Raw genomic sequence first — 57671 nt, forward strand, 5'->3', positions numbered from 1 at the left:
TGTGGTTTTGAGCGGTTTAGTGGTTTCGTTAGGTCAAAAAATTCCTTCCAAAAGACGGGCATTAGTGGCTTGTTTAGCTACATCCTTATATGCAGTTCATTGTTTAGTTCCGCCGCACCCAGGTATTACAGCTGCCGCTGGTGTACTCAATGTAGATTTAGGAAAGGCGATGCTGATTGGTATTTGTATAGCCCTACCTACGGCGGCGATTGGTTATGTGTATAGCATTATGTTGCCTTCAAATGCTTCTGAAGAGTCGTTGGGGGAAGTACCTAAAACAGACGATAGTGCTGGGTTTTTACCATCGCCTTTTTTGTCGATTTTACCCATTATTGTTCCGATTGCGCTTATTTCACTCAAATCGGTACTACTGCTCAATCCTGAGTCAGTACCTCCGTCTTTTTTGAACTTTATTAAATTTATAGGAGAACCTGTGAGTGCACTGTTGGTGGGGATTGTGCTGACGTTGCCTCTTTTTCAAAAAATAGACAAAACACGACTTAATCATCTTTTTGATGATGCGATCGAGAAAGCGGGCCCTATCCTGATTGTGACGGCGGCGGGTGGGGCTTTTGGAGAAATCATCAAAACGCTTGAGCTAGGCAAGGTTTATGGCCCTGCTTTGGCTTCAGGCAATTGGGGCCTTTTGATTCCCTTTGGCTTGGCCGCTATCTTCAAAACAGCCCAAGGGTCTTCTACCGTGGCGGTAGTTTCTACGGCTTCTTTAGTAGCGCCACTCTTGGCAAGCTTGGGTTTTGGGAGTGGCGATGGCACTTTGTTGGCACTGTTGGCGATGGGTGCAGGCTCTATGGTGGCCTCTCATGCCAACGATTCCTATTTTTGGGTCATTGCGCGTTTTGGCAATCAAACAGTAGCTACTACTTTGCGTAGCATTACTCCTTCGTCGGCTTTGATGGGGCTTACTGCACTTGCTTCACTTTATATAGCCAAATGGATATTAGGAGTCTAAAAAACAAAATTATCAATCAATCGTACCTTTCCTAAATGAGCGGCAATACACATCGCCGTTTGGTTCGTTGCTTGAATTTCATCGACGGATTGTAGCGTATTCGCGTTGACAATCTCAAAATATTCTAATCTAAAAGCAGGTTCTTTGCTAAAATGCTGCTCTATCATTGCTTTTACTTCTGTGGGTTTTTGACCTTCTAACAATTGTGCTTTTGCTAGATTTAAACCTTCAAAAATGTGGGGCGCAATCGCACGTTCATCAGAAGTAAGGTTACGATTCCGCGACGACATTGCCAGACCGTCAGATTCGCGAAGGGTAGGGCGGGGGTGAAGTTCAATCTGAAATCCTAAGTCAATCATCATTCGTCTCACGACGGCTACTTGTTGCAGGTCTTTTTGTCCAAAATAAGTACGGTCAGGCTGAACGATATTAAACAATTTTGACACCACAATTCCTACCCCATTAAAATGCCCTGGACGAAATTTTCCTTCCATGACGCGTTCTAAATCACCGAAATCAAATTTAAGGCTAGCCTTTTCGGGATACATTTCTTCTACCGAGGGTGCAAAAACCGCATCACAGCCAGCAGGTGCAAGTATGGCACAATCGGCGTCGAGCGTACGAGGGTAGCGGGCGAGATCGTCGGGATTGTTGAATTGAATGGGATTGACAAAAATGCTACACACAGTCACATCATTTTGTTCACGAGATGCCTCGATGAGCGACAAATGCCCTTCGTGTAGTGCGCCCATGGTAGGTACTAGACCCACAGTTTTGGCTTGTTGACGTTGGTTTTTTAGAAAAAGTCGCAGGTCAGCGATAGAATGAAATACTTGCATTGGATTAATATCAAAAGAATTTCAAATAGGTACAAACTCTACTTTCAAATAGCCGCCCGTCGCATTGGCAGGCGTTATGATTTGAGGCAGGCCATTGATGACGTCGAGGGTTTGTTTGTGAGTATGACCCGCCAAAACCCCTATGATATTGGGGCTGTGAGTGACTTCTTTATAAAAACGCATTGTAGTAGTAGTGTGGCCTGTCTCGGGCCAACGAGGGCGGCGTTCAAGTTCGTGACTACGGTCGGCTTTTGCGCCCCATTCGGGGTGGCCACATCCAAAGCTTACGGGCCTTTCGGGAGCATAGAGCGGGATATGAATCATCAGCACTATGGGCTTTTGAGTAGCCACTTCTTTCTGAAAAAAATCAAGTTGTTCGGGTGAGATTTCGTAAGTCGAATTGTCTAATGCTACAAACCTAACGCCGTTGATTTCGCGGCTTGTCATCAGAGGATTGGCTCCCTGATAAAGCGGCGAAAGGCGTTTGTGCGCCCAAGTATTACGTAATTCGGCGAGAGTGCCAGACATCCCTTCATAATGCCAGTCATGATTGCCGGCTACATACATATAGGGTAAATTGACAGTTTTTAATTGTTGACCTACCCAGTCGATTGCAGCCTCCGAAGGAAAACTCACAATATCGCCAATGAGAGCTACTAAAGAAACTCCTTCAGTTTGGGCCAACGCTAAGGTTTTCTGAAAGCATTCTTCAGGCTGAGTAGCTTCGCCTGTTTGGAAATGCTTGGTTTGATTGTATGCTTTGGCCATGCGGGCGCTATATTGGGTAAAATCAGCGCCGCGCGCATCGTCTCTGAAAAGATGCGTATCCGCAATAAACATAATGCTGAATCGCTCTTTGAGATGAGGCACAAAAAAGCGGATTCGATTGGCATCAATAGCAAAAGACCCTCTCTCAAAACGAGAGAAGCGTTTTGGACTGCGCCCGCTAAAGAGAGAAGGAACCGCTGCAAAGGAGAGAAGCAAATCGCGTCTTTTCATGGGGAATTATAAACTTTTTACGAAGCCACTTTCAATTTTCCACCCTTTTTTACCAGCTCGAATCTCGAAATTGCCTCGATCGCCTAGACGCAATACAATCGGTTTGCCTTTGGCATCGACCAAGGTTCCTCCTTGAGCGTCGAGTTCGTCAATTCCATAAAATACCGACAAATCTCCGAAATCTTCTACACTACTACGATAGCTAAATGCGGTGGCATCGGCATTGCTGACTTCGTTGCGATTGATAGCCACATCTACCGTATAAGTTTGTCCGTTGAGTTCGGCTTTGGCATTGCGGATAATAAGGTCAAAATGATTACGCCCGTTTTGAGGAATTTTCTCGTACTCTGTACGTTTTTCGCGGCTGTAAGCACCGTCAGCAATGGATTCTAAAGCGGTAAGAATCGCAATAAAATTCATCTTACGGAGGTATTGTTTTTCGGGGTCGTTTTTATAACCTCCCGATTCAATCAGTACCAAACTTGTGCCCCACTTGGCGATATTGTCGCCAAATGCCCGAGGTTCAAATTCGTCCGAATAGCGCGCTACTTGATTAGGAATGAATTTTTGAAGGTCGCGATTCATGCCTACAATAAGCTGCATAGCACGCTCGCGGACAGAATTGATGGTACGTTCGTGATTGTAAGCCGTGGCCAAAAAAGAAATGGCGGCCACTTCTTTGCTATCGCCTACGCTGTAGCGGGGGCTTTGGTCGTGGAGATTAAAACCTACGAGTGGTTTAAGCGTTTGTTGGAGATGCTTGAGCAGTTTGGATTCGGGGCATTGCAGGCGCAAGGCATCGCGGTTCATGTCGATTTCTTGGGCGGTGCGTCGTTGCCAGCGCTCTACGCCATCAGGATTGAGCATAGGCACAAAGTAAAGGGTTGACTTTTCGGCGAGTTTTTTACGGAAATCATCGAAACCATCGCCACTTGCGTTCAAGAAATTGAAAATATCCAAAAGTGCCATGGTGGCGGTGGCTTCGTCGCCGTGCATTTGCGACCAAAGCAACACTGGAGGCGCGCCGTTGCCGTATTGAGCTTGAAAAATAGACCGCCCTTCAAAAGACTTGCCTGCTTCAATGACCTTGAATTTAGGACTTGCTTTGAGTTTGTCGATGAGCGGTACCAAATGCCGATGTTTGAAAGCACGGCGTTCGGTTATGGTTTTTTCTTTAAACAAATCATGCGCATCAAAAAGACGTTGCGCTAAATCACTCTGGGCAAAAATGGTTTCAGACATACAAAAAAACGAAACCACCAGTAAGAGGTGTTTCATGGATTATGAGGTATTAGTGAATTTAAAAATGTATCAAAATGCTACCATCTTACCTGCCCATCTCCCACTACGACCCACTTTTCGGTGACGAGTTTTTCGAGGGCAAAAGGACCACGCGCGTGGAGTTTTTGGGTTGAGATGCCAATTTCAGCTCCTAATCCAAATACTCCTCCATCCGTAAATCGCGTAGAAGCATTGGCATAGACTGCTGCGGCATCTACTTCGCTCAAAAATCTACTGATGAGTGTTTGGTCGCTGGAGACAATCGCCTCAGAGTGCCGAGATGAGTAGTTTTGAATGTGAGAAAGGGCTTCTTCCAAACCTGTTACTATTTTGACCGCCATTTTATAATCCAAAAACTCTCGCCCAAAATCTTGAGATTGAGCATGTTGGAGAAACGGATATTGCATTTGTTCAAAAATAGGGTAGGACTCTTCATCGGCAAAAACCTCTACATTCCACTTAATAAAATCATCTTGGAGTAAGGGCAAAAATGAAGTAGCAATGGCGCGGTCCACAATCACGCAATCCATCGAATTGCAAACCGAAGGGCGCGATACACGTCCATTTACTACGATGTCGCGGGCTTTGAGAAGATCAGCGGTACTTTCTACATAGCCATGACATACACCCGCGCCGGTTTCGATAGTAGGAATCAAGGAGTTTTTACGAACAAACTGAATCAACGATTCCGAACCGCGAGGAATAATAATATCTACGTAGCGCGTGGCGGTGAGAAGCTCATTCACAAACTGACGGTCGGTAGGAAGCAGCATTACGGCGTTGGTATCGATATGATGCTCGTCCAAAGCTTGATGAATCAAACTAACCAAATAACGGTTGGAAAAGTCAGCTTCTTTGCCTCCTTTTAGCACGCAGGCATTGCCCGAACGCAGACACAAAGCGGCTACGTCCACAGTGACATTGGGGCGAGATTCAAAAATAGCGCCTACCACTCCAAGCGGAACGGCTATTTTTTTGAGTTTAAGACCTTGTTCGATTTCACGTTCCAACAATACTTCTCCCGAAGGATCGGGGAGCTGGGCTACATCGCGCAGGCTATCGGCCAAACCTTGGATTCGTTTTTCGTTTAGAAACAAACGGTCTTTTTTCGGATCCCCGTCTGGCATACGCTCCATATCTTTTTGGTTTTCGGCCATGATAGAGGCTTGGTTTTGGAGAAGCAAATCGGCCAAGTGGTTTAATAAAGCCGTTTTTTGCTCGCTTGATAAGCGTCGTACTTGCGCAGCGGCTTGTTGGGTAGCCTGAAGCTGAGGAACAATCGTGTTAGTCATGGTGGTACAGTTGAAAGGCAAAGATAATACTTTGTGTGGTATGGGCTATCCTAGGGCACTTTCATTGTACCCAAAACAATCTCATTCTCTTAGCAGGAAGGCCGAGGAAATATATCTACGAAAATTTTCGTACAAAAAATTTGGTATTACGAAATTGTTCGTATATGTTTGCTACGAAAATATTCGTAGATTAATTATTTCTCCCATGAAACCAACCGATTCTGAACTTGAAATTTTACAGGTGCTTTGGCAGCAAGGCCCTTGTACGGTGCGGCAAGTCAACGAGCGGCTATCGCAAAGCCGTGATGTAGGCTACACTACTACCCTCAAATTGATGCAAATTATGTACGAAAAGGGGCTACTCACGAGGCTCGAAGAAGCGCGTTCGCACATCTATGAGGCCAATGTGACGGAACAAGAGACCCAAACCACTTTGTTGGAGCGTTTTGTGGATACGGCCTTTCGAGGCTCAGCGAGCAAGCTCGTTATGCATGCCTTGGGCAATCACAAAACTACCTCTGCCGAACTTGATGAAATTCGTCAACTTTTAGACCAAATCGAAAAACAGTCATGAAAACTCTTTCACTTATAACAGAGCCGATTGTACAGGCTTTAGGCTGGACACTCCTGCATGCCGTGTGGCAAGGAGTTGGAATCGTACTAGTTACGGCGATGATGTTATTTTTATTAAGAAAGCATTCAAGTGCGCTGCGGTATAGAATAGGGGTTGGAGGGCTGGCTTTACAGATAGTTTCTTCGGTGGCCACTTTTACTTACTATTATCAGCCTATAAAAACCTCAGCTAGGGCTGTGGTAAGTGCTTCTCGGGCAGCTACTCCTTATTTAGCGCGGGGGCTCAATTATGCTAAAGTTGCCTTACCTTGGTACAAACAAGCATTGATTTTTTTACAACTTCATCTTGATTATATTGTATTAGGCTGGGCAATAGGTGTTTTGGTGTTGTTTGTCCGGATGATAGGCAGTTGGGTATATGTACAGCAACTCAAAGCAGAGGGGATTCGCCTGACTGACGCTTCTGTACAAACTTTGTTCAAAAAACTTACGGCCGCGCTCCGTATCCGTCAAACGGTCCATTTGTTTGAGTCGGTGCGAGTAACTACGCCAATGGTAATTGGTTTTATCAAACCCGTTGTTTTGTTACCTATTGGTCTAGCTACGGGGCTTACTACTAAGCAAATCGAAACTATATTGGCGCATGAACTCGCTCATATAAAGCGTCATGACTATTTGGTGAATCTGTTGCAGTCGATTGTGGAGATTTTTTACTTTTTTCATCCAGCTTTGTGGTGGTTGTCGGCAAGGGTAAGAGAAGAGCGTGAACATTGCTGCGATGACCTTGCCGTACAAATTTGTGGTGATAAAATAGCTTTTGCTCAGGCTCTAACGCAAGTAGAAGTTTTTCGCCACACACCTCAACTTGCTATGGGGTTTGCTTCTAAAAAGGGAGTGATGTTGCATCGGATTCGACGTATATTAGGCGTAGCCGAAAAGCGGCAACAACGCTTAGGAGGCAATGGCCTGATTCTGATTTTATTGCTTGTGGTAGGAGTGTCTGTCTATGCGCTCCAAGCCCAAGATAAACCTACCAAAAAAACGAAAGCGACCAATATCAGCCACACCTCAAAAGACACTAAATTTGTTTTGGACAAGGATGGAAAACTGACTCAGGTTATTTGGAAAAAACGAATATTGTCGGGCAAAGAAGTAGAAGCACTTCAGCAGCTCAAACAAGATATTGAGGAAGGAAAAGTAACCTTCTCTTCGGTTCAAAATGCGGAGCAAAAAGCCATCTTAACTCAAATCATGAAGGCTGAAAATGAGCTTGACAAGGGAATGAGAAATTTGGCAGAAGGCTTGTCATTTCTTGCAATGGACAATATGGAGATAACGCCTCCCCCTTTGCCTGACGAAGCCGCGTATATAGAGTCTCTTGCTCCGATTGAACCCGATTCTCTTTTTGAGGCTGTAATGGCGCGAAATCATGCTAAAATGGATAGCCTTCGACGCCTTATGGAGCCTCAGTACCAAAAAATGGAGGCATTGCGCCTAGAAATGGAACAATATGAGTTTAAAACAGCCGAAATAGAGCGGAAAATGGAAGTGCTAGAGTGGAAAAAAAATAAATCTCATGATGAGCGTAACAAAGTGTTGGAAAAACGCAATCAAGTGCTTCATCAAGAGAATCAGGCTAAAAAAGTAACAGAAGAACAAATGGAGAAACAGTTGGCGTTGTTTGAAGAGCAAATCAAACAAAATGAGGCCAACGTACAACAATTAAATCAGCAATTGGGCGAATTGAAGGGGCAAATCAAAACGGCACGTCAACCCATTGAAGAGCTAGAAAGCCAATTGCAAAAATTAGAAAAAATCAATGAAAAATATGCTCAAGAACTCGAACGCTATTCGGATGAAATAAGCCACTTAGTTCCTCCGCCACCACCAATAGAGTTTAGGGCTGCCCGCACCCCACGAGCATCCGTTCCTGCTAAACCCAAAAAAGCGGCGAAACCTACTCAGACTCCTAAACCTGCAATAGCTCCAGTCTCTCCAAATTCACCTAAAAAGTTGTAAAAAATAAATTTTATTTAAGAGTCTCATAAAATCTTTATGAGGCTCTTTTTCTTTTTTTAAGAGCTAAAATTTAGTTTTTACCCTATAGAAAAGGAGATTTTATAGGACGGAATGGAGCTATTGTTGGTGTTTTTTGTTTCTAACTCCTTCTAACCGAGAAATAAAAACTAGGTTGTTCGTTTGGGTGACTGTCAAAAATGCACTTATTTTGCCCCCTCATGTAGTTTAAAACATACTTGTGAAGAAGAAATCTACGCTTTTTAATCTAAAAGACCTCATTGTTTATTTTCTGATAGCAGGCACTGGTGCAGCAGTACAATTTATATCAGGAAGCTTTTTTCGTAACTACGTTGACTTTTACGCGTCGGTATCGTTGGGGTATATTGTCTCTTTTTTTGTAGGATTTGTATTGACCAAGCTATTTGCTTTCGATGCACGCAATACCAACAAAACCCGTCGCGAAATGGTTAAATTTGGGATTGTGGCTGCGATTTCTTTTGGTATTACGGTAGGGTTTGCGGCACTTACGCTCAACATCCTCCACGCGAGCAACCCCAACGATATAATTTATCATATTCCTTTAGATTTTATTCCAGCCAAATACCGTGAAGTAAACGTCACAGAAGCAGCATCGACTTTGGTCGGAATGGGACTCAGTTTTGTGAGCAACTTTATTTTACACAAAACCTTTACTTTCAAAAGTACGGGCTTTTATGACCGAGCCAAAGCCGCTTTGAATCTAGGTAAAGATTAATTTTGAGGCTTTTAATTTCATCAAAAATAACCACTCTTGAGGGCTATTTTTGATGGGTGCCTCTACTTCGGGCTGCTTCGCGCTACTTTACGTCTTCTTGGGTCAAAATAGCCATCCATGTTTTGATGCCTTCTACGTAGTTGCCTAGTCTTAAATTTTCATTGGCGGCGTGTTGGTTATTGTCCATATTTACCATGGGTACATGAATAGCAGGCAAGTTTAGTTCACGCAAAAAAGGCACTATCGGCACTGAGCCACCCGTCATTCTGATTTTGATAGGTTCTTTCCCAAAAGTTCTGACCAATGCCGCCGTAAGCCAGCGGTCGGGATAGATGCCAAAGTCAGTACGGAAAGGTAGCATCCTTGATTCATTTTCGGTCAAGGTCACAATTTTAGGGAATTTCAGCCTTTCAGCATCGGTAGGTTTATGGTCCAGAATTACATATCCCTTTGACTCAATATGTTTTCTAACTAGCCCAATCAAATAATCAGGAGAAGATTCAGGGACAAGGCGAAGGTCGATTTCGGCGGTAGCTTCGTCTGGCACAATGGTATTGGCTTTTTCGCCGATGTTGGCAGATACCAATCCGCGAATGTTTAAAGAAGGATATTGAAGCGCTTCTTGATAATTGCCCCCTACTTTGTCGGGCTGGGTAAATACCAGTTTTTGGCGAATAAGTTCGGGGTCGTCGGGTACAGCAGCTAAGATTTTACGCGCATTTTCGTCGATTTTGATGCCATCATAGTAGCCCGGAATCGTCACCCGTCCGTCTTCATCTTTCATAGAAGCCAGCAATTGTGCCATTCTAAGGGCAGGATTGGGAGCATAGTTGCCATAATGCCCACTGTGTTGGGAGATTTTGGGGCCATAGGTAGTAAGCGTGATTGTAGCAATGCCTCGACAACCATAAGTGAGTGTTGGTTCATTGGAAAGATGTCGTCCTCCGTCCATGACCATCAAAAAATCGGCGGCGAGTTTGTCTTTGTATTTTTTGACGGTTTCGGCCAAATGCGGTGCGCCAATTTCCTCTTCACTGTCCAAAATAACTTTGATGTGATAGGGAGAATTGATTTTTTCTTTTTGCATCATGTCTAGCGCCGCCAAGAGCATTAGAATTGGCCCTTTATCGTCGGAGACGGCGCGGGCAAAAATACGCCATTCGGGGTCGTAGTTTTTTTGAAGAAGATTCCAGTCTAGCGCTTCCCATTTACCATCGGCGGTGCGTTTTTTCAAAACAGGCTGGTAGGGGGAAGCTTGCTGCCATTTTTCAGGCTCCACCGGCTGCCCATCAAAATGCATATAAAACAATAAAGTTTTGAGCTTGCCTTTGGGAGAAACAGCGGGTGCTTTCTCCGCAAAAAAAACAGGATGCCCCCCCGTAGGCAGTGCTTCGGTACGGAAGCCTTGTTTTTCAAAAGCTTTTTTTAACCAATCCAGATTGGGTTGGATTTGCTCTTTGATGTGAGCATTGCTAGGCAAGCTCATAAATTCGTATAAGTCTCCGTAGTAGTTTTTTACGTGTTTTTGGAGAACAGTCTCTAAGTCAATTTTAGATTGACCCTTCGCTGGGAACCCGTAAATATAAAACAAACCCAAGGTAGCTAGCCAAAGTAAAGGTCGAGTTTTCATTTGTGTCAGAAGTGAATGGATGATACAAGTCCGACAAGTTGGCTAACTTTTTTAAGCTTTCAAAACACAAAAGGCTTATTTTATCAAGGTATTTACAATCTGGCGCATGGCATCGGAGGGTATGATAAAATTGAAGTTTCCCCAAATGACTTCGTCGTATTTAGGAATGCTTTGTTGGGAAAAATTTTCGGTATCTACCAATATATCAGTTTCAGGGATACGGTTGCCGTTGCTTTTCTGGATTTCGGTAGTAGCAAATTGCAGTTTGATAGTGCCGAGTACTTGGGCATTTTTTTGTTCGAATTGAGTATCCAAAAGCATTCTATAGTCTTGCAAAAACCATTTACCATTGAAAGGTTTATATGTGATACAAGTATAAAGCCGCTTGGGATCACGTTTGGTTTTGCCGAAGAGTTTGTCGTTAGTACCTGTTTTTAAAACATCCTTGACGCCCTCGCTCGTAAAGTCGTATTCGATACGTACAATAGCGGAGTCAGCAGCGCTGATACAGATGACACCATTGCGGGCAGCTTTGAGACCAGTACTAGCAGGTTTAAACAAAATGCGATAGACTTCTTTGCCCAAATAATGGGTGATGGTATCGTCGATTTGATAGGCATAGTCATAGAGGTTTTTACCGTCGAGGTACTCAGGAGTGCCTACATCAATAGAATGAGTGACAATGCTAGCTCCGTTGGGAAAGGCATAACCTTCAAGAGCCTTGGAGCGATTTGTGCTGGTAAAAGTGCGTCCTCTTATGGCCTTTACTTTTTCAGGAATCAGAATTTTGGGACGAGGGTCTTTTTCGCTATGCAATACAGCTTCTCTGATTTCGATGTATTCGCCGTCTTGTTGGAGGGTTTCGCGGTAAAAGCCGCTCAGTAGATAAGGTGCTTGAGGATTGTTTTTCTTGATTTTGCCCAGTGCTTCAGCTACTAGATTTCGGGCTTCAAAAGTTTTGATATAACTACTATCCAATACGCGAGGCGTAGTAGGAGTAAGTTCAATGACTACGTCTTTTTGATTGGGCTGAAAAGACGATGCTTTTTGCTGAAAAGGCTGATAGCCAATGACTGCGACTACTAGGACGGAATCGACCGCAATGCGAGGGAAGCGATAAAAAAACTGACCGTCGTCGTTGGTGAGTGTTCCCGTTCCTTTACTCATCATCCCGATGTAGGCATGGGCAATGGGTTTTTGGGTGATTTTGTCGATGACTTTTCCTGACAAAAGCAAATAGCCACCTTGGGCACGGACACAGAATGCTAGAAGTAAGCAGCAACACGTAATGATCAAACAGCGCATAAAACAGAGAGAATTTTTCCTACGTTTATGCTGCCCACAACAATCAAGCCAAATCTCCCAAATTGTAGCATCTTCGGCAGCGAGCTTCGTAAGAATCTGTTTCGCCCAAAAGAATTTTATCTTGAGATGTTACTTTTCGGTACGAATATTGCGCCACTTCTCCACATACGACACACACGGCGTGAACTTTGGTGACGTACTCGGCAATAGACATAAGTAAAGGAATAGGGCCGAAAGGTTTGCCTGCAAAATCCATATCCAAACCCGCTACAATGACTCGTTTGCCATTGTTAGCAAGTTTGTTGCAGACCTCTACAAGACCTTGGTCTAAAAATTGAGCTTCGTCAATACCTACCACGTCGCAGTCACCCGCAAAAAGTAAAATTTCGTCGGAGGTGTGAATAGGCGTAGAGCGAATTGAATTTTCGTTGTGAGAAACAATGTCCTCCTCATGGTAACGTTTATCAATGGCAGGCTTAAAGATTTCTACTTTCTGACGGGCGATTTTGGCGCGGTTGAGACGACGGATCAGTTCTTCGGTTTTTCCAGAGAACATTGAACCGCAGACTACTTCTACCCAACCAATGCGCGGGTGTGTATTTTGGGAGTTATGATTGGGCTCGATAAACATGTTAATAAAACAACAAAAATGGAGAGAGGGCGAACTGTGAAATAGAGTCTAAAAATTTTTCGAATAATGAATCATAGATAACTGAATCCTGCAAACTACTTTTACAAAACAAACAATTTTTAGGATGCTTCACAAGTTTAATGTTTCGGTGCTAAATGACTATAGTCAGCGTTTTGCGCGCAAAGTGTGCGACGATTTTTTTCTCCACAACTCAAGTGCGTCAGGTCAACATATTCTGAATTTGACGGCAATTCCACAGATAAACTTGTTTGTCATCAGTAGTTTATATGATAAGTGGAAGGCCGATGCGGAGGCATTTAAGAGCCCATTTTTTGATTTTGAAAATGCGGAAGTAAGGGAGGCTCTCAAACAGTTTATGAATGTGGTTTCGCGAAACATCTCCGTCAAACGTGAATATCTGGAGCCTATTTTGGGAGAGGCGACCAAAGACACTTTGGTGCTCCTTATCGACCCCAATAGCTACTTTAATGAAATCTTCAGAAACCAGACCAATTTTACGGTCACTGCCGAAACTATTCAGCAGTTGCGAAAGTATGTGAGATTCAATAAAATAGTGCCTCAAGCTTTGGCCGATTCCCTTTCAGATAGGGCATTTATCTACGTTAATCAGGCAATAGAGTGGTCGGAGCAGGTAATAGCACAGCGAGCTTCTGAGCTTGATTCGATAGAACAATGGGTGGGAGCCTTTTCGGAAAAGGTACCTTTGGACGTAGCTTCTCTTTTGAAAAAAGCGGCTCGACCTGAGCCTCCTGCACCAGTGATAGAGACACCAGCTGCCAAATCTTTCTTTGATACTTTGGCAGAAGAAACACCAGTGGTACAGCCTGTGAAAATAGAGGAAACAGTGGTGCCAAAACCAATAGAAGTACCTAAGTCAGTAGAGTCATTCAAATCCCCTGTTACGCTACCTACTGCGTCTCGCCAGACAATCAATGACTCAGCAGGCAATGGACTCAAAGAATCTCTGAACGATCGTCTACGTACTGAGCAATCAACGGTGTCTGATTCTTACCAAAAACAACCGATTGCGAGTATTTCACAGAATATTCCGTTACACCAAAAGTTTATGTTTATTCATCAGCTATTTAGTGGAAGCAATAGCGCTTACGAAAGTGCTATTGCGGAGCTAGAGCAAGCCCCTGATTTTGCAACTGCTCGGAGTTTGATTAGCTATAAGTTTGCCTCTCAATACCTGTGGGATATGACAGGCGATACTGTAGGGGAGCTGCTGGAGATTGTAAAACGTCGTTTTGGTCACTAAAAACCTTGCTAGGTTTACCTATATTATTTCCTACGATATAGGATTGATACAGACTTGGTAAGTTTTAATATATCCTAAAATTGAAGTCAGGGGTTGGGAGTTTATCTGTTTCTAAGTTTCTTTGTATAAAAAATGTAGAAATAGAAATCCTACCCCATGATTGCGTGCCATCAACTGACTTTCTCTTATTCACCACAGAAAACATTTTCATTTCCTGATATTCGCTGTGAAGACCGTGAAGCCTTGCTTATTTTGGGGCAATCGGGAAGGGGTAAAACCACATTTTTGCATCTAATGGCGCTTTTGTTGCGTCCTGAAAAGGGGCAGGTTTGGATCAATGAAAAAGATATCACCCCTCTCTCGGCTTCAGAAGTGGCGGCAATACGAGCCAGCCAAATTGGAATTATTTACCAACGTGCCCATTTTGTGAGTTCGTTGAGTGTGATGGACAATGTTTTATTGCCCAATTATTTAGCCCAAAAACCTCAAGATAAAAGCAAGGTCAAAGAGTTGGCTGAGCAGCTAGGCTTTGCGGAGCATCTTTCCAAAAAAACACATCAACTTAGTCAAGGAGAGCAGCAGCGTGTGAGTATTGCGCGGGCTTTGATGAACAATCCCTCGGTGATTTTGGCGGATGAGCCTACTTCCAGCTTAGACGACATCAACTGCCAAAAAGTGATCGAACTATTGAAGAATCAATCCGAACAAATCGGTGCTAGCTTGATAGTCGTAACCCACGACCAACGCCTTAAAGATGTGGTGACAAATCAAGTATTTTTGTAGTCCTAGAATTTAGGACAAGAAAGTTGTTTGTCTTTACGACGTACACGATGCCGTGGCGAAGGTTCAAAATCAAAAGTGTAGGCTAGCGAAATCTCATGAGAGCCACCACTTGGTAGCCCTAGCGACGAAATGGTGATGTCATAGCTATAGCCAAACGAGAATCGGTCTTGGCGATATCCTACCAGGGCAATGAGCGATTCGCGATTGGAAATATTATCAACGTATTTTTTGATAGGTAGACCGCGGTACCACAATCCCAACACAATGGGAGAATAAGTAATATAAACCCCTAAATCAAGCTGGTCGTACTTTCCCTGAAACTTATACAAAATAGCGGGTGAAATCGTTTTTTCACGGTCCCATTCATCGCCTAGCCCCGTAAAACCAGCAAACGGAATCCTAAGCCCTGCATGGATACTTCCTTTGAGAGGCAAACGAGTACCGTCAGCTACTTGAAAAAATCCTTGTTGGGGACGATTGATGTGGTGGGCTGCTACACCTACCCAGTATTTGTCAGAATAAAGCAGAAGACCCGACGCAAAACTCATGTAGCCTATCGAAGGGGTGCCATTGGCTGCAATGGGGTCGGCGGTGGGGTTGCCTGTAAAGCCGCGATTGCTGTATTGATCGCCAAAAGTAAGCTCGCGTAAGTCGGCGCGGCGATTGGCATAAGTCCCTTGCAAACCTAAGCGAAGAGCTGTGGTTTCGCTGAGTTTGAGTTGATAAGCGTACTGGGCGGAGATTTCGGAGGTTCTTAGGCTTCCCGTACCTTGGGTGTCATTGACAAACAAAAGTCCCACACCACTATTGACGTTTGAAAAATAATGATCAACCCCAAAGGAAGTAGTGACATAGTTGGCAGCAAGTCCAGGCCATTGATTACGATAATTCATCATAATACGGGGAGCCAAATCTCCTCCCGCAAAGGCTGGATTGAGATAAAGAGGATTCGCATAAAACTGCGAAAACTGAGGGTCTTGAGCTCTTACAAGCCAGCAAGAAAGTCCTAAAAGCAAGGTTAGAAATAGTCTTCTCGTCATGATACCAAACGCTACCGCAAACATTTTGCCAAATTAATCATTTAATCTCCGAGAATTTAACGGTTTTTTCAATTAAATGTTATTTAGTAGTGCAAAAAACCGCAAAGAAGCCTGTTTTTGAGGATATTTTTTTGGAATTAGGGATATGGTCTTGCGCCTATTTTAACTAACTCCTCAACGGGTTTCGATGCGATAAGTGGGCTTATCGACATCGATTAAATCTAGTATAACGTTATAACAACCCGCCACCACTCGAATATTTTGTCCTCCTTTTTCTAACTTATGTTGGTCGTCAGTTCCTCCATAGCTGAGAGTCCAGTCGTTATTGACTCTGAATTTAATTTCTCCGTCTTTCAATAAAATGTTGTGTACTATCCACCTTCCTTTTTGTTGGGCATCTGCTTTTAGCACTATATCCGCGCCTGCCCAGCCATTGGGGGTGGCGCTTCCCACTATTCCCCACTGAAAACTTGCTTTGGGCAGGGTGTATTTTTTGCCTTTCTGTTCCAAAACTAAGGTGTCAATTTCGCCTAGTTTGTTTTTCTTAAATTCAGCTTTCCCGTCAATTTTGTCAATATAAAACGTGCTATCGGTTTGTGGAAGTAAAATTGCCGACGGTTGACGCGAAGGCATAATGAGCAGTCTACCATTGTCAGTCTGAACATAAAAAGTCATTTCTGAACCATATTGAAAAGCACCCTCCAAATTCGCTAGTTGCTTCTCTGACAGGTTTATTTGTTTGGGGAGCCAATAAGGTTCGTTGAACAAAATGGCCAGTATTTTCTTCTTGATAGCTACTATATCGACCTCTTCGCTATTGCACAACAAAACAATGCAAAGGTCGCTTTCAGGGTCACGAATCAAATAACTCCGAAATCCCGAAGCTCCGCCGCTGTGGCTAACTAACTTACGACCCGCCATAGTTTCGATGAACCAGCCATGTCCGTAGTTGTTTTTGTAGGGGGTGTATGCTTTCTCGGTGGTGCTTTGGCTTATGATTTTATAAGACTGCATTCCTTGGTGAAATCTGTATAAATCGCTAAGTGTTGTGTACATTCCTCCTGCCGAAAAAAGCTCCTCATTGTCGTAAAGGGGTGCTTCTTTGACGTAGGTTTTGAACGTAGATTTATAACCTTTGCTTTTTAGAGAATCTGTTAGTTTTTTGTAATCAAAACCGCTTTCTGACATATTCAACGGGGTGAAAATATAGTTTTTGACCACTTTTTCATAGGGCATCCCTGTTACTTTCTGAATGATAAATCCCAACAAATAATAGCCTGTGTTACAGTACCTCCAAGAGGTTGCAGGTTTAAAATCAAGCTTCGATTGCTTCAAAAAATTAATCATCGTCTGTTCGCTTTCGACGGGCATACTGTAGTCGTTGTTGTACGCATATAAGCCCGATGTGTGCGTTAGCAGATGCTCGATGGTGATACTGTCGGCAAAAGGTAATGAAGGGTAAAATGTAGAAAGCTTGTCTTGAAGCGAAAGTTTATGATCTTCGATAAGCTTTAGGATGATTGTCGCCGTAACGGATTTTGTGATGGAATAAGCCAAGTATTTGGTGTTTTCGGTGGCTAGGGTTTGGGTATCAAAATTGCGGTATCCATACGATTTATTTAAAAGTATTTGGCCTTTTTGAGCTACCAAAACCGAACCATTAAACAAGCCTACTTCGTGGTAAGCGGTTATCAATTGTTCGAGTTTTTGGGAGGTGGTGGATTGGGAAACCCCAGTTTTGACAATAAATAGCAATAGAAATCCGAGGGTTACTTTCGCTAAAGAAAGGTGAATTGCTGAGACAATAGAGTCCCTGCCTCCATTGGAGGAATGATACGTTTTCATGACTTTACTAAAGGGAGGGGAAAATGACTATTTGTGGGAAGATTTGCTGATGAAAAAATAGCTCAAGAAGCTGGCAGAAAGGCAGAACGCTAAAATAGATAATGAATGAATACCTAATGGCTGGGTGTGATGGATAAAAAATAAGGCGACTCCAAGACCTGCCAAAATCAATGCCCATTTGAGGTTTGCGTTGCGGTCTTCTTTGGGCGAATTTTCGAGAACCGACATCGCAATGCTTTCAGGAATTCCTTTCTCAACAATACGGTTTTTGATGCGGTATTCCAACAACCTTTTCATAATGGTGAGGATAAAGAACATCACCAAGCCCAACACCAGAATCGAGGCACAAATATTAAAAGTGTGCTGACTCATAAGACTGTCTTGGGCGTGGGCTGTGGAGGCAAAGCCCACGATTGTTAAAATTAAAATAAGTTTTTTCATGATTGTAATAGTAAATGTGTTTTGACTGATAAGAGCACTTAAGCTTTGAAATGTTGCAATGCTCAAGAAAGATTTAGCACTTTTAGTTGTTTTTGGTATTTGGCGTAGAGGTCGTACCCCAAAAACAGCGAAATACCGACTGTAGCGGTCAACAAAATGCTCAAAGTAATGCTCGAAAGTCCTTCAAATAAGTAAATAGGGTAGTTGAAAAAATAGAAAAAAAGCATCCCAATCCCCACCAACACTCCTCCACCAACGCTGTAAGAGGTAAAGCGTGAGTCGGAGGTGATTGTCTCAGTGGGAGGAAGTTGCTGAATGACCTCTGCTGCCAAATCAAAATCAAACACAGGTGCGACGGGCTTTTCAAGGGTTGTAAATAGGAGCTGATAGGCCTGTGCCTTTTGTCTGCACAGTTCACATTCCTGAATGTGGGTATGGATTTCTTCCGATACCGTGTCCAAACGCAAGGCATACGTCTGAATTTCTTCGTCCGAAAGATGGGGTGCTTTCATAGGTCGTCCTTGGTGTAATGTGTCAATAAGTTATCTTTCAGGGCTTTTCTTGCTCTAAACAAATAGTTTTTTACCGTACCGATGGGCAGTTGCGTGATTTCTGCCATCTCCTCATAACTTAGCTCCTCGTAATGATACAAAGTTATGAGTGTTTGATAAATGGGGGAGAGCTTTGACAGCGCGACTTGAACCAACTGAGAAAGTTCTTTTTTAAAAATAAGGGTTTCTGTTTTGTTGGTGGAGTCATTGAGGAGCTTGTCGATATTTCTATGCGGCAAATCATCCTCATAATTATTCCCTTGGTGTACAGAAAGAGACTGCGTAGGTCTCTTTTGTTTTAAATAATGGTAGCAAGTGTTGTACGCAATCTGACCAATCCAAGTGCTGAGTTTGGATTGAAACCTAAATTCAGGCAAAGATTTATACACCTTTAAATAGATTTCTTGAGCCATGTCTTTTCGTTCTTCAGGGCTATCAACCAGTTTAAAGACAATCTGAGCCACAAGTCCTTCCGTCTTTTTGATGACGGTCGTAAACGCGTTTTTGTCGCCTTTTAAAACTCTATAAACCAGCTCTTTGTCTTCCACGATGCGATAGGTGTTCTATTCAATAAGCAATGAGAGTCGTTGAAGATGAAAATGTTGCATAAATATTGGTCAAAATCAAATTGGATATTAGAATCTATCCAAGCGTCGCTACGTGGAGTTAAACTCTTATAACCCCCACGCCTTTAGGCTGAGGGGATATAAGGAATAAGACCGAAACTAGGGACTTTACACAATTACCTAAAATAAAAAATGCCCCGAGAATGCGACTGACTCTCGGGGCATTTTTATTAGAAAAATAAAATCTTAGTGAGAAGAAAGCGATGTGTTGTTTTGAGAATTTAGCTCGTTTTGTTGGCGTTTTTTCTTGCCCATGCTGATTTTTTCAATCAACACAAAAAGAACCGGAACCACAAAAATAGCCAAAGAAGTAGCGGCTAGCATTCCTCCAAATACTGTCCAACCGATGGTCTTGCGAGACTCTGCGGCGGCACCACTGGCAAAAGCCAACGGCAATACGCCCAGAATAAATGCCAACGAGGTCATGATAATAGGCCGTAAACGAAGCTGTACCGCTTCGAGCGTGGCCTTGACAAGCTCCATACCTGCATCGACCCGCTCTTTGGCAAATTCCACAATCAAAATGGCGTTTTTAGCAGCAAGTCCAATCAACGTAATAAGCCCGATTTGGGCGTAGATGTTGTTGGAAAGATTAGGTAAAAACGTAAGGGTCAAAATAGAACCAAAAGCACCAATCGGCACTGCAAAAAGAACCGAGAAGGGAATAGACCAACTTTCGTACAAAGCCGCCAAAAACAAGAATACAAACACAATCGAAATAGCAAAAATCATGAGAGTACTATCACCCGCCTTGATTTCTTCGCTACTCATGCCCGAAAACTCATAGCCGTAGCCTGCTGGCAAAGTCGCATTAGCTACTTCTCTAAGTGCCGTAATCGCCTGCCCGCTACTGAAACCTGGCTTAGGGGTCCCGTTGATTTCGACGGAGCGGTAGATATTATAATGAGAAATCAAAGCTGGATTTTCGATGACTTTGGTAGTAATAAGTGCACTCAACGGAATCATGTTTCCTTCGCGATTACGCACGTAAAATTTCTCAATTTTATCCAAAGACGACCGAAAACTGCTATCAGCTTGTACTACTACCCGGAAGTTTCGACCATAAAGGTTGAAATCATTGACATAGTTACTACCCAACATGGCCGACAGCGAACTGAATACATCTGATACTTGTACCCCCAATTTTTTAGTTTTTTCGCGGTCAACGTCTATTTTATAACTAGGCGTACGGGTATTGAAAAAGGTAAAAGCGGTACCGATTTCGGGTCGTTTTGTAAGCTCAGCCAAGAAATTACGCGCTACTTTCTCAAATTGCTGGATATTGTCGGTACTGGTGGTTTGTTGTAACTGAAACGTAAAACCAGAAGTAGCCCCAAGCCCCGGAATAGCCGGTGGTGCAATCGCCAATACACGCGCTTCTTTGATGTCGGCAGTTCGTTTTTGTATTTCTTTAATCACGCTCTGAACATGGTGCTCGGCACCCTTTCGCTTAGACCAAGGGTGGAGGTTGATAAACAAAGTCCCCACGTTTGATTTGTTAGAAAAACTAAGGACGTTTAAACCAGCAAGCCCTCCTGCTACCCGCACTTCGGGAATCGCCTCCACGCGTTTCATAATTTCTTTTAGCATAGCGATGTTGCGAGTAGTAGAAGTCGCTTCTTGCATTTCGTACGTAACAAAAAGACGCCCTTCGTCTTCTACTGGTACAAAGCCTGTAGGTTTGTTTTTGAATAAGAAAAACAATCCCACAAACAAGCAGACCATCATCACCATTACGTAAGGGGTGGCTTTAATCCACTTAGCTACGCCACGGGTATAAGAATGCGAGAGTTTTTCGAACCAATGGTTGAAGCTATCAAAGAATTTTTCTAGGAAGTTTTTCTTCTCATTGGCACCTTTAGAAGGTCTGAGCATGGTCGCACAAAGTGCAGGTGTAAGCGAAAGCGCCACAAAAGCCGATAGCAAAACTGATACCGCAATGGTGATCGCAAATTGCTGATACAAACGCCCTACGATACCTGGCACAAAACTCACTGGTACAAACACCGCCGCCAAAATCAAAGCAATCGCAATCACCGGCCCCGAAATCTCTTTCATGGCTTTGGTGGTGGCTTCTTTGGGCGAGAGTTTTTCGTGGTCGATATTGTGCTGAACGGCCTCCACAACCACAATGGCATCATCCACTACAATCCCAATCGCCAATACAAACGCAAAGAGAGTGAGGGTATTGATAGTAAATCCAAAAGGAATAAAGAAAATAAACGTACCAATTAGCGAGACAGGAATCGCCAAAATAGGAATCAAAGTAGCGCGCCAGTTTTGCAAAAACAAAAACACTACGATAACCACCAAAATCATGGCTTCGGCAAATGTTTGCAACACTTCGTTGATTGAGACCCGTACCACCGTGGCGGTTTCGGTGGGTAACACAAAATCGATGTCTTTAGGGAAGGTTTTTCTCATTTCCTCTAAAGTTTTCATTACGCCATCGTATGTTTCGAGGGCATTGGCTCCGGGAGCTTGATAAATCAACACAAAAGCCGCAGGCTTGCCTCCCACAAAAGCATTGGAGCCATAATCAAACTTTCCTAGTTCGACCCGAGCTACGTCGCGTAGATACACGATACTACCTTGGGCTGGCGAAGATCGTACTATAATATCCTCAAACTCTTCTTTGGTATTTAATCGACTATTGGTCAGTACGCTATACTCAAAACTCTGGGTATTGGGCTGAGGGTTTCCACCCACCGTACCTGCGGCAATCTGGAGGTTTTGTTCGGACAATGCCGCCGATACGTCGGCAGGAGTCATGCGTAGGCTGGCAAGTTTTTCGGGATTGAGCCAAATACGCATCCCAAAATCATCGGCTCGCGAAATAATATCTCCTACGCCTTTGACCCGCTGAAGAGCATCTTTGAGATAAATATTGGCATAGTTTCCAATAAACTGAGCATCGTGGGTACCATTGGGAGAATACAACGCCAAAACCATCATGATACTGGGTTGTCTTTTCCGAACAGTAAGTCCTAATCTTTTGACCGCATCCGGCAAGGACGGCTCTGCCACACTGACTCGGTTTTGAACATCCAAAGCGGCGATATTGACGTCGGTTCCTACTTCAAACACTACGTTGATACCACTTTGGCCACTGCTCGTACTGTTGCTCGACATATAGCTCATGCCGGGTACGCCATTGACTTGGGTTTCGATAGCCGTAGTGGTGGTTTGCTCTACGGTTTGGGCATCGGCCCCTATGAAGTTTCCCGAAATGGTCACCGTAGGAGGTGTTACATCGGGATACTGGGCTACAGGAAGCGTGGATAAAGCAATAAGCCCAACCAACACAATCACAATCGACGAAACAATCGCGGTGATTGGTCTTTTTATAAAAATATCTGCAATCATCTTTGAGGAATTTCCGTGGTTAATTTGTTTTAATTACTGCTCCTTCACGGAGATTCTGTACCCCTTCTACGGCAATCTTCTCGCCCTCTTTTAATCCTTCTTTGACGATTACTTTGTTGCCCAAGGCTTTTCCTAGCGCTATTCGTCGCTGACTTACTTTGCTGCTATCACCCGCTACATAGACAAAAAACTCGCCCAATTGCTCCGTCACAGCCTTATAAGGAATCACTACTGCTTTTGCGGAGCGATTCAAAACTCTGACGGTTCCGGTCATACCAGCCCGTAAGAGATTGTCACGATTCGGAAAAATCAAGCGCGTTTTGATCGACCCTGTTTGGGTATCCACGGCGCGGTCGATGAGTTGGATTTTGCCTGGATAAGGGTACACATCTGCTCCAAAAGCCAAGGTAAAGGTGGAGTCGGCAGGCTTGTTGGATTTGAGCAAATTAGTAAAGCGATAAATCTCTTTTTGGTCTACATTGAAGTCTACCGCCAGCTCATTGTCCGACGAAATGGTATTCAACACGGTTTGCCCTGCCGATACGGCTGCTCCTACTTTCACGAGCGATATTCCGATGATTCCGCTAAAAGGTGCATATACTTTGGTATATCTCACATTGGTTTGTACCGCCGATACGTTGGCTTTGGAGGCTTCTACTTGTTTTTTTGCAACTTCGAGGGCCGCGTCTGCATTATCTACAAGTTGCTTCGCTACGGCGTCGTTTTTATCGAGTTCATGATAGCGATCCGCATCTTTTTGGGCTTTTTGCAAATTGGCCTCTTGTACTTTAAGGTTGGCAATTGCTTGCTCATAATTGGCCGAATACAGCTGCGCATCCACCGAATACAGCAATTGTCCTTTGCTTACATGAGCCCCGTCTTTGAAGTGAATACCCGTAATGAAGCCCGTTACTTGTGGTCGAAGCTCCACCTGATTCAGGGGAGTGATAGTTGCAGGGTATTCGTCATGATAGAGAGCATCGGTAGAGGTAGCTTCTTCCAAAGATACCGCAATCGCCGGTGGTGCTTGGGCCGTTTTTTGTTCTTCTTTTTTGCCGCAAGAAATCAGCAAAGTCACTATCAAAACGGATACTGTAAAATATTTCATGGAATTTGAAAACATCTTGTTTGGGGAATTTCTGTCGTGTTAAAAATTGATTTGGCCGAGGGCTTTTTGTACATCAACTTTGCTAGCAAGCACCTGATAAAGAGAGCTGTAATAGTTGATACGTGCAAGTCTCAAATCAGCCTCGGAGGTGATTACCTCTAGGTAAGTTTTGATGCCTGATTTGTATTGTAGTTGGATAATATCATACACTTCTTTGGCCAAATCCATATTATCTTTTTGAGCCAGCAACTCTATAAGGTTGGCTTTATAAGCACTCAAAGCCCTGGCATACTCGGCATTAATGTTCATCTTCAATCGTTGAATATCGAGGTCTACTCTTTTGATTTGCCATTCAGCGGTATTGATATTTGTCTTACGTTTTCCGCCTTGATAGATGGGCAATGATAGTGTTAGGGCCATAAAAGAGTTGGGGAAGTTTTTGCCATAAAGATCCACAAAACGATTGTTTTGGAAGTTGAGGTTATAGGCACCGTTGGCAGAGACTGTGGGCAAATAGCTCCATTTTTGGTATTGCAAATTGTAGTCCAACAGTTTCTTTTGCGTGTTAAGCAATTGGTATTCAATCCGCGAGCCGTATTCAGCATTTTGTAAAGTATCCAAAAAAATCTCTCGTTCCATTTGGAGACTATCGTATTGAAGCTTCAAAGCCTGCTCTTTGGGATAGCCCATCAATGACTTCAAATACTCAAGTTTGGCGGTCAAGATTTCTTCATTGCTTTTTTTGGCAGCTTTGGTATTGTTGAGAGCGATGGTGGCTCTTTTGAAATCTATCTTATCTACGATACCTGCTTTGTACTGATTTTGAGCATCTTTTAGGCTTCGTTCTAGCCGTACGATATCTTCGCGGGTTACGCTGATTTGCTGCATCGTAGCCAATACATCATAAAATGCTTTGGAAACAGTCACCGCCAAATCCGTTTTATTGTTGGTCGTGATTTGGCTTGCTTGTAGCCTGACATCGTTTTTAGTGCGATTAGCCAACAATACATCTCTATTAAAAAGTGCTTGTGATACCGTAAACTGCGTAGAAGACAGATTGTTGACGCCTAGCTTGACGGGATTGCCCCCGATAATGCTCGTTTGCACAATAAAATTGTGCTGGAAATTGTAGTTGAAGTTGATTTGCGGATACCAGTCCGCTAATTTATTCTTGATGGTATTTTCGGTAATGCGCTCATCTATCAGGGATTGCTGAATAGATGGTTGATTTTTGAGGGCATACTTTACAATATCATCTAAAGAAGCATTTTCTAAAGTCCCATTTTCAGCGGGCGTGGGGGTAGTTTGGGAAAATGCTAAAAAAGGCAGAAGAAAGGCAACTAGCAAAGCGATAGTCCTCCTTTTGTCTTCTGTAGGCCAATAATTCATGAAGGATGATGTTTGATTATGAAAAAATGCGCACAAATAATAAGCTGAATTATCTCTTAACTCAGTGCCAAAGCACAGTTAATTGTGTTGATAATCAGTAGCTAAATAAAACAATTAGCCTTATTTAGCGGAGAGTCAAAAAAGTAAAAACGTGGAAATTCTATTTTGCACAATTACTTATAAATAGCAACCCAATCACGTGTCGTTTGATAAAAAATCGACGTATGCACCTAAATCTAACAATAGAATGCAGGGGACTCTTCTAACTTTTTCCAGAAATGACTTTGCGCTAATCAGAGCAAGCATGGTTTTTATGATTTAAACCTTACTCCCGCTTCTCATACTGCTTGTTATCGTAGAGCATGAAAAGAAATACACAATCGCAGGTTTTCAACTAAAAAACTATGGTTAGGATGCCATAACTAGTAATGCGTATCTAGGTTAGGTCAAAACCGCTGCGAGTTGGTATGGGTGTTTACAGGTGATGATGGGATATAAAAAAAGTTTCTTACTAGTCACCAATGACAGTATTGACTTTAGAAGAAAAACAAATTTTTTAAAAAAGGGTTCACGACTGATTTGATAACTTGACTACAAAAAACCGCTTTTAATCTCAATTTAATCAACGGATAAGGGCTTTTTGAACAATACACAGGCTAGATTGATAAGCGCTAAAGCCTACTTTTTGTTAAAGTTTGAGAAGGATTATATCCTGAATTTTGGAATAAAAATTTTAAGAATATAATTTTACATTATAAAATATATTTTTATTGATGATACAAGTAATCAACCGCGCCCTTGATATTTTAGAAATAGTGGCTGCAAATCCCGAAAAACCTACTTCTTTAGGTGAAATTGCGGATGCTTTGGGATTAAATCATGGTACCTGCGCCAATATCATGAAAACGCTTGTGACGCGTAAGTATTTAGAACAAGTGGGGACTAAAAAGGGGTATATTTTAGGAGCCCAATCTTACTCACTTACCAATAACGACGCCTATCGCAAAGATTTGGTTGAAGCGGCCAAAGATGAGATGGACAAACTTACGGCCCAAATCAATGAAAATTGCTTATTAGCAGTTTTGAATGGCGACAAGCGCATGGTCATTCATCGGACTCACGCCGAACAAGACCTTCAGGTGCGTACTCCTCTCGAAAAACACGTATATGATGCCGCCTCGGGTCGTATGCTACTGGCTATGCTTTCAGAGCCTGAAATTGAGCGATTTGTAGCTAAATATGGTCTTCCTACCCCTGAAAGCTGGAAAGAAGTAGATTCGCTAGAAACCCTCAAAAGTTTATTGATGCAGTTTCGAAAAGAAGAATGCGCTCTTCAAGTATTATACGGACGACAAGTGGTTGGCTTGGCGGTGCCTGTTCTCAAAAACGACAAAGCGGTGGCAAGTTTGAGTATTTATCTGCCCGAATATCGCTATATGGTAGCTGATAAATCGGGGCTTGTTTTTCAACTTAAAGCTACGGCCAAACGCATAACACAGCGATTGAAATAATTCTTCTTTTGGTTTAGGCTCCCTCATCGACTCCTCATAGGCTGTAAACCCTGTGAGGAGTTTTTTTATTTTTAATCTAAGAAAAATGAAAAAAAATCTCTAAAAAATTTGGTCAGCTTATGATTTGTTAGGAATATTGTAATAAAATAAAATTAAATTTTATAATATAAAAATTATTCCAAACCAACACCCAATGAAACTCAACATTTATACTTGGCTTATGGGAGTTTGCCTCTTTTTGAGTGCCGCTCCACTGCTGGCCCAAGACCGCTCGATTTCAGGGCGGGTTGTGGGAGTCAATGACAATGCCCCACTGCCTGGAGTAAGTATTTTGGTGAAAGGTACTAGCACAGGTACCACCACCGACGCTAACGGGAGTTATAAATTAAACGTCCCTACCAATGCCGTTTTGGTGTTCTCTTTTGTAGGGTATAGCCCCAAAGAAATCACCGTAGGTAATCAAAGTGCAATAGATGTATCACTTGAGCTTGACAATCGTCTGCTCAACGAAGTAGTAGTAGTAGGATACGGTACGGTCAAAAAGAGTGATTTGACGGGGTCGTTGGCTTCTGTAAAGTCTAAAGAAATCAACGCATTTCCTGCCACCAACGTCCTACAAGCACTATCAGGGCGAGCACCAGGGGTACAAGTCACCCAAAATACAGGTGCTCCGGGTGCAGGCGTAAGTGTGAGGATTAGAGGGACAAATTCGGTCCAAGGAAGCAATGAGCCACTGTATGTAGTAGATGGGTTTCCGACTTCGGGGAGCAACCCTACTATCCTCAACAACTCTGATATAGAATCCATTGAAATCCTGAAAGATGCCTCGGCTACGGCTATTTATGGCTCGCGAGGTGCTAACGGTGTGGTTTTGATTACGACCAAGCAAGGCAAAGCCGGCAAAACGCAGGTCGATTATGAAGGAAGCTACAGCATTCAGACCCTCCGCAAAAAGCTCGATTTGATGAATGCCAAAGAGTACGCTACTTTTTATAATATGCAAGCCACCAACGACGGTGTGGCTCCCTACTTTACCCAAGCACAGATTGACGGGTTTGGAGAAGGCTACGACTGGCAAAATCTAATTTTCAGAAAGGCTCCTATGCAAACCCATAACTTGACGGTGAGCGGAGGCAATGAAAAAACGCGCTATTCGATTGGGGGAAGTATCTTCGGACAGCAAGGAATTATTATTGGCAGTGATTACAATCGCTATTCATTGCGCGCGAATGTCACAACTGATGTAAGTAAAAAGTTCAATTTATCGTACGGAGCCACTTTGACCAACATTAATACAAGCCGTCAAAACAACGGCGGCGGCAACCGTGGTGGTTCTATGATTTCGGCGGCCATATCGGCTCCTCCTACGCTCACTCCTTACAATGACGACGGTAGCTATCGGGTATTGGCCACTTCTTATCCGTTTATCTCCAATGTTATCACCAATCCTCTCAACTACGTCAATGAACAAACAGACGAAGTGCGGGCCAATCGTGTATTGGCCAACGTAGCAATGACTTTCAAGCCTTTTGAAGGATTGGCCATCAAAATCTCAGGGGGTATCGAAAATAGCGATGACCGCACCGACGCCTACACTACTACCAATTTTATCAATTCTCAAGGGTCGGCGAGTGTATCTACTACCCAAGGTAGGAGCTTGTTGAGCGAAAATACCATCAGCTACAACAAAAGTGTAGGTAAGCATAGCCTTTCGGCGGTAGCAGGTTTTACGTATCAAGATTTTCGGAATACTTCACTGGGAGCTTCGGGAGTTGGTTTTTTGAGTAATGTCACCGAAACCGCCAATTTAGGTTCTGCCAACACGCCCGGTATTCCATCTACTTCTTACTCGTTTGCTACTTTACTTTCGTATTTAGGAAGAGTCAATTATAGTTATAACAACAAATACTTAGCCACCGTCAGTTTCCGTGCCGATGGGTCGTCGCGCTATAGCGAAGGCAACAAATGGGGGTATTTTCCATCCGCAGCTTTGGCCTGGCGCGTATCAGAGGAAGAGTTTTTGAAAAATGTACCCTTTATTTCTGATTTGAAAGTCCGCGCAAGTTGGGGCCAAACAGGCAGCCAAGCAATCAGCCCTTATGCTACTCTCAATAACCTATCGGCAGGAAAAACGGTGTTTGATGATGCCCTCTACAACACTTTTGCTCCCGGTACTCGTCTGCCCGGAAATCTTAAATGGGAAACTACCGAACAAGCTGATTTTGGGATAGATGCCGCTTTCCAAAACAACCGCTATCGTCTCTCGGTCGATTATTACATCAAAAACACCCGCGATTTGCTTAACACCGTGCAGTTGCCGATTGGATTTGGATTTACGAGTACGATTCAAAACGTAGGTCAAATCCAAAACAAAGGGTTGGAAATCGCTTTAGATGCGCGAGTTATCGACAAAGCTTTTAAATGGGATTTGGGAGGAAATATCTCTTTCAACCGCAACAAGGTCATTAAGCTCTATAACGGTGCCGATATTTTGGGTGGAACGGTAGGCGTAACCCTCATCAATGACAACGCCAACCTCTTAAGAGAAGGCCAACCTATGAGTGTATTTTTTGGCTATTTGAAAGACGGATACACTGACCTAGGCAAGGAGAAGTACAAAGACCTCAACGGTGACGGCATCATCAACCAATTGGACAAAACTATCATTGGAAACCCCAATCCTGATTTCATCTACGGTCTCAATTCGACTATGAGCTATAAAGGGCTCGAACTTACCTTGTTTTTGCAAGGAACCCAAGGCAACGATTTGCTCAACGTAAGCTCTATCAACAATACCCTCGACTATGGGTTTGGGCTTAATATGCCACGCGAAGTACTTTATAACCACTGGTCTCCTACCAATCCTAATGCAAAATATCCCGTGATTTCGCGCTCCAATAGCTACAACTATTCCGACAGACTGGTGGAAGATGGTTCTTATTTACGGTTGCGAAATATCCAATTGGCCTACAGCTTACCTCTCCAACAATGGCGTGTCAACTGGATGCGCACGGCTCAAGTGTATGTCAGTGGGCAGAATTTGTTGACGTTTACAAAATACTCTTGGTGGGATCCCGAAACCAACTCACAAGGAGGTGCCAATTCTATCGGACAAGGTATTGACCACTACAGCTATCCTACTTCCAAAGCCGTCACCTTTGGGGTAAGAGTCGGATTTTAATCATCTAAGTACTGATGCGAGAACAGACTTTCCAAGTTTTTGATAGTCAAAGGATTTGTAACCTTGGAAAGTCTTGTTTAAGAGTCGGATTTTAATCATCTAAGTACTGATGCGAGAACAGACTTTCCAAGTTTTTGATAGTCAAAGGATTTGTAACCTTGGAAAGTCTTGTTTAAGAGTCGGATTTTAATCCTCTAAGTACTGATGCGAGAATAGACTTTCCAAGTTTTTGATAGTCAAAGGATTTGTAAACTTGGAAAGTCTTGTTTAAGAGTCGAGTTTCAATCATGTAAGACTTAATCATTGAAAAAATGAAAAAAATATTCTTTCTATTATCGACTGTCTTTTTGATGTCCTGCGAGGATGTATTAAAAGAAGCGCCTAAGGCGGTGGCCGTCGAAACATTTTATAACACTGCCGCTGAGGTAGAAACGGCTGTGAATGCCGCCTACCAAGAATTGAGAGCTACCAATGGCATCAGTGGACAGCTTGGTGCTCAGGTAGAAGCTTATACCGACTATAGCTATGGTCGTGGAAGCTATCAAGTATTGAGTGATTTTCAAGGCTTGAATAGCACCAATATTCCGCGTACCGATGATGGATGGCGGTTGTTTTATTTGAGTATTCGCAATGCCAATTTGGTGATTCAAAATGCCCCCAAAGGCAAAAATATCAGCCAAGCTGATGTAGCCAAATATGTAGCCGAAGCTAAGTTTTTAAGGGCTTATAACTACTTCTGGTTGGTGCGAAATTGGGGCGGCGTACCCATTCGTACCGAAGCCACTCTCAATGAACCCAATGTGAAGCGTGGGACGGTAGATGAAGTATACACTTTAATCATTGCTGACCTAAAAGAAGCCGAAACCAATCTCCCCGACAAGCCCGCTCAAGTAGGTCGGGCTACCAAATGGGCTGCTAAAGCAGCTTTGGCAGAGGTATATTTTACAAGAAATCAATACGCCGAAGCCCGCGATAAAGCCGATGAAATTATCAAATCAGGGCAATTTTCGCTCGTTCCTGTCACCGTTGCGGCTGATTTTGACAAGGTCTTTGGTCCTACTATAGTGACAAGTCCCGAAGAGATTTTTTATTTGAAAATGACCCGCCAAAACAACCAAGGGATGTATTTGGCGATGTTTGCGCATCATCCTGGCACGAGACTACACGGTGCTGGGGGATTTTTTGCCCACTATACCGATTCCCAAACCAATCCAGTATATAAGAATTGGGATAACAATGATTTGCGGAAAAGCTACAATTGGATCAATTGGAATATTGGATTGGGGAACAATAGTATGTTGTGTAAGAAATTCTCTGACGCACTTGCCCCCACAAGTACCGCAGCTGGCAACGACTTTCCCATTTATCGTTACTCTGATGTGCTTTTGATGTATGCCGAAGCTGCTTGTCGCGCCAGCAATGGCCCTACTGCGGCAGCCTTAGAAGCGCTCAATCAGGTGCATCGCCGGGCTTATGGCAAATCTGCAACGGCTCCTTCGACCGTCGATTTCAAATTGGCTGATTATACTGCCGAGACTTTTAATGATTTGGTATTGCAAGAAAGGGGATACGAAACCCAATATGAAGCTAAACGTTGGCTTGATTTGAAACGCTTAGGTACAGCCAAGCTGAAACAAATCATCAAAGCAGCTACGGGCAAAGATGTGGCAGATAAGCATTTGTTTTGGCCTATACCTGTAGGTGAATTAAACTTTAACACAGCCCTCGACCCCAGTAAAGACCAGAACTTGGGGTATTGATTCAAGGATTGTGGATGAGTTTGATTTGAAAATCAAGACTAATAGCCTAATCAATAGATATTTGTTATTATTTTTCAAATCAACTCACCTACTCCAATCTGTTTTTATAAAATGAAAAAAAACGCCATTAGTCTGTGTGCTTTTTTTATCCTTATAGGGGGGATAAATGTAGTCTGTGGACAATCTAAAAGTAAGCAAATGAAGTATATAGCCCGGATTCTTAAAACCCCCAATTTGATTGCTCTTTGGGATTTCAAGGAAGAAGAAGGTCAAGCTCGAAAAGCGCAAGGAGTGAGTGATTTTCCCCTCAAAGAGCAAAATGGTACCTTGCCGCGTGTCAATGAGGGGCCATTGTCGGGCTATTCTGCTCAATTTGGCAATAAAGCCTTTCTTTCTTTACCCCATGCAGAAACTGGCAAACTCAATATTTATGGAAAATCACAAGGCGTAACAGTGATGGCGTGGGTCAAATGGACGGGCGAACAAACGGGCTTTGTGGGTGGAATGTGGAACGAATACCAAGACGGCGGCAAGCGACAGTATGGTTTATTTGTTTCATTGCCCTATTACAATGGTCGAAATCAAGTTTGTGGACATATTTCATGGAACGGCAAACCTACGCCTCCTTTCCCGTATTCCATTGATTATTCGGCAAGCCATCAGGCTGTTCCTGCCAATGAGTGGAGTTGTGTGGCCTTTACATACGACGGCAAGTACATCCGCTCTTTTTTCAACGGTGAATTCAAAGAAAGAGCCCCCGAACTCATCGACCATACCAAGGGCTTTGAGGGCTATCCTGAAGGCATTACTCACTCCAAAAACCCTTACTATTTTCCTGATGGTATGGGCAACAATGGTTCCGATTTTACGGTAGGGGCGGTGTTGCTTAAAGCGGGTATGGGCAATTTTTTCAAGGGCCAAATAGGAGGTTTGGCGGTTTTTGACCGCTCCTTAAGTGCAGAAGAAATCAAAAAATTATCTAAAAACTAGAGAATGAAAAAACTGATTTTACTATTGTTATTGGGCTATATCCACACTTTTGCCCAAACTAGCCGCTACGATTCTTTGTGGAACAATGCTGCGGTAGAAAAACGCATTGCGGATGGTATCGAAAAAAATCGTAAAGGAGATTTTACTCTTCTTTTTCCTAATCTAAAGGGCAATGCTCAAATAGAAATTCAACAGGTAAAACATGAGTTTCAGTTTGGTTCCAATATTTTTATGTTGAAAGGCTTCAAAACCGATGCCGAAAATCAGCGCTATGAAGAGGTATTTAAGTCATTGTTCAATACGGCTTGTGTACCTTTTTATTGGAAAGACCTTGAACCAGAGCAAGGAAAACCCCGATTTGCGGCCAATAGTGCCTTTATTTATCGTCGTCCACCGCCAGATTTGGTACTTGATTTTTGTCAAAAAAATGGCATTACTCCCAAAGGCCATACGCTTGTCTGGGATAATACTGCCCATGCTGTACCCACATGGCTTACCAAAGATACTTCTAAGATTCAACCTTTTATTGATGCCCGCATCAAGACTTTGGCCGAACGCTACGGCTCGCAGGTGAAGACTTGGGATGTGGTCAATGAAGTACTAGCCGATCATCCTAATGTACCGATGCCCCCCGACTATGCTTTGAAAGCATTCAAGGCCGCTCAAAAGTATTATCCTGCTTCCACACGCTTGTTTATCAATGAAGTGACTACCTTGTCTTGGCAAAATTATCACCGAGATTACACACCTTATAAGTTGCTGATAGAGAACCTAAAACACAAAGGGGCACGTATCGGCGGGATTGGTTTGCAGTTTCATTTTTTTAGTGAACCTCTGCATCATGATGTAGCAGCGGGCAAGGCCATGCGTCCTGAAGACTTGTTTAAGGCGCTTGATTTGTATGGTCAGTTCAATTTGCCTTTACACGTGTCGGAGATTACAATCCCTACTTTGCCCAATACCAAGGAGGGGTTGGAAAACCAAGCCAAAATGACCCGTAATTTTTATCGCTTGTGGTTTAGTCACGCGGCGGTAGAGGCGATTATTTGGTGGAATGTTGCCGATGGTACTGCGGTAGCGGGTGAAGACAAGTGGAGGGGAGGGTTTTTGGATGAAGCTCTTCAACCTAAGCCTTCTTATCATGCACTTAATTCTTTGATTAATCAGGAATGGAAGACCCAAATAAATACAAGTGTAACAGGTAAAAGTTATTCGTTTAGAGGGTTTTATGGGGAGTATGTAGCTAAAATCACGGTCAATGGAAAGACGGTAGAAAAGCGTTTCGTGGTCGGAAAAAATCAACCTAAAGAATTGAATATAACGGGGCTTTAGTCTGCTTGTTTACAAAACTATTACTCCTAAAACCCCACGCCTCTAGGCTGGGGATGGAAGAAAAAAGAAATACCAGCGAGGCTTTAGCCCTGACTTTTTCATAGGAGTGTGTTTAAAATCAAGGCTAAATCGGAGTGCTTATTTACTTAAATGAGTATGCATAAAATTGAATAAAATTTGTTTTCTAAGTGGTTGATTATCAATGCAAATAATGGTTAACAATTAGCTGTATATAAGCACTCAATTTCTTTCAATGACGGGCTGGGTACTTAGCTCAAGATAGTAAAACTTTAATGACGGGCTGGGTACTTAGCTCAAGATAGTAAAACTTTAATGACGGGCTGGTACTTAGCTTAAAATAGTAAAACTTTAATGACGGGCTGGTACTTAGCTCAAGATAGTAAAACTTTATTGACGGGCTGGTACTTAGCTTAAAATAGTAAAACTTTAATGACGGGCTGGTACTTAGCTTGAAATAGTAAAACTTTAATGACGGGCTGGTAGCATTTAGCTCAAGATAGTAAAACTTTAATGACGGGCTGGTAGCATTTAGCTCAAGATAGTAAAACTTTAATGACGGGCTGGTAGCATTTAGCTCAAGATAGTAAAACTTTAATGACGGGCTGGTAGCCCGTGCCACATTTATGAAAATTATTGATTTAAAGACGCGTTGTGTGGCGATTCCGCTCAATGCGCAATTAAGACACAATACAGGGGTGCACCCTGGCTACTTTCTGCGGACCATTTTGGAACTGGTAACTGACGAGGGCATCATTGGTCTGGGGGAAGTAGGGGGTGGTGACCAACGCGGCGCGTTACAAAAACTCAAACCGCGAATTATCGGCCTTGACCCTTTTCACCTCGAAACAATCAAATTAAAGGTTCTGCGGAGTATTTACTATATGTCGAATGCCCGACTGTATGCCGCTATCGAGATGGCATGTTTAGATATTCAGGGCAAAGTGTTGGGGCGTCCTCTAAGTGATTTATTGGGCGGACGTGTACGCGACGAGGTGCCGTTCATCGCTTATTTGTTTTGGCGCTACGACCGCCCCGGCGGTGGTCATGATGAGACAGCGGAAGATTTGGCCGATTTTTGTGAAGAACTCCACGAAACGCTGGGTGTCAATGCCATGAAACTCAAAGCGGGCGTCATGCCTCCTGCCGAAGAAGCTCGCGTACTCGAACTCTGCCGAGAAAGGTTAGGAGATGATTTTGGCTTACGAATCGATCCTAACGGCGTATGGTCGGTGCCAACAGCGGTAAAAATTGGGAAAAGATTGGAAAGCCTAGGACTTGAGTATTTTGAAGACCCTTCTTGGGGATTGAATGGAAATGCCGAAGTCCGCAAACAAATACGCATTCCGATTGCTACCAATATGTATCCTGCTCGATTTGATGACCTTGCGCCGGCTATCAAAATGGAGGCGGTAGATATTGTATTGACCGATATTCACTATTGGGAAGGGCCCAAAGGAGTCAAAGATTTGGTGGCGGTTTGCAACACCTTCAATCTAGGGGTGGCAATGCACAGTGGGGCTGAGTTTGGCATCGAACTCGCAGCCATGATTCATACTGCTTCTACCATTCCTACCATGACTTTTGCGGGAGATGCTCACTATCATTATTTGACCGACGACATCATCGAAGGAGGATTAATGAAATACGAAAATGGGGCTATCAAAGTACCTACAGGACCAGGTTTGGGCGTCGCGCTAGATGAAGACAAGATGAAGTTTTACGAAAAATATTATGAACAAAAAGGGGATTATTATGCCCGTTTTCATCAAGACCCTTATCGTCCAGACTGGTATCCTACGGTCGGTGGAATTTAATGAAAGGGAAGTTAATTGTTCAATAATCAGATAGTTAAAGGCACCGAATTAATAACACAAAACGATTAACTGTGCGTAAATTAATCTTAGCTTTCGTAGTTTGTTGGTTTGGGAAGGTAATAGCGCAAAAACAACCTTCTGAAAAATCATTTGTGGAAATCAGTCGTCAAGATGCGCGGTATTTGGCTTTGAGCAATGGGCAGACGTTCATCCCTGTGGGGCCTAATATCTGTTTTCCACGCGGACTTACTACCGAAACCGACGTATTGGGATTTTATGAAAAGTACTTCCAAAAGCTGGCTCAAAATGGCGGCAATTTTACCCGTATTTGGTTGAGCGTACCTGTTTTTGAAATAGAGCATCAGTCTGCCGGAAAGTATGATTTGGCTATCGCGAGGCGTATCGATAAGGTATTGGCAATGGCCAAAAAATATCATATCAGGGTAAAGTTTTGTTTGGAACATTTCAGAAAAATCACCAATTCTCCCGCGCCTTTTCCTACTTCTGTACCTTTTGACAGACCTGTTTATGAATCCAAAATTGCAACGATAGATGACTTCTTTTTGACCGATAAAGGCAAAAAATTGTACCTCGACCGTATTGATTTTTTGGCAAAACGATACGGAAATAATCCGAGCGTCTTTGGCTGGGAACTTTGGAATGAGGTCAATGCCGTAGGTGTCAACGACAAGAATCAATTGCTGAAATGGACGCAAGAAATGCTCCCGGAAGTGAAAAAACGATTTCCTCGTCAGTTGGTGATGCAAAGTCTTGGAAGCTTTGATACTGAAAGTGCGACCGATATGTACCGTATCTATTCCCAACTGCCTACCAATCAACTAGCCCAAGTACACCGGTATTTGGATTTGGGGGCAAGCTTGGAAGTGTGTAAAGGCCCGATGGAAGTGCTTGCAAGCAATGCCGTTTTGACTCTTCGAGCGTTTTGTCCTGATAAGCCGGTGCTACTTTCTGAGGTAGGAGCCGTAGAGCCACGCCATGCAGGGCCTTCAAAATTGTACGAAAAAGACACTTTAGGCATTCTTTTGCACGACCTCCTGTTTGCGCCGTTTTTTGCAGGAGCTGCTGCCCCTGGGCAAAGTTGGCACTGGGATTATTATATCGAAAAACATAACCTTTGGTGGCATTTTGCCCGTTTTTCGGAGGCCATCAAAGGCTTTGACCCCGTAGCACAAAAAGCCCAAGCATTCACCGAAAACCTTCCCGAAGGCTTACATCTCTATGGATTGGAAGGCGAAAATATGAGTTTGCTATGGATAAGAGACCCTCGAAATGATTGGAAAACGGAATTGGTAGAAGGAAAGGCAGTAAAGGCTGTCGTGCCGCAGTCTCTAACGATTCACCAAAAGGGCATCCGAAACGTATCATTTTATGATGCTTGGACAAACCGCTGGTCTTCAGGTGCTTTATCTGCCGACGGCAGCTTGGTACTGCCTTCTTTTAGCCGTTCTATCGTTGTAAAATTAGAGAAATAACGTCATGCGATTAAGACATAAAAAAGCATTAGTAACGGGAGCTTCGGGCGGAATTGGCCGAGCCATCGCCTTGCAGCTCGCCCGCGAGGGATGCTTGGTAGGTGTGCATTATTTCGACAAAGAAGAAGAAGCCAAGCAGGTCCAAGCCGAGATTGAGACACAAGGTGGGAAAGCCTATTTGTTTCAAGCAGATTTGTCGGAAGTAGCGCAAGTAAAAGCCCTCGGAACAGCCGCTTGGGAAGCCATGCAAGGGATAGATTACTTGGTGAACAATGCTGGGATTTCTTACAAAAAACATTTTTTGGATGTCAGCGAAGAAGATGTTGACGCTTTTATGGATGTCAATTTCAAAGGCACGTTTTTTCTAAGTCAGACCCTTGCTCAATTGATGATTCAACACCACGTAGAAGGTAGCATTTATACCATAACGTCGGTCAATGCGCTTCGTCCAGGATTGGGGCTGAGTACTTATGGTGCTACCAAAGGTGCCCTCGAAACCCTCATGAAAGGTGTGGCGATGGAGCTTGCTCCTCACCAAATCAGGGTCAATACCATTGCTTTGGGCGCATTTGAAACGGATATTACAGCTCCCGTTTGGCAAAACCCAACTTTGCTCAAAGAAGTCAATGACGGCATCCCGATGGGGCGCTTTGGCCAACCTCACGAAGCCGCTGCAGTGATAGTAGATTTGCTGAGTTCGGGGAGCTATTTGACAGGAGCGAGCCTCACTCTGGATGGTGGCCTATTGTTGATGCGAGGTTATGGAAAACCCGGTCTTTATGATACAGAAAAATGAAAAACAAAAACCTAACATGAACCCTTTTCTTCAGACATACCATACTTTTAGACTTTTGGGGGCTTTGGCCTTTTGGCCATTGCTTTCACCTGTTTTTGCCCAAACTCCCCCCACTTTATGGCAGCCTTATCGTATAGCCGAAAGAGTAGGGGCACAGCACCTTGATTTATCGGGCGAGGGCTGGACACTTGGACACACCGACCAACCTATCAAAAACATCGAAGACCTAAAAGATGTGAAAGATGTTTTTAAAACTTCTATTCCTAATTCAGTGCATTGGTCTTATTTCAAAGCAGGAAAGTTACCTCACCCTTATTATCACAAAAACTCTCTTCAATACACTTGGCTCGACGAAAAAGCGTGGTATTATCGTCGTAGTTTCAAACTACCCGCCACTGCCACCGACCATTATGTTTATCTGTGTTTTGAGGGAGTAGATTATTTCTCAAAAGTATGGGTTAATGATTCGCTAGTGGGTATCCATGAGGGGATGTTTGGTGGACCTACCGTGGAGATTAGTCGGCTATTGGAAGCTGATAATGAAATAGTTGTGGAAGTAAGAGCAGGAAATTGGGGGAACAAAGCTACCTATTATGAAAATCTCCCTCGCTTAGGTTCTGGCGAATTTGATTATTCTAAACGCAAAGGCTACAATCCCCGAGCAAGCGGCAAAATCATCAAACCGTGGGTGATTTCGGGCGGTTCGGGAGGAGAACCTTTCTTTAGCGTCGGGATGTGGCAAGGAGTACGTTTGGAGGTGGTTCCTAAAGTCCACGTTGAGCGTCCTTTTCTGACTACCAAATCCATCGCAGCCAATGCAAGTTCAGCGGCTTTGCATCTTTCTCTGGAATTGTTGGCCAACGAAGTTTCTACTAACCTCAAGCTGCATCCGTGGCAAAACACCCAACTCGACCATCCTGACAACTATGGTCAAAAATTTGAAGCTATTGGTGGCAATTACACGGTAGCCTTGGAAATGAGTAGTGGTGGAGTCTCTGCCTTCAAGCAATCTTGGACCGTAAGCTTAAACAAAGGACGAAACTGGCTAGAAAAAGACATTCTATTGCCCAAACCCAAGCTTTGGAATCCCAATGGGCTGGGCAAAGCCGAGCTTTATGATGTAAAAATAGTGCTTTTGAAAGACGGCAAAGCAGTTGATAACCTAGGGTTTACTTATGGTGTCCGGACGATTGAGTACTTACCTACTGCAGGACCCCGCACCCGCGACCGCTGGGACGACTGGCAGTTTGTGGTGAATGGTAAGAAGTTTTTTGTAAAAGGAATGAATTTTACCCCCCAAGATATATTGTTGGATTTGAACCGGGAGCGTTATCGTTGGACTTTAGAAGCCGCTCAAAAAATGGGCGTCCAACTCATTCGTATTTGGGGTGGGGGGCTATTAGAAACTCAGCATCTGTACGACATCTGTAATGAATTGGGCATCATGGTGTGGCAAGATTTCCCGATTGGAAACCAAGATACGCCCGACTACCCCCAAGATGTATGGGAAGCACAGGTGGTGCAAAATATTCTTCGCCTTCGCAATCATCCTTCATTGGCGGTATGGTGTGGAGGAAATGAATTCAATGCTTATTCTTACGGCAACGCTACCTCTATCGGGATTATTGAGCGAAATCTCCGAACCTTCGACCCATCGAGGGTGTTCAAACGCACCACTCCCGACCACGGTGCCATTCATATTTATCCCGATATGGACCCTATTTGGTACAATCGTAGCTATGCCAAAGCACCGTGGATTTCGGAAACAGGAATGCATTCGATTCCCGAAGCAGGCGTATTTTATGAGACGGTTGACAATACCGAATTTCATGACCTAGGTAAAATGTGGGATAAAGAGTTTTATAAAACGCACCCCGAATTTATCCATCATTTTACAGAATATGGCCCCGGACGCGTACCTCGGATGCTGAGTCGAGCGTCGCATATCATTGATGTCTCTGACCCTACGATTGATGCTATTTCGGAGGCTTCGCAAGTAGGTGCGGGCGAGTTTTATCAAATTTTCTCCGAAAAAGTCCAAGGGAGTTATCCCGTTACGGCAGGTTTGATGCCTTGGGTATTTAAGCGGCATTGGCCCGTGATTGCCATTCAATTGATGGATTGGTTTGGCCAAGCAGCCGCACCTTATTATTTCCTAAAACGTACTTATGAACCTACCCACATAGCGGTGGATATCCCCCGAATGTTGTGGAAAAAAGGCGAAAAGATGGCACTTCCTATCAAAATTACCCATGCTTTGCCCGAAATTCTGAAAAATGGGCAGGTTTCAATCACGGTTTTGGACGATAATTTCAAAGCAGTTTGGAGTCAACAAAAAACAGTGAATATCAACGCTGGGCCTTCGGTTAGTGAAGTAGCTACGGGACATTATGCCATCCCTGAAGATTACAGCGATCGCTTTTTGTTTGTGATAGCCGAACTCAAAGATGCGACGGGCAAACTGATTTCTCGCTCATTTTATTATCCACGGGTTTTGGCCAAAATGGAAGATTCCCAGTTTTATAGCAACTATACCACCAAGCCCATTGAATGGATTACGCTCGACAAAGGCCCTTGGCTCAAACCTACTGTTGCTAAAAACACAACAACTTGTCAGCTGTCGGTGGTGCGTCATGAAAAAATAAATGCGCAAAAAAGTCGCATTACAATCAGGGTTTCAAATCAAGGAAAACTACCTGCCTTTATGACCAAAGTGGATATTATGGGTACGAAGCGAGCTATCGTAGCAAGTGACAACTACAACTGGTTGGCAGCAGGCGAAAGTCGTGAAATTACTTTAGATGTTCTTTGGCGTGAACCCGAAACGGCGGCTCAAGCAGTATTGAATTTTAGTGCATGGAATGCTCCTAAAGTAGAAACAAAACTATGAACAAGTCACTAGAAATAAAGTCCCTGCCTTCTACCTCCCCTGTTTTTCCTGCTAGTTATCGGTGGGAGCTGCTGGCCTTACTTTGGTTTGCTTTTTTCTTAAATCAAGCAGATAGGCAGATTTTCAGCGTCGTTTTGCCTTTGATTCGAAAAGATTTGGGTCTGACCGATGCCGAACTTGGTTTGATCGCATCAGCGTTGGTTTGGACGTATGGTCTTTTAGTACCTATCGCTGGTTTTATTGGCGACCGCTATTCACGGCGTAATATCCTGGGAATAAGTCTCTTGTTTTGGTCTTTGGCCACATTGAGTACAGGATTTTGTACAACCCTTATTCAATTTGTGCTACTACGGGGTATCGCTACAGGAGGTGGAGAAGCTTTTTATGCGCCTTCAGCCAATTCCCTTTTGAGTGAGCATCATTCTCAAAACAAGTCTTTGGCACTCTCTATTCATCAAACAGCCGTCTATTTTGGGATTATCTTAAGTGGATTGATTGCTGGCTATGTGGGAGAACACTACGGCTGGCAACGTGCTTTTTTTCTATTTGGGAGTTTTGGGGTAATACTCGGCATTGTGTTTTTTGTGCGGGTCAAAAAAGATACGCCGGCTATTGCGAAGGAGTTGCTACCTGATACGCAAGCGGTAAGTGTGGCGCAAGTAGCGCGTATCATCGTCAAAAAACCTACGGTATGGATGCTTACTTTGGCCTTTGCATGTATGGTTTTTGTCAATGTGGGGTATCTTACGTGGATGCCTTCTTTTTTGGCCGAAAAATTTGGTCAATCACTCACCGAAGCGGGTTTTACTTCTTTGTTTTATCATCATGTAGGGGCCTTTTTAGGGGTGCTTATGGGGGCCAAAATCGCAGATTCTTTTGCCAAAACCAAACCCCAAAGCCGCTTGATTGTGCAAGCTTTAGGGCTGCTACTAGGTGCGCCGTTTATTTACTTAATGAGTGTGAGTCTTTCGCCTAGTGTTACCTATGTGGCGTTGTTTTGCTTCGGGCTTTTTCGAGGTTGGTACGATTCCAATATCGTTGCTTCTCTGTATGAAGTAGTTGCGCCTCAGATTCGCTCTTCGGCCTATGGCTTGATGCTGGCGTGTGCTTTTTTGGTAGGAGCTACTTCTCCTTTTTTGTTGGGCATCCTCAAGCCTACTTTAGGTCTTACCACTGGATTGGCAAGTTTAGCAGGCTTTTATGTTTTGGGCAGTGGGCTTATTGCCACAGCCGTAGTTTGGTTTTTCAAGCACGATAAAGAAACTTAAAACTAGTTCGCTTGAGTGTTTTTGCGTCGGAGACGCAGCACTATTTTGACCCAAATGGCCGTTTGGGTCAAGCTAGACAAATTGAGTACAAAATTTTTAATTAATAAAACAATATGGAAATTATCACACAGTCTTATCCCGTAAAAAAATTTGAAGTCAACTATGATTGGCAGGAGATACAGCACCGTTATCTTAAATTGTATGCTGCCCTCGTATCAGATGCGCTCGAGCACATGGGCTATCATAGTCAGTGTATGGCGAGTGGGATTTATCCTCTTACGCATACCATGAAAGTAGCAGGGCCAGCTTTTACGGCGCATGGTATCGCCACCCCTAGTCGAGACACCAAAATCCACGATATTCGATTGGGAATGTTTAAAAGCATGACACAGGGTGTAGTACAAATCCGTGATACACAGGGCGATACTTCGTGTGGGCAATTTGGCGAAATCTCAGCTACTGCTGCGTATGCCCACGGATGTGTGGGTGCCGTGATTGACGGCTCTACGCGTGATTCCAACTATTTGATTGATATGAACTTTCCCACTTTTTGTCGTTTCCGAAATCCCGTCGAAGCTTTTGGACGATTTATGGTAGTGGATTATCAAATTCCGATTTATGTCAAAGGGATGCAAGGACTCCTCCAAGTAAATCCAGGAGATTATATTTTTGGGGACAACGACGGCGTAGTAGTAGTACCTTTTGAGCTCACGATTCCTGTTTTGGAACTTGCCGAGGAGTGGTTTGCGTCAGAAGCCAAAAGCCGCCAAGCCATGGCTACAGGCCGTAATCCTTTTGATGTATATGAAGAATTTGGACGATTTTAGATAAGATAAATAGGTTAAATTGTGAGAAAAGATAAACCCCAACTATGGTTGGGGTTTTATTTTGAAAGCATACTGTCAATTTTCATTGGTTCGAGGGAAAGTCGAACCAAAAATCTTATCCCAAAAATCCGAACTGACTCCATATCCTTTGTCAGGCTCGGCATAGTGATGAAGCATATGGTGCTTCTTTAATTTTTTCCAAAAACCTGCTTTGAAATTAGCGTGGTGAAGTGCATAATGACTCATGTCATAAAACAAATACCCGCTGATAAAACCCGCAAAAAAAGCTGCAACAGGAAACGCGCTCATCAAAAGCGCAAATAAAAAATAAAAGGCCGTGGCCAACGGAATACTTACCGACGGAGGCATCACGAGACGTTTGGCATCGTTAGGAAAATCATGATGGACCCCGTGGAAAATAAAATGGAGGCGCTCCATGATTTTGCCTTTGGGCGTAAAATGAAACACAAATCGGTGCAGGAAATATTCGGTAAAAGTCCACACAAACAAGCCTCCGCCATAATAGCCAAGAAATGATAAAACGGGCAATTGGCCTACAAAAAGGGCTTTCCAAGAAAAATAAAAAATGACGGGAATAAAAATAAATAAGGGGACACTATAGTGGACTTTGGAAAGGGCTTCCAACAGGTCACTTTTAAACATCCTTGAGGACTCCGTCGAGTTCGAAACATATTTTTTAGGCATGTTAGGACGGTTTTTAAAGGTGGAAAAATTGTTTTTCGAATAGCTGTAGTACGTTACTGATAATAAAATTTTGCAAATAGCAGTGCTAGGAATTGGTGAATTCCGATTGATAATGAGCGTTTTTTGTTTTTTTAGTGAGGTCGCTTATCTCTAATACATAAGCAATAGTTAGGAGGGTTTGAAACGGTGAACGATTGTTTTTCCAGTAGCTGTTTCGGTGCCTTTTAATTCGATATAAAGCACATTGGGTGACCAAAATGTACCGCCATCGATGCGGATAAAAACCCGCTGCAAGACACATTCTTTTTGGGCAATGTCAGTATAAACTCGGTATTGATTTTTGGTATCTTTTTTCAACAACAAAGGTAATTTTGAATAGGCCACTGAGCGTAATTCATATTGGCCATTACCAATTTTTTTTGCATTGATACCATACGCAAACTTCCTTTGAATATAGTTGAGGTCTTTGTGGGCGCCACCTTCAGGATAGCGTATCCAAAAGGCATGAATGGGGCTACCTTCTTCTAGCTGACCTTTTTCGTTGATATTGAGTTCATAACAGATGGTGTTGGTATTAGGGTCACGCTGAATATAAAAAAGTAACTTAGGCAATCCACTTGGTATTGGAAAGGTCTCAGGGTCGGGAAGAGGCCCATTGAAAGAGGGTGCTGTGTGATTGGGTGCAATGGCACTTATAAACGATAGACCTACTATAAGGACAATCAACAAACGGTTTACTACTGACTTCATACGCTTACTTCATGACTGTGAAATGGAAGAAGCTAACTCCTCCCAAGGAAAAATTTTCTCGTGTAAAGTTGAGTTTAAGATATTCTCAACTTGCTGCAAATCACCTGAAAAAGGCCCAGAAGATTGGATTTTGATAGTGGCCATTGCTGCCCCAAATTCCCCTGCTTCTTGTGGATTTCCACCTTTTATTTTTTTCAACAAATAACCCGCCATATAAGTGTCACCACAGCCCGTGGCATCTACTACCTGTTTGGGTTTGAAGGCGGGAATTTCATAAAAATTGCCTTCGGTATAAATCACCGAGCCCTTGCTGCCAAGCGTGATAATGACTTCTTTCACGCCCATTTCGGCCAAATAAAGTGCACCTGCCCTGATTTCTTTTTGACCCGTAATCACCTCCATTTCGTACTCATTGGCTTTCAAAATACTTACATGGGCCAATGCTTCATCTTTGTCAACCCAGTCGGTATAATGTACTTTTTGATTTTTGACAAAACGTAAAAAGCCTTGAATATCAAGCGAAACCATTCCTTTTTGGGCCAGCGCTTTCAGCAGTTCCACCGATATATCGTCGGAGAGAAGGGGGCCAAGATGGTAAATTTGAGCATCAATATTTGGCAACAAAGCTACTTCTTTGGTAAAAGGGTCGGCTTTGTACAAGACATTTTGCTCGCGGTGGTCTTGGTTTTGACTATAAATATTTTCAAAAAATACGGTATGCTCGCTTGGTAAAGTTGTAATTTCAATTCCTTCTTTTTGCAATTGCTCCACAATCGGAAGCTCTGCCGCTGCTACTGCCGTAATGAGCCGATAATCAACGTCAAATTTTTGGATGGCTTTCGAAAAATAAAACGAAGTACCACCCGGCATAAAATTGACGGATTGCGTGGTTACTACTTTATCAAGTGTAATATGCCCAATTGTACAAATATCATACATGGCTCAAAATGATTTGGTGTCAGATGTGTTTAAAAAAGAATACTATCTAGGATTTTGATGGCCTCCAAAAGCTTCCCAAAATCGCCAATTTCGGCATCAGAGATAGATATGGAGGTATCTTCTTCCCAACCTTGGACATTCAGCCAAATAGCCTGGCAACCCACTTCTTTGGCTGGTACGATATCTTTGCTGTAGGAGTCGCCTACTACTACACATTCCTCAGGCGGCAATTGCAACTGCGCCACTCCAAGCCGATAGATGTCGGGGTTGGGCTTACGCACTCCCACCACTGCCGATTCTACGATTGCCTTAAAAAAATGACGGATACCAAAATCGGCTAGTACGCTGTTGATATTTCCATAAAAATTAGAAACCAAAACCAAGGGATATTGCTCATACAATGCCTCCAAAGTAGGAATCGCTTTCTGCACGGTAGTTTTGGCAAAAAGATGACAATCTTGGGCGATAAGCTCTACGAGACTTTTATCAAGCTCAAAACCATTATCGACCAAAAAACGAAACTGTTGGTCGATTTTCAACGCTAATGTATCATAGAAAGTATGGTGAGGCATCACAATAGGATGAATAGCCAACGCCTTCTCCCCAAAAGAATAAGCTTTTGAAAATGCCTCCTGAGGAATGTCTATGTGATGTTTTTGATAGCTATTCCACAATACCCCGCCCCAATGTAGGCCGTTGGTATCGATAGTACCGCCATAATCTAACAATACGCCTCTAATCATAATATCTGTTCGGTTTTTCAAAATGATGCACTCTCCGGCATCGGTTCCAATTTTTGGGGTTGTTTGGGTAGATAAGTAGGTGTAAATTTTAGTAAAACTAACCCAATCAGTATCCATACCAACTCCCTGATTCTCATTACTATTCCAATAAAAAGCCCCGCTTCAGACGGTAAGCCAATACTCCTTAAAGCTAACGCCAAGCCACCTTCGCGGGTTCCGAGCTGCATCGGAAAGAAAAAGACCACGTTGGCAAATAAAGATGAACCAGAGCTCACAATCAACGACTGCACTACCGACATCTCCAATCCAATAGCTTGTGCTGTAAAGTATATTTCGGCGCAGCCCACCACCCGTGCCACAAACTCAAGCCACAGAGAAGCATGGAAGCGCCCTTTGCGTTCGGCGTATAAAATCCGAATTTGGTCATCTATTTCTTGTAATGTATCCGCTTTTTCTTGGGCGAAAGTTTTGGCTTTTGTTTTGATAAAAGGGAGTTTTTGCAATAGGTTAAAAGTACTTACCGTAAACCCGCGCTGATATACCCTTACAAACCAAAATCCCAAGACCAACCCTATGACAAGCATAACGCCACATCCCCCTATCATGAGCGGTGAAAGAGGTACAGCCCACACAATCAAAACAATGGAAGCCAACCAAAAAATGACGTGTGAAAACATATGCATCAGACTATACAAGAGCACCGACGAAGTGGCTTTTTGGATACCCACGGCGGGCTTCAATTCCATGATGCGGTAAGGCTCACCGCCCAACGCCACAAAAGGTGTAATGTAATTGATGATATAACCCGTAATGGTAAGACGCAACACCGCCCAAAAAGGCAAGTCTGTTTCGGGTCGCTGTGGCTCTTCTATAATCGCCTGAAAAGCAAAGGCATTGAGTACATAAATCACCAGCCAGCTTCCAATCACGGGCAAAAACCACCAACCTGTTTTTTGGATATTTTGCCAAATAGTCTCTATACCCATGCCATATATCATATAGCCGAGCGACAAGACCCCAATGACCAAAAATAGGGCTTTATATATTTGCGTACTTATTTTCACTAGGGTGGGTCAACTGTTGATAAAAATGACGACTTACTTTCTCCTGACTCACGCACATATAAATCAAGATAGGATTCAAGATGAAAATATCGAACATGAAATAAATCCAAGCTTGGTCGATAAAGAGCCACAAAAACAGAAACAAAACGCGCGTATTGAACTGAACGATGTTGGTATATTTCATCAAAGGTTTGTTTTGAGCTCTAAAATCCCGTATCAAATCTTGCGGAAGACCGTTGGGGAATCGCTTACGAACAAGAGCCAAAAGTTTTTGTAAATGAGGCGAAAAACTTTCTTGGAGATTGGTGTAGTTGAGATACGTTCGTGCTACGAGTTTCATCCCAAAGTTTTTGGACCAAGAAAGTTGGTCATATTCTTTTTGTAAATCGCGGCTATTGTCGAGTTCGCTACCTGATGTACCTTTGATAAAAAACAAATGCACGTTGCGATAATAATCGGCCATCGCGGATTGCACTACGTGAGATAGCCCCGCTACTACGCCCGGCACCCAAATCAAGGCGCTCCAGCCTTCGTTTTGGCTACGCAAGCAAATTGCGATATGAATCGAAATAAACCAAAAATCCCCCGCCGCTCCGTCCAAAATACGCCCAAGTCGGCTTTTGTTGTTGGTGAGGCGTGCAAGCTGACCGTCGGCGCTATCGAGCGAATTGGCAAAAACCAACAACAACATCCCGATGACATTGATCCAAAGCTCTTGGTAATAAAACAAAATACCGGCCGCTACTCCAAAAAAGATACTGACAATCGTAACGGGGTTGGGGGTAATACCTACTTTAGCACAAAATAGCGCGATTTGGTAGCCAATAGGCCGATAAAACCAAATATCGATTTGCTCTTCGGTATCGTTGGATTTGAGTGAGCTTTCAAACGCACTTTCTTTTTTCTCTTCGAGGGTGGTATTGGTTGCCATGCTGTTATCTATTAAATTGTTGAACAATAGATTGCGCAATGTAGCTAGCAGCTTCTTCGCGACAAGGCGCAAAACTGGGCCAATCGTTGAGGTCGATGATATGAAAACTTCCGTCTTTACTCACGATAGCATCTCCGCCATAAATATGTACCCCTAGGGCTTCAGCTGAGGCATTGGCTACTTTTTGTAGCTCATTTATATCAAACTCATGATAAAGCGACTGCCCATTGATGGCTTCGTAGCCAGTGTATTTGTGGTGGTTGTTGTCGTAAGGATAAAACCAAAAAAAGAAGCCAGTATCTCTGACGGCATAAAACTTCACCAAGTCGCCGACCAAATGTTGCGAAATAACGGCATCATGAATATCCCGAAAAGTATATTCACGTAGGATTTCTTTGGCCTCTTTGATTGAAGCCGCAAACGTCACGTCCTCTTTGTGAATAGCGTGGAAATCCCCACGTTTAATCCAAAAACCTTTGCCCGGAAGTTGGTCAAATACTTCGTTGTCGGCATAGGTAGTGGGCACAATAAAACTCTTTGGATACGGAATTCCGTTTTGAATCAAGCCATTGGTCATGTTGATTCGAAAACAATTTTCGATACCAAAGCCTGAGTTGACAATCTTTTTGCCTTCGTTTTCAAGTTGTTGCAATTTTTTAACTACCTCTTTCTGGCGCCCCATTGTAAAGATATAGTCTTCTTGTATCTCTTCTTTTTGAAGAAACTCATCTTCACAACAAATCGTAACATGGCACTGCATTTTTTCTAAATTCTGTGCTACAAGCGAAAAAATAGCGTCGTCATTTCCGATATGGTTAGGTGAAAATTTTCGATTGCGGTGTACTCCTAATACTTTTAAATGATTCATTTTAAGGTAACTTCATGATTTGGTGTCGGCTGCTGTTCGCTCAAAAAGCGTTCGGCAGTAGTAATATCCCAGACGTGGTCGATGTCCACAATTTTGGAAAAAGAGTAAGCCTGTAATGGTATGTTTGTTTCGATTAAATAGCGTTGAAAATTTCGCATCCGGTTCGTGCCTTTTTCTACAGCCTCAATCGCCCGATTGAGCGCAGGACGACGCAAGCAATAAATGCCCCCCGAAATATAAGGCGTACTGTTTTGGTTGGTATCCGTAAATGCCGTGATTTGCTGCTGTGCATCCACAGAGACAAAAAGTGGGCTTTCGTCGTCCACAAAAGTAGTAACAGCCATTAGGCCACCTACTTGAGTATTTTGCTGGAAAGCGGCAATATAATCGGCAAATTCTTCTTCCCGAAACACCGTGTCGGTAGTAGTAAGGCAGAGAGAATCAAGCTGCTGGGAGGCTTTCAGCAACTCATAAAAACTATGGAGCGAACTAGGCGTAGATTTTTTGATTATCTTCAACGGGACTGGGTAAATGCTTGATAGTAAGTGTGTCTCTAGTAATTCTGATTCTTCGTTGATGATAATTTGGATGGTTTTAGCGCCATTTTTCGCAAATATCCGAATGAGCCTATCGATGAGCATTTCTCCATGAAGTTGCACCATAGGCTTAGGAAATTGAAAGCCTTCCTTTGCCAAACGTGACCCTTCTCCAGCGGCTATGATTGCATAATTCATATTGGTGTTTGTCTATGTCTTTCTGGATTTTTCCTTCGTGCTATGGTAAAAAATACAACCACAGAGAGAAGGAGCTATTCAAAAAGAGCTGATTCTAAAAATCGAGCCTGAATCGGGTACGAATTCCCCATTCGGCTACATTGGGATGATTGAGGTAATTGAAACGCCTTACCAAATCCACCCGAATAAGTTTAAAAATGTTGCTTACCCCTACACTTCCTTCAATATAGGGCTGACGTCCAAGCGAATAACTAATAGCTTTGTCTTGCGCATCTACCGGAAATCTAAAGACGGATAGGTTTTTATCTGGATTGTTTTCATCCCTCAAACCCCCTATCAAAGCTTTTACGCTTACTACTTCTCTGAGTTTTAGTTTTTTGAGAAGAGGTATTTTGTTAAAGAAAAAGCCATTAAAATAATATTGTACGTCCACGCTCGCATAGTGGTCACTTACAAACTCCAAGAAGTTCATCAAGTTGTAAGAGTTCAACTGATAAGCATAAGTTTGGTTGGCACGGTGAATCATCAAAAGCGGAAAAGGAATATTCTTACCTACGATATACCCACCTTCGGTAGTAATATCAGCAAACCCAAACTGAGAAAAATAAAAACGTTTGGCCACGTTGGCTGTGATAGTATGGTAATTGTTTTCGCCCGACAAAAACCCTTTTACTCCCACATTATAGCGAAGTGTGAAAATAGGGTATCGGTTGATGAGAGGCGTACGGTATAGTTTTCCTTGATAAAACTGCTCATTGGGCGCGTACCTAAGTTCGAGGCTTAGTTCGGTATTTTTTAGTTGAGGTACGGCTTGCACCAAACCATCGTTGTTTACTTTTTCGTATCTCAAAATCCCCGCTGGAGTCTGGTTCCACTGCGTAAATCCTAAGCGATAAGAAAAGTGATTGGGCAATTCACGGATGTACTCAAGTTTGAAAATATCATTGTAGAGCCAACGGTTGTTGTCGCCGCGTTTGAACGATAGCAAAAAATTGTCTTCTTGCACAAACTGAAGCTCTTGCCCCGGGATTTTGGTATCGCGCTGATAGCTTGCTCTGATATAATGAAACGGAAACTGATAAATCGATTTGTTGTTGAAAGAGTAAGTACTACTCAAAAAATACTTCCATTTTTCATCTTTGAAACCATAAGCGGCATACGATTCAAAGTAAAGACGATGACTCAACTCAGTAGTAGTACGTCCGCCAAAGCGCAATCGAAAACCTTCGACTGGGTTGAAGCTATAAAAAGTATTGACGGGTCCTACCTCCACTTTGCCGAAGGATTTATAACCCGCAAAAAACAAGGTTGCGATATCCATAGCTCGCCGAAATGACGGAATCGTTTGGAGGGTGTCCACATTGCGATAAATATTCCGCTCCAGTCTTTCGAGAGGCACGTGTCTTACATTGCTCCAAAATTCTTCACTTTTGGAGGTAGAAGCAAGCGTGGGCAAATACTCTTGGGCCGGGCCTTTGTAGAGGCTATCTTCCCGTGGTTGGTTGACGGTAAAGTTTTTGAAATTGACGACCCGTTGCCCATACAATCCCGCTGCTTTTTCTCCCAATGCAAACTCCATTCCTAGCGTAGTTTTGCTAAGATGATAACGCCCTTCATCGCCTTTCTCAAATTCTAGGCGAGCTTCTAGGTCGCGCATGAAGTTGAGGTTGATGTCTTTGTTGACAGTGAGATACGCGTTTTGAACGCTGTAATTACCATCAAGAGTCACAAAGAGTTTTCCCTCAAAAAGCATATCGGTCTTGTTGCGTGGTACAAAGCCCAATTCTACCAACCAAGGCGTTTGGGTTTTGACGGTGTCGCGGATAAAAAACTTATAAAAAGTGGGGGCACTATTGGCAATGGGACTCAACAATAGGTTGGTCGCAATCGAAATATCATTTTTATAAATATCTATGTCTTCATAAAGCCTTCTAAAGTAGGCGTTTAGACCGTCGTTGTCGATGAATTTAGAGTCAAACTCCGCTTTTCTATCGGCTTTTACCCATTGTTTTTTTGTGTAAGGGTTTTTCCGAAAATAGACCTGAGAGAGTTTTTCTTGCATATAGGCGGGAAGCATATTTTTGCCACCCATATTGGTAGAGTCTTGATTGACAAACAAAAACTGATAGTTGCGGAAAATGCGTCTTTCTTTGAAATTGTCGGATAAGTTGCTGAGAGCCAACGATATTTTTTCGTATTGCTCATACTCTACATAATCATTGCTTGCCATTTGGTTTTTGTCCTTATGCGCAATCACCTCCCTGATCAGCTGTACCGCAGGATTATCTTTGTTGCGATAGCCTCGGGTTTTGCCTTTGACGGTTACTTCTTTGAGCAGTACCGCATCGACAGCCATCTTTATATTAATGGTTTGCGTAATTCCCGGTGTTACCGTTTTTTCAAGGCTTTGATAACCAATGTACGTAAACTTAATGCGGGATTGGTTGGCAGGGAAGCTAAGTGTATAGTTGCCTTCGGCGTCGGAGGTACTACCGATGGTAGTCCCTACTACTTGGACATTGACAAAAGGTAGCGTCTCGCCGGTTTTAGTATCGGTAATGACCCCCTTTACGGTAGTAGTCTGCGCTACCAAAGCAGTGGATTGTATGCCTACAATCGCAAAAATAAGGGCTATATGTACATAAATAATTCGTAACATTTTGATGTGGGCCTTGGGCCTAATTTGTCTATCACAACTGTTATTTTATTCTACTAATCTGATTCTTTAAAGCCAATGTTGGGCTTTGTACCATTCAATGGTTTCGGTGAGACCTTTTTTTAGGTCATACTGAGGGCTGTATTTTAAGTCTTTTTGAGCGGCATTGATACTACAATACCAGTTGGCTGCGGTGAGTTCTTTTATTTTTTCTTGGTTTACTACGGGTGTTTTGTTAGAAAATGAGCTACTCAATTCAAGTGCATTAGCGGCCATTTTCAAAATCTGCACTGGTAAATGCAATCGGTAAAGACGCTGACCACTCACTTCTTTAAAATAATTGGCTAGGGCATAGCGGTCGTACCAATTCCCGTCCGAAATATTGTAGGTGTGTTTTTCGGGCGAAGCTTGGAAGAGAGCTGCTATGGTAGCGGCACTTAAGTCTTTGGCATAGACAAAACTCAAGCGCTGAGGCTTGCGCCCAATATAAGCATCTAGTCCTTTGTTGAGCGTTTTAAACAAGATCAGTAAGTCTTTTTCGCGCGGGCCATATACTGCCGTAGGTCGGATTGTAGTAAGAGGTAGCTCGCTCAATTGGGACAGGTACTGCTCGGCAAGCAGCTTGCTCTTGCCATAACTGGTAATAGGGTTGGGTAAAGTGTGTTCGGTAATAGGTTGGGTGTCTTGGTATGAAATGGGTCCTAAAGCTGCCAAACTGCTCAAAAACACAAACCTTTTGAGCGGAATATCGGCAGCAAGAGAGGCTTCGGCCAATGTACGGGTATAATGGGCGTTGATTAGATTGTATGCTTCTTGATTTTTGGCTCTAGTGGCTCCTGCCGAATGAATGATGTAGGAATATCGCCCTTCTGCAAGTAACTTTTGAAGCCCTGCTTTGTCGTTGAAATTAGGGTAAACATACGTAATATCAAATGCTTTTAGGTGGCTCACATCGCTTGAAGGCCTGATAGCGGCGTGGACTTCCAAGCCTGCTTTCAGTGCGGATTCAATTAAGTGATAGCCAATAAAACCACTCGCTCCTGTAATGAGTACCCTGCTGCTCATAATTCCTTTTCGTACAATCGGTATCTCTTATAAAGCTTACCATTAATCTGCTCAATAGCGTGGTTCATGAGATAATTGTCTTCCAACATCCACGAACATTCGCCCCCCGTAATTTTAGTACCGTACGTATTTTTGATAATATTTCCGTAAAGACATGCTTCTATACCCATTTTGCGATAGCCCTCAACCACCCCAAGGGTAAGTACGCGCAGTCGGGTGATGTTTTTTTTCTGGAAAAGCAATTTAAAAATCCCCGTAGGTAGTAAGCGTCCTCTTTTAATTTTAATCAAAACTTGATTGATATCCGGGATTCCTAAGGCAAAGGCAATCAATTTGTTGTCTTTTTCGGCTACCAAACAAAAGTTAGGGTCTAATATTAATTTCAAATCTTTGGCCAAATAATCAAACTCCTTGGGAGTCATGGGCACAAAGCCTAGGTTTTTGTCCCAAGCCGAATTATAAACTTCTCGGATTTTGGGTACTTCTTCCGCAAATTTTTTGAGGTTTACTTTCCTAATCGTGATACCATTGCGTTTCAAGCGAGCCTCAAGCGTATCTAGCAATTTGAGGGTTCGCTCGTTGGCTTCTTTGGTTTCGAGTTCGTAGGCCAACAAATCCGTTTTTTTCTTAAATCCTGCACCTACAATCAACTCGGCATAGTAGGGAGCATTGTAGGACATCATCGCAATAGGCGGACGGTCAAAACCCTCTACCAAAAGCCCACAAGTATCATTAGTAGATAAGTTGACAGGGCCTATGATATTGGTATTTCCTTTTTCTTTTACCCATTCGGTTGCTTGTTGAAGCAATGCTTTGGCGATAGCAGGGTCGTTGATACAATCAAAAAAACCAAAAAAGCCGTCTTTATTTCCCGTAAAATCAATATGGTTCTGATTATGAATAGCGGCGATGCGTCCTACTATACGTTCATTGCTATACGCAAGAAAAAGCCTCACACTCCCATGTTCATAAAAGGGGTGTTTGTGGGGAGAGAGCATATCTTGTTGAGCAATAAACAGCTCTGGGACGTAATTTGGGTCGTCGCGATAAAGCTCATGGGGAAAATCAATAAACCTAGCGAGCTCCTTGCTAGACTCTACCGCAACTATCCGATTCATAGGTTGGCTTTGATGGCTTCTGGGCAAATTTTATGGTAAATTTTGGTCATCTTATCGATAGCTTCCTCTATCTGACTAAATGTATGAGTAGCCATCAACGAAAACCGAATCAACGTATCTTCTGGACGAACTGCCGGCGATACGACTGGGTTTACAAATACCCCTTCATCTTGCAAAAGCCGGGTGATTAAGAAAGTCTTTTCATTGTCTCGAATATAAATCGGTAGAATAGGGCTTTCTGTTTTGCCCAAATCAAACCCATTGATGAGCAACAACTCCTTGGCGTAACGGGTATTGGCCCATAGACGCTCAATATGAAAAGGTTCGGTTTCGATGATATCCAAAGCCGCCAAAGTACTTGCCACAGTAGCCGGTGTCATACTAGCACTGAATATCAAAGAACGAGCTCTATGCTTCAGGTACTCTATGGTGTCGTTGTCGCTGGCAATAAACCCTCCCAAAGAAGCAAGAGATTTGCTAAAAGTACCCATGATTAAATCAGTGGCATGGGTAAGACCAAAATGGGAAGAAGCTCCCGCGCCTTTTTCGCCGATTACCCCTAAGCTGTGGGCATCATCTACCATGATAGAAGCACCAAACTGCGCCGCTACTTCGACCATTTCGGGAAGCTTGACAATGTCGCCTTCCATGCTAAAAATACCGTCGGTCGCAATCAACTTGATAGCTTCGTCGGGCAGGAGACCCAATTTTTTCTTGAGGTCTTCCATGTCGTTGTGAGCATACTTAATGACTTTCGAAAACGAAAGCCGACTCCCGTCAATGATAGAAGCATGATCCATTTCATCCAGCAAAATGTAATCGTGCCGCCCTGTCAAACAAGACAATGCGCCCAGATTGGCCTGATAACCGGTGCTAAAAAGAATAGCGGCTTCCTTTCCAGTATAAGCAGCTAATCTTCGCTCTAGCTCTATATGAATATCAAGCGTGCCGTTTAAAAATCTAGAACCTGCGCACCCTGTTCCATATTTTTGGGCTGCTTTTTGGGCCGCTTCAATCACATAGGGGTGGTTGGTAAGCCCTAAATATGAATTTGACCCAAACATCAATACAGGCTTTCCTTTGATAAGAACCTCAGTATCCTGACCTGATTCTATCGGCCTGAAATAGGGGTATATTCCCTTTTCTCTTGCGATTGCAGCGTCTTTAAACTCCGCAACTCGGCTTCGTAGTTTGTTACTCATATTATGAAACTGGTGTCAGAAATATTCTACTAATTGCTTTTAACTTTACTCAATCATTTCCATTAAAAATGGAAGGATTGGAGATAAGGCAAATATCAACTTACAACTACAAACAATGTTTCAGAAGAAAATGTTAAACAACTACATCACTTCTTCCGAAATAAATAAATACTCCGTAATCATATCAATGATTATATTCTTATGATTTTCGGCAAACTGATTAAACTCCTCCTCCGAGCAATTGTACATTTTCATGGTAAGGTTTTTACCAACAAACACAAATTGAAGACTTCCCATAATTAAAGGCATGATGCTTTCGGTCGGAATCTTGCGCATAGTACCTTTACTCACTTCTTCTTCGATATGAGCCGTCAAATGCCCGTGTAATAGTTCTTTTAATTTATTTAGCTCCGGCAACAGCCGACTCCCGTCGCGTTGAATCTCAGTCATCAAAAACAAAACCAAGGCAGGTTCTGTCTTCATTACTTGAAAATCAGCTTTAATCAGTTCAATTAGCTTCTCTCTAAGCGAAATAGGCTTCTCAAAAATCTGAAGCGTATTGTTACAATAAAGCGAAAATAAATCCTTAAAAATTTCGACAAAAAGCTTCTCCTTACTCCTAAAGTAGTAGTTAGTAAGGGCAATATTCATGTTGGCTGCCTCCGCAATGTCCCGCGCTGTTGTACCAGCGTACCCTTTCTTCAAAAAAACAGATTTCGCTGCTTCTTTGATTTTTTCTTCACTAGATTGAGTTATACACGCCACGTTTTCTTCTCTGTTTTCATTAACCTGCGCCAAAGGTAATATTGGATAATTTAACTAACAAACTATTTTAACTTAAAATTTTAAACAAATGTTTAAAACAAAAATTTATACAATTTTATATTCTTTATGTCCCAAATTTTTACCTAAAAGTAAAGATATAATGGGGGTTTTAGTCCTTATGATTCTCTAAGCTGTATAAATAGCTGATGACAACAAATTAGTACTGAACTCATAAAAAATAGTATGATTTATAATACTTTGTTTGTTATTTTGAACTCGAAAAATAGATAGGCGTACATTTGAAAGACAACCTCTCTCATACCGAAGAAGAACGCCTCTGGGAGCGTTTCAAAGAAGGAGACAGTGAGGCCCTTGGGCTGCTTTCTCGCCGTCATTATCGTGCATTGTTTAATTATGCCATAAAATTCACCAAAGACCGCGAAGTAGTCAAAGACTGTATTCAAGATTTGTTTTTGGAGCTGTGGGAGCGGCGTGACTACTTGACACAGACGCCTTTTGTGCGTATTTATCTTATCAAAGCCCTCAGAAACAATTTGTTTCGTAAAATACGCCAAGAAAGAAAGTTTACCGACGCCGAAGACCTCGATTCCGACATACCTTTGTCAGATCATATATCGGCAGAGTCTAGTTGGATTGAAAGTGAGCTTTTTCTTGAAAATGAGGAGAAAATCAAAACCGCTTTGTCTAAGCTCCCCAAACGTCAGCAAGAAATCATTTTTCTGAAATTTTATGAGAATCTCTCCAACGATCAAATCTCCGAGATTCTAGACATGAATCGCCAATCAGTGGCTAATTTGCTCCATCGAGCGCTTACTTCTCTTAAAACCAACTGGTTTTCTCTCGTTAAGTTATTACTTCTATTTTTGAAGTAAATTCAAAAAAAATTGTATTCAAGTGAGTATGCGCTTTACAGAAGTGTCTATCTCAATATAATAAGGTATTTAAGTGCAATTTATTCTATGATTGATTATACCACATATACCCCCGAAGCTCTCGCCCTAGACGATTCATTTAGAGGGTGGGTTTTGGAGGATAAAGAACACCATTTTTGGAAAAATTGGATAGAAAATAACCCTGCCAAAACAGCCACTGTCAAGCAGGCTCAAGCGCTTGTATTGTCTATCTATCAAGCCCAAGACGAGATTTCGGAAGAAGAAATTGACGATGCCATACATCAATTGGTGCAGATAGCCGACAAGCGCAGCATGATAATTCCGCTTTGGCACCAAACTTGGTTCAAAGTGGGAGCGGCAGCCATAGCTCTCTTTATGATTGGGTGGCTGCTTTATTATGAAAAGCAAAAAATACATATCACTCCCTATCAGCAAGTGGTAGGGCAGCTCAAAGATGAAGTTAAACTTTTAGAATTTACCAACACCACTTCTTTTGCTCAGTCTGTTATGCTTTCCGATGGTAGCTCGGTGGTACTTCAACCCCAGACTAGTATTAGTTATCCTACTACTTTTTTAGCGGACAAAAGAGAGGTTGTATTGTCGGGCGAGG

47 protein-coding genes (2 of these 47 cut by a window edge) are annotated in these 57671 nt (G+C 43.0%); 19 read left to right on the forward strand and 28 right to left on the reverse strand.

Annotated elements, in window-relative coordinates:
* Nucleotides 1-970 carry the 3' portion of a GntP family permease gene (locus P1X15_RS03145; protein WP_277336675.1) on the forward strand. Its footprint begins 368 nt before the window's first position, so the window shows 970 of its 1338 coding nt (coding positions 369-1338); the start codon falls outside the window, past its left edge; its stop codon occupies nucleotides 968-970.
* Here P1X15_RS03145 and panC read toward each other — a convergent pair.
* The 4 genes from panC to P1X15_RS03165 are packed head-to-tail and all read right to left on the reverse strand — an operon-like array spanning nucleotide 967 to nucleotide 5381.
* Nucleotides 967-1809, reverse strand: coding sequence for a pantoate--beta-alanine ligase (gene panC / locus P1X15_RS03150; protein ID WP_277336676.1), 843 nt, complete (start codon nucleotides 1807-1809; stop codon nucleotides 967-969). The genes P1X15_RS03145 and panC overlap by 4 nt on opposite strands.
* Nucleotides 1810-1830: 21 nt before the next feature.
* Nucleotides 1831-2808: a metallophosphoesterase gene (locus P1X15_RS03155; protein ID WP_277336677.1), complete on the reverse strand. Its 978-nt coding sequence runs from the start codon at nucleotides 2806-2808 to the stop codon at nucleotides 1831-1833.
* A gap of 6 nt (nucleotides 2809-2814) precedes the next feature.
* The gene (locus tag P1X15_RS03160; protein ID WP_277336678.1) at nucleotides 2815-4086 is read right to left on the reverse strand and encodes a M14 family zinc carboxypeptidase; all 1272 of its coding nucleotides are present in this window, start codon (nucleotides 4084-4086) and stop codon (nucleotides 2815-2817) included.
* Between the two features lie 41 nt (nucleotides 4087-4127).
* Nucleotides 4128-5381: a glutamate-5-semialdehyde dehydrogenase gene (locus tag P1X15_RS03165; protein ID WP_277336679.1), complete on the reverse strand. Its 1254-nt coding sequence runs from the start codon at nucleotides 5379-5381 to the stop codon at nucleotides 4128-4130.
* Between the two features lie 205 nt (nucleotides 5382-5586).
* On the opposite strand from P1X15_RS03165, the gene P1X15_RS03170 reads away from it, so the two are divergent.
* From P1X15_RS03170 to P1X15_RS03180, 3 genes are all read left to right on the forward strand, one after another.
* On the forward strand, nucleotides 5587-5955 hold the full coding sequence (locus P1X15_RS03170; RefSeq protein ID WP_277336680.1) for a BlaI/MecI/CopY family transcriptional regulator: 369 nt from the start codon (nucleotides 5587-5589) through the stop codon (nucleotides 5953-5955).
* Nucleotides 5952-7973 carry a M56 family metallopeptidase gene (locus P1X15_RS03175; protein ID WP_277336681.1) on the forward strand — a complete coding sequence of 674 codons (2022 nt, stop codon included), beginning with the start codon at nucleotides 5952-5954 and terminating at the stop codon, nucleotides 7971-7973. Before P1X15_RS03170 ends, P1X15_RS03175 begins: the two co-directional genes overlap by 4 nt.
* Nucleotides 7974-8211: 238 nt before the next feature.
* Nucleotides 8212-8727 carry a GtrA family protein gene (locus tag P1X15_RS03180; protein WP_277336682.1) on the forward strand — a complete coding sequence of 172 codons (516 nt, stop codon included), beginning with the start codon at nucleotides 8212-8214 and terminating at the stop codon, nucleotides 8725-8727.
* A gap of 82 nt (nucleotides 8728-8809) precedes the next feature.
* On the opposite strand, the gene P1X15_RS03185 is transcribed toward P1X15_RS03180, so the two are convergent.
* From P1X15_RS03185 to P1X15_RS03195, 3 genes are all read right to left on the reverse strand, one after another.
* Nucleotides 8810-10357, reverse strand: a complete 1548-nt coding sequence (locus P1X15_RS03185) for a M20/M25/M40 family metallo-hydrolase (RefSeq protein WP_277336683.1) — start codon at nucleotides 10355-10357, stop codon at nucleotides 8810-8812.
* A 75-nt stretch (nucleotides 10358-10432) separates the two neighbouring features.
* Nucleotides 10433-11662 carry a carboxypeptidase-like regulatory domain-containing protein gene (locus P1X15_RS03190; RefSeq protein ID WP_277336684.1) on the reverse strand — a complete coding sequence of 410 codons (1230 nt, stop codon included), beginning with the start codon at nucleotides 11660-11662 and terminating at the stop codon, nucleotides 10433-10435.
* 43 nt (nucleotides 11663-11705) lie between these two features.
* On the reverse strand, nucleotides 11706-12293 hold the full coding sequence (locus P1X15_RS03195) for a thymidine kinase (protein ID WP_277336685.1): 588 nt from the start codon (nucleotides 12291-12293) through the stop codon (nucleotides 11706-11708).
* A gap of 124 nt (nucleotides 12294-12417) precedes the next feature.
* Here P1X15_RS03195 and P1X15_RS03200 point away from each other — a divergent pair, with 124 nt between their 5' ends.
* Together P1X15_RS03200 and P1X15_RS03205 are read left to right on the forward strand one after the other, a co-directional pair.
* On the forward strand, nucleotides 12418-13575 hold the full coding sequence (locus P1X15_RS03200) for a hypothetical protein (RefSeq protein WP_277336686.1): 1158 nt from the start codon (nucleotides 12418-12420) through the stop codon (nucleotides 13573-13575).
* A gap of 156 nt (nucleotides 13576-13731) precedes the next feature.
* Nucleotides 13732-14358 (forward strand): ABC transporter ATP-binding protein, encoded by a 627-nt coding sequence (locus tag P1X15_RS03205; RefSeq protein ID WP_277336687.1) that lies wholly within the window; start codon nucleotides 13732-13734, stop codon nucleotides 14356-14358.
* 2 nt (nucleotides 14359-14360) lie between these two features.
* On the opposite strand, the gene P1X15_RS03210 is transcribed toward P1X15_RS03205, so the two are convergent.
* The 8 genes from P1X15_RS03210 to P1X15_RS03245 form a co-directional block, all read right to left on the reverse strand.
* The gene (locus P1X15_RS03210) at nucleotides 14361-15398 is read right to left on the reverse strand and encodes a type IX secretion system membrane protein PorP/SprF (protein WP_277336688.1); all 1038 of its coding nucleotides are present in this window, start codon (nucleotides 15396-15398) and stop codon (nucleotides 14361-14363) included.
* Between the two features lie 174 nt (nucleotides 15399-15572).
* Nucleotides 15573-17243, reverse strand: coding sequence for a serine hydrolase (locus P1X15_RS03215; protein WP_277336689.1), 1671 nt, complete (start codon nucleotides 17241-17243; stop codon nucleotides 15573-15575).
* Between the two features lie 27 nt (nucleotides 17244-17270).
* Nucleotides 17271-17684 carry a DUF6249 domain-containing protein gene (locus tag P1X15_RS03220; RefSeq protein WP_277336690.1) on the reverse strand — a complete coding sequence of 138 codons (414 nt, stop codon included), beginning with the start codon at nucleotides 17682-17684 and terminating at the stop codon, nucleotides 17271-17273.
* Nucleotides 17685-17746: 62 nt separating this feature from the next.
* Nucleotides 17747-18196 carry a hypothetical protein gene (locus P1X15_RS03225; protein ID WP_277336691.1) on the reverse strand — a complete coding sequence of 150 codons (450 nt, stop codon included), beginning with the start codon at nucleotides 18194-18196 and terminating at the stop codon, nucleotides 17747-17749.
* Nucleotides 18193-18783 carry an RNA polymerase sigma factor gene (locus tag P1X15_RS03230; protein WP_277336692.1) on the reverse strand — a complete coding sequence of 197 codons (591 nt, stop codon included), beginning with the start codon at nucleotides 18781-18783 and terminating at the stop codon, nucleotides 18193-18195. The genes P1X15_RS03225 and P1X15_RS03230 overlap by 4 nt, the downstream gene beginning before the upstream one ends.
* Before the next feature lie 264 nt (nucleotides 18784-19047).
* Nucleotides 19048-22227, reverse strand: coding sequence for an efflux RND transporter permease subunit (locus P1X15_RS03235; RefSeq protein WP_277336693.1), 3180 nt, complete (start codon nucleotides 22225-22227; stop codon nucleotides 19048-19050).
* Nucleotides 22228-22246: 19 nt separating this feature from the next.
* The gene (locus P1X15_RS03240; RefSeq protein ID WP_277336694.1) at nucleotides 22247-23335 is read right to left on the reverse strand and encodes an efflux RND transporter periplasmic adaptor subunit; all 1089 of its coding nucleotides are present in this window, start codon (nucleotides 23333-23335) and stop codon (nucleotides 22247-22249) included.
* Between the two features lie 39 nt (nucleotides 23336-23374).
* Nucleotides 23375-24724, reverse strand: a complete 1350-nt coding sequence (locus P1X15_RS03245; protein WP_277336695.1) for a TolC family protein — start codon at nucleotides 24722-24724, stop codon at nucleotides 23375-23377.
* A 773-nt stretch (nucleotides 24725-25497) separates the two neighbouring features.
* On the opposite strand from P1X15_RS03245, the gene P1X15_RS03250 reads away from it, so the two are divergent.
* The 11 genes from P1X15_RS03250 (at nucleotide 25498) to P1X15_RS03300 (ending at nucleotide 42607) form a co-directional block, all read left to right on the forward strand.
* Complete coding sequence (locus P1X15_RS03250; RefSeq protein ID WP_277336696.1) at nucleotides 25498-26235, forward strand: IclR family transcriptional regulator; 738 nt, start codon at nucleotides 25498-25500, stop codon at nucleotides 26233-26235.
* A 193-nt stretch (nucleotides 26236-26428) separates the two neighbouring features.
* Nucleotides 26429-29416 (forward strand): TonB-dependent receptor, encoded by a 2988-nt coding sequence (locus P1X15_RS03255; protein ID WP_277336697.1) that lies wholly within the window; start codon nucleotides 26429-26431, stop codon nucleotides 29414-29416.
* A 311-nt stretch (nucleotides 29417-29727) separates the two neighbouring features.
* Nucleotides 29728-31176, forward strand: a complete 1449-nt coding sequence (locus P1X15_RS03260; RefSeq protein ID WP_277336698.1) for a RagB/SusD family nutrient uptake outer membrane protein — start codon at nucleotides 29728-29730, stop codon at nucleotides 31174-31176.
* A 198-nt stretch (nucleotides 31177-31374) separates the two neighbouring features.
* Nucleotides 31375-32166 carry a LamG domain-containing protein gene (locus P1X15_RS03265; RefSeq protein WP_277336699.1) on the forward strand — a complete coding sequence of 264 codons (792 nt, stop codon included), beginning with the start codon at nucleotides 31375-31377 and terminating at the stop codon, nucleotides 32164-32166.
* A gap of 3 nt (nucleotides 32167-32169) precedes the next feature.
* Entirely contained in the window at nucleotides 32170-33498 is a 1329-nt protein-coding gene (locus P1X15_RS03270) for an endo-1,4-beta-xylanase (RefSeq protein WP_277336700.1), read from the forward strand.
* Nucleotides 33499-34142: 644 nt separating this feature from the next.
* Nucleotides 34143-35333, forward strand: coding sequence for an enolase C-terminal domain-like protein (locus P1X15_RS03275; protein ID WP_277336701.1), 1191 nt, complete (start codon nucleotides 34143-34145; stop codon nucleotides 35331-35333).
* A gap of 71 nt (nucleotides 35334-35404) precedes the next feature.
* Nucleotides 35405-36826 carry a cellulase family glycosylhydrolase gene (locus P1X15_RS03280; RefSeq protein ID WP_277336702.1) on the forward strand — a complete coding sequence of 474 codons (1422 nt, stop codon included), beginning with the start codon at nucleotides 35405-35407 and terminating at the stop codon, nucleotides 36824-36826.
* 4 nt (nucleotides 36827-36830) lie between these two features.
* Entirely contained in the window at nucleotides 36831-37622 is a 792-nt protein-coding gene (locus P1X15_RS03285; RefSeq protein WP_277336703.1) for an SDR family NAD(P)-dependent oxidoreductase, read from the forward strand.
* Nucleotides 37623-37638: 16 nt separating this feature from the next.
* The gene (locus tag P1X15_RS03290; RefSeq protein ID WP_277336704.1) at nucleotides 37639-40512 is read left to right on the forward strand and encodes a glycosyl hydrolase 2 galactose-binding domain-containing protein; all 2874 of its coding nucleotides are present in this window, start codon (nucleotides 37639-37641) and stop codon (nucleotides 40510-40512) included.
* On the forward strand, nucleotides 40509-41780 hold the full coding sequence (locus tag P1X15_RS03295) for an MFS transporter (protein WP_277336705.1): 1272 nt from the start codon (nucleotides 40509-40511) through the stop codon (nucleotides 41778-41780). The genes P1X15_RS03290 and P1X15_RS03295 overlap by 4 nt, the downstream gene beginning before the upstream one ends.
* Nucleotides 41781-41893: 113 nt before the next feature.
* Nucleotides 41894-42607: an RraA family protein gene (locus P1X15_RS03300; protein ID WP_277336706.1), complete on the forward strand. Its 714-nt coding sequence runs from the start codon at nucleotides 41894-41896 to the stop codon at nucleotides 42605-42607.
* A 75-nt stretch (nucleotides 42608-42682) separates the two neighbouring features.
* Here the strand turns inward: P1X15_RS03300 and P1X15_RS03305 are convergent, their stop codons facing one another.
* The 13 genes from P1X15_RS03305 to P1X15_RS03365 form a co-directional block, all read right to left on the reverse strand.
* Entirely contained in the window at nucleotides 42683-43312 is a 630-nt protein-coding gene (locus tag P1X15_RS03305; RefSeq protein ID WP_277336707.1) for a sterol desaturase family protein, read from the reverse strand.
* Nucleotides 43313-43480: 168 nt separating this feature from the next.
* Nucleotides 43481-44062 carry a DUF4833 domain-containing protein gene (locus tag P1X15_RS03310; protein WP_277336708.1) on the reverse strand — a complete coding sequence of 194 codons (582 nt, stop codon included), beginning with the start codon at nucleotides 44060-44062 and terminating at the stop codon, nucleotides 43481-43483.
* Nucleotides 44063-44071: 9 nt separating this feature from the next.
* Complete coding sequence (locus tag P1X15_RS03315; RefSeq protein ID WP_277336709.1) at nucleotides 44072-45001, reverse strand: PfkB family carbohydrate kinase; 930 nt, start codon at nucleotides 44999-45001, stop codon at nucleotides 44072-44074.
* Between the two features lie 29 nt (nucleotides 45002-45030).
* Nucleotides 45031-45744 (reverse strand): HAD family hydrolase, encoded by a 714-nt coding sequence (locus P1X15_RS03320; protein WP_277336710.1) that lies wholly within the window; start codon nucleotides 45742-45744, stop codon nucleotides 45031-45033.
* A 17-nt stretch (nucleotides 45745-45761) separates the two neighbouring features.
* A complete protein-coding gene (locus tag P1X15_RS03325) occupies nucleotides 45762-46808 on the reverse strand; it encodes a lysylphosphatidylglycerol synthase transmembrane domain-containing protein (protein WP_277336711.1) in 1047 nt (348 codons plus the stop codon).
* Nucleotides 46783-47739 carry a CDP-alcohol phosphatidyltransferase family protein gene (locus tag P1X15_RS03330; protein ID WP_277336712.1) on the reverse strand — a complete coding sequence of 319 codons (957 nt, stop codon included), beginning with the start codon at nucleotides 47737-47739 and terminating at the stop codon, nucleotides 46783-46785. The genes P1X15_RS03325 and P1X15_RS03330 overlap by 26 nt, the downstream gene beginning before the upstream one ends.
* Nucleotides 47740-47743: 4 nt before the next feature.
* Nucleotides 47744-48607, reverse strand: a complete 864-nt coding sequence (locus P1X15_RS03335; protein WP_277336713.1) for a hypothetical protein — start codon at nucleotides 48605-48607, stop codon at nucleotides 47744-47746.
* Nucleotides 48604-49341, reverse strand: a complete 738-nt coding sequence (locus P1X15_RS03340) for an NDP-sugar synthase (RefSeq protein WP_277336714.1) — start codon at nucleotides 49339-49341, stop codon at nucleotides 48604-48606. The genes P1X15_RS03335 and P1X15_RS03340 overlap by 4 nt, the downstream gene beginning before the upstream one ends.
* 94 nt (nucleotides 49342-49435) lie before the next feature.
* Nucleotides 49436-52000, reverse strand: a complete 2565-nt coding sequence (locus tag P1X15_RS03345) for a DUF5686 and carboxypeptidase-like regulatory domain-containing protein (protein WP_277336715.1) — start codon at nucleotides 51998-52000, stop codon at nucleotides 49436-49438.
* Between the two features lie 66 nt (nucleotides 52001-52066).
* On the reverse strand, nucleotides 52067-53062 hold the full coding sequence (locus P1X15_RS03350; protein ID WP_277336716.1) for an NAD(P)-dependent oxidoreductase: 996 nt from the start codon (nucleotides 53060-53062) through the stop codon (nucleotides 52067-52069).
* The gene (locus P1X15_RS03355; RefSeq protein WP_277336717.1) at nucleotides 53059-54180 is read right to left on the reverse strand and encodes a hypothetical protein; all 1122 of its coding nucleotides are present in this window, start codon (nucleotides 54178-54180) and stop codon (nucleotides 53059-53061) included. The genes P1X15_RS03350 and P1X15_RS03355 overlap by 4 nt, the downstream gene beginning before the upstream one ends.
* Nucleotides 54177-55382 (reverse strand): serine palmitoyltransferase, encoded by a 1206-nt coding sequence (gene spt, locus P1X15_RS03360; protein WP_028667271.1) that lies wholly within the window; start codon nucleotides 55380-55382, stop codon nucleotides 54177-54179. Before spt ends, P1X15_RS03355 begins: the two co-directional genes overlap by 4 nt.
* 141 nt (nucleotides 55383-55523) lie before the next feature.
* On the reverse strand, nucleotides 55524-56147 hold the full coding sequence (locus P1X15_RS03365) for a TetR/AcrR family transcriptional regulator (protein WP_277336718.1): 624 nt from the start codon (nucleotides 56145-56147) through the stop codon (nucleotides 55524-55526).
* 299 nt (nucleotides 56148-56446) lie between these two features.
* Between P1X15_RS03365 and P1X15_RS03370 the strand changes: the two genes are divergently transcribed.
* On the forward strand, nucleotides 56447-57040 hold the full coding sequence (locus tag P1X15_RS03370) for an RNA polymerase sigma factor (protein WP_277336719.1): 594 nt from the start codon (nucleotides 56447-56449) through the stop codon (nucleotides 57038-57040).
* An 87-nt stretch (nucleotides 57041-57127) separates the two neighbouring features.
* Nucleotides 57128-57671: the 5' portion of a FecR family protein gene (locus P1X15_RS03375; RefSeq protein ID WP_277336720.1), read on the forward strand. It continues 545 nt past the right edge of the window; 544 of the gene's 1089 nt are visible here — the first part of the coding sequence; its start codon is at nucleotides 57128-57130; its stop codon lies off the right edge, out of view.

Origin of the sequence: Runella sp. MFBS21 (assembly GCF_029433105.1) — a bacterium.
Lineage (GTDB): Bacteria > Bacteroidota > Bacteroidia > Cytophagales > Spirosomataceae > Runella.

What these genes read in the sequence shown, in the direction of transcription:
- P1X15_RS03315 (WP_277336709.1), bottom strand. Translation starts at nt 45,001, where the DNA reads ATGTATGATATTTGTACAATTGGGCATATTACACTTGATAAAGTAGTA.
- P1X15_RS03195 (WP_277336685.1), bottom strand. Translation starts at nt 12,293, where the DNA reads ATGTTTATCGAGCCCAATCATAACTCCCAAAATACACACCCGCGCATT.
- panC (WP_277336676.1), bottom strand. Translation starts at nt 1,809, where the DNA reads ATGCAAGTATTTCATTCTATCGCTGACCTGCGACTTTTTCTAAAAAAC.
- P1X15_RS03320 (WP_277336710.1), bottom strand. Translation starts at nt 45,744, where the DNA reads ATGATTAGAGGCGTATTGTTAGATTATGGCGGTACTATCGATACCAAC.
- P1X15_RS03240 (WP_277336694.1), bottom strand. Translation starts at nt 23,335, where the DNA reads ATGAAATATTTTACAGTATCCGTTTTGATAGTGACTTTGCTGATTTCT.
- P1X15_RS03220 (WP_277336690.1), bottom strand. Translation starts at nt 17,684, where the DNA reads ATGAAAAAACTTATTTTAATTTTAACAATCGTGGGCTTTGCCTCCACA.
- P1X15_RS03305 (WP_277336707.1), bottom strand. Translation starts at nt 43,312, where the DNA reads ATGCCTAAAAAATATGTTTCGAACTCGACGGAGTCCTCAAGGATGTTT.
- P1X15_RS03225 (WP_277336691.1), bottom strand. Translation starts at nt 18,196, where the DNA reads ATGAAAGCACCCCATCTTTCGGACGAAGAAATTCAGACGTATGCCTTG.
- P1X15_RS03350 (WP_277336716.1), bottom strand. Translation starts at nt 53,062, where the DNA reads ATGAGCAGCAGGGTACTCATTACAGGAGCGAGTGGTTTTATTGGCTAT.
- P1X15_RS03270 (WP_277336700.1), top strand. Translation starts at nt 32,170, where the DNA reads ATGAAAAAACTGATTTTACTATTGTTATTGGGCTATATCCACACTTTT.
- P1X15_RS03300 (WP_277336706.1), top strand. Translation starts at nt 41,894, where the DNA reads ATGGAAATTATCACACAGTCTTATCCCGTAAAAAAATTTGAAGTCAAC.
- P1X15_RS03340 (WP_277336714.1), bottom strand. Translation starts at nt 49,341, where the DNA reads ATGAATTATGCAATCATAGCCGCTGGAGAAGGGTCACGTTTGGCAAAG.
- P1X15_RS03285 (WP_277336703.1), top strand. Translation starts at nt 36,831, where the DNA reads ATGCGATTAAGACATAAAAAAGCATTAGTAACGGGAGCTTCGGGCGGA.
- P1X15_RS03250 (WP_277336696.1), top strand. Translation starts at nt 25,498, where the DNA reads ATGATACAAGTAATCAACCGCGCCCTTGATATTTTAGAAATAGTGGCT.
- P1X15_RS03160 (WP_277336678.1), bottom strand. Translation starts at nt 4,086, where the DNA reads ATGAAACACCTCTTACTGGTGGTTTCGTTTTTTTGTATGTCTGAAACC.
- P1X15_RS03335 (WP_277336713.1), bottom strand. Translation starts at nt 48,607, where the DNA reads ATGAATCATTTAAAAGTATTAGGAGTACACCGCAATCGAAAATTTTCA.
- P1X15_RS03310 (WP_277336708.1), bottom strand. Translation starts at nt 44,062, where the DNA reads ATGAAGTCAGTAGTAAACCGTTTGTTGATTGTCCTTATAGTAGGTCTA.
- P1X15_RS03290 (WP_277336704.1), top strand. Translation starts at nt 37,639, where the DNA reads ATGAACCCTTTTCTTCAGACATACCATACTTTTAGACTTTTGGGGGCT.
- P1X15_RS03355 (WP_277336717.1), bottom strand. Translation starts at nt 54,180, where the DNA reads ATGAATCGGATAGTTGCGGTAGAGTCTAGCAAGGAGCTCGCTAGGTTT.
- P1X15_RS03345 (WP_277336715.1), bottom strand. Translation starts at nt 52,000, where the DNA reads ATGTTACGAATTATTTATGTACATATAGCCCTTATTTTTGCGATTGTA.
- P1X15_RS03275 (WP_277336701.1), top strand. Translation starts at nt 34,143, where the DNA reads ATGAAAATTATTGATTTAAAGACGCGTTGTGTGGCGATTCCGCTCAAT.
- P1X15_RS03155 (WP_277336677.1), bottom strand. Translation starts at nt 2,808, where the DNA reads ATGAAAAGACGCGATTTGCTTCTCTCCTTTGCAGCGGTTCCTTCTCTC.
- P1X15_RS03295 (WP_277336705.1), top strand. Translation starts at nt 40,509, where the DNA reads ATGAACAAGTCACTAGAAATAAAGTCCCTGCCTTCTACCTCCCCTGTT.
- P1X15_RS03165 (WP_277336679.1), bottom strand. Translation starts at nt 5,381, where the DNA reads ATGACTAACACGATTGTTCCTCAGCTTCAGGCTACCCAACAAGCCGCT.
- P1X15_RS03235 (WP_277336693.1), bottom strand. Translation starts at nt 22,227, where the DNA reads ATGATTGCAGATATTTTTATAAAAAGACCAATCACCGCGATTGTTTCG.
- P1X15_RS03215 (WP_277336689.1), bottom strand. Translation starts at nt 17,243, where the DNA reads ATGAAAACGTATCATTCCTCCAATGGAGGCAGGGACTCTATTGTCTCA.
- P1X15_RS03175 (WP_277336681.1), top strand. Translation starts at nt 5,952, where the DNA reads ATGAAAACTCTTTCACTTATAACAGAGCCGATTGTACAGGCTTTAGGC.
- P1X15_RS03170 (WP_277336680.1), top strand. Translation starts at nt 5,587, where the DNA reads ATGAAACCAACCGATTCTGAACTTGAAATTTTACAGGTGCTTTGGCAG.
- P1X15_RS03255 (WP_277336697.1), top strand. Translation starts at nt 26,429, where the DNA reads ATGAAACTCAACATTTATACTTGGCTTATGGGAGTTTGCCTCTTTTTG.
- spt (WP_028667271.1), bottom strand. Translation starts at nt 55,382, where the DNA reads ATGAGTAACAAACTACGAAGCCGAGTTGCGGAGTTTAAAGACGCTGCA.
- P1X15_RS03245 (WP_277336695.1), bottom strand. Translation starts at nt 24,724, where the DNA reads ATGAATTATTGGCCTACAGAAGACAAAAGGAGGACTATCGCTTTGCTA.
- P1X15_RS03265 (WP_277336699.1), top strand. Translation starts at nt 31,375, where the DNA reads ATGAAGTATATAGCCCGGATTCTTAAAACCCCCAATTTGATTGCTCTT.
- P1X15_RS03200 (WP_277336686.1), top strand. Translation starts at nt 12,418, where the DNA reads ATGCTTCACAAGTTTAATGTTTCGGTGCTAAATGACTATAGTCAGCGT.
- P1X15_RS03205 (WP_277336687.1), top strand. Translation starts at nt 13,732, where the DNA reads ATGATTGCGTGCCATCAACTGACTTTCTCTTATTCACCACAGAAAACA.
- P1X15_RS03260 (WP_277336698.1), top strand. Translation starts at nt 29,728, where the DNA reads ATGAAAAAAATATTCTTTCTATTATCGACTGTCTTTTTGATGTCCTGC.
- P1X15_RS03185 (WP_277336683.1), bottom strand. Translation starts at nt 10,357, where the DNA reads ATGAAAACTCGACCTTTACTTTGGCTAGCTACCTTGGGTTTGTTTTAT.
- P1X15_RS03210 (WP_277336688.1), bottom strand. Translation starts at nt 15,398, where the DNA reads ATGACGAGAAGACTATTTCTAACCTTGCTTTTAGGACTTTCTTGCTGG.
- P1X15_RS03190 (WP_277336684.1), bottom strand. Translation starts at nt 11,662, where the DNA reads ATGCGCTGTTTGATCATTACGTGTTGCTGCTTACTTCTAGCATTCTGT.
- P1X15_RS03330 (WP_277336712.1), bottom strand. Translation starts at nt 47,739, where the DNA reads ATGGCAACCAATACCACCCTCGAAGAGAAAAAAGAAAGTGCGTTTGAA.